This window comes from Roseixanthobacter liquoris (assembly GCF_043195135.2).
Taxonomy (GTDB): domain Bacteria; phylum Pseudomonadota; class Alphaproteobacteria; order Rhizobiales; family Xanthobacteraceae; genus NCEH01.
Genome location: NZ_CM195537.1, coordinates 2,870,299 through 2,927,024 on the forward strand (window position 1 = coordinate 2,870,299; position 56,726 = coordinate 2,927,024).

Annotated in this window: 49 protein-coding genes (2 of these 49 only partly in view); 29 read left to right on the forward strand and 20 right to left on the reverse strand. The window is 66.4% G+C overall.

Features of this window, described 5'->3' with window-relative positions:
* The 4 genes in view from V5F84_RS12815 to recJ are tightly spaced (at most 52 nt apart) and all read left to right on the forward strand, a layout consistent with a single transcriptional unit that may run on beyond the window.
* Window positions 1–138, forward strand: partial view of a homoserine dehydrogenase gene (locus V5F84_RS12815; protein ID WP_394043500.1) — the 3' end only. Its footprint begins 1,158 nt before the window's first position; the window shows 138 of its 1,296 coding nt (coding positions 1,159–1,296); its start codon lies beyond the left edge, outside the window; the stop codon is at window positions 136–138.
* Window positions 139–141: 3 nt separating this feature from the next.
* Complete coding sequence (gene glpX / locus V5F84_RS12820) at window positions 142–1,125, forward strand: class II fructose-bisphosphatase (protein WP_394043499.1); 984 nt, start codon at window positions 142–144, stop codon at window positions 1,123–1,125.
* Window positions 1,126–1,177: 52 nt separating this feature from the next.
* On the forward strand, window positions 1,178–2,422 hold the full coding sequence (locus tag V5F84_RS12825; protein WP_394043498.1) for an MgtC/SapB family protein: 1,245 nt from the start codon (window positions 1,178–1,180) through the stop codon (window positions 2,420–2,422).
* A gap of 40 nt (window positions 2,423–2,462) precedes the next feature.
* Window positions 2,463–4,274 (forward strand): single-stranded-DNA-specific exonuclease RecJ, encoded by a 1,812-nt coding sequence (gene recJ / locus V5F84_RS12830; RefSeq protein ID WP_394043497.1) that lies wholly within the window; start codon window positions 2,463–2,465, stop codon window positions 4,272–4,274.
* A gap of 330 nt (window positions 4,275–4,604) precedes the next feature.
* Here the strand turns inward: recJ and V5F84_RS12835 are convergent, their stop codons facing one another.
* Genes V5F84_RS12835 through V5F84_RS12845 form a run of 3 tightly spaced genes read right to left on the reverse strand, consistent with a single transcriptional unit; the run spans window position 4,605 to window position 6,848 of the window.
* Window positions 4,605–5,144, reverse strand: coding sequence for a hypothetical protein (locus tag V5F84_RS12835; RefSeq protein WP_394043496.1), 540 nt, complete (start codon window positions 5,142–5,144; stop codon window positions 4,605–4,607).
* Window positions 5,128–6,033 (reverse strand): ParA family protein, encoded by a 906-nt coding sequence (locus V5F84_RS12840; RefSeq protein ID WP_394043495.1) that lies wholly within the window; start codon window positions 6,031–6,033, stop codon window positions 5,128–5,130. Before V5F84_RS12840 ends, V5F84_RS12835 begins: the two co-directional genes overlap by 17 nt.
* Window positions 6,033–6,848 (reverse strand): hypothetical protein, encoded by an 816-nt coding sequence (locus tag V5F84_RS12845; RefSeq protein ID WP_394043494.1) that lies wholly within the window; start codon window positions 6,846–6,848, stop codon window positions 6,033–6,035. The genes V5F84_RS12840 and V5F84_RS12845 overlap by 1 nt, the downstream gene beginning before the upstream one ends.
* Window positions 6,849–7,201: 353 nt before the next feature.
* Here V5F84_RS12845 and V5F84_RS12850 point away from each other — a divergent pair, with 353 nt between their 5' ends.
* Window positions 7,202–8,140 carry an AEC family transporter gene (locus V5F84_RS12850; protein ID WP_394043493.1) on the forward strand — a complete coding sequence of 313 codons (939 nt, stop codon included), beginning with the start codon at window positions 7,202–7,204 and terminating at the stop codon, window positions 8,138–8,140.
* A gap of 107 nt (window positions 8,141–8,247) precedes the next feature.
* Here V5F84_RS12850 and V5F84_RS12855 read toward each other — a convergent pair whose 3' ends face one another.
* Window positions 8,248–8,688, reverse strand: coding sequence for a hypothetical protein (locus V5F84_RS12855; RefSeq protein WP_394043492.1), 441 nt, complete (start codon window positions 8,686–8,688; stop codon window positions 8,248–8,250).
* Between the two features lie 294 nt (window positions 8,689–8,982).
* Between V5F84_RS12855 and V5F84_RS12860 the strand changes: the two genes are divergently transcribed.
* Genes V5F84_RS12860 through dprA form a run of 4 tightly spaced genes read left to right on the forward strand, consistent with a single transcriptional unit; the run spans window position 8,983 to window position 12,995 of the window.
* Entirely contained in the window at window positions 8,983–9,930 is a 948-nt protein-coding gene (locus V5F84_RS12860; protein ID WP_394043491.1) for an aspartate carbamoyltransferase catalytic subunit, read from the forward strand.
* Window positions 9,923–11,236 (forward strand): dihydroorotase, encoded by a 1,314-nt coding sequence (locus V5F84_RS12865; protein ID WP_394043490.1) that lies wholly within the window; start codon window positions 9,923–9,925, stop codon window positions 11,234–11,236. Before V5F84_RS12860 ends, V5F84_RS12865 begins: the two co-directional genes overlap by 8 nt.
* Window positions 11,237–11,269: 33 nt before the next feature.
* The gene (gene plsY, locus V5F84_RS12870) at window positions 11,270–11,881 is read left to right on the forward strand and encodes a glycerol-3-phosphate 1-O-acyltransferase PlsY (RefSeq protein ID WP_394043489.1); all 612 of its coding nucleotides are present in this window, start codon (window positions 11,270–11,272) and stop codon (window positions 11,879–11,881) included.
* A gap of 4 nt (window positions 11,882–11,885) precedes the next feature.
* Window positions 11,886–12,995 (forward strand): DNA-processing protein DprA, encoded by a 1,110-nt coding sequence (gene dprA, locus V5F84_RS12875; RefSeq protein WP_394043488.1) that lies wholly within the window; start codon window positions 11,886–11,888, stop codon window positions 12,993–12,995.
* On the opposite strand, the gene V5F84_RS12880 is transcribed toward dprA, so the two are convergent.
* The gene (locus V5F84_RS12880) at window positions 12,996–13,199 is read right to left on the reverse strand and encodes a hypothetical protein (protein WP_394043487.1); all 204 of its coding nucleotides are present in this window, start codon (window positions 13,197–13,199) and stop codon (window positions 12,996–12,998) included.
* Window positions 13,200–13,395: 196 nt separating this feature from the next.
* Here V5F84_RS12880 and topA point away from each other — a divergent pair, with 196 nt between their 5' ends.
* A complete protein-coding gene (gene topA, locus V5F84_RS12885) occupies window positions 13,396–16,083 on the forward strand; it encodes a type I DNA topoisomerase (protein WP_394043486.1) in 2,688 nt (895 codons plus the stop codon).
* 93 nt (window positions 16,084–16,176) lie between these two features.
* Here the strand turns inward: topA and V5F84_RS12890 are convergent, their stop codons facing one another.
* A complete protein-coding gene (locus V5F84_RS12890; RefSeq protein WP_394043485.1) occupies window positions 16,177–17,697 on the reverse strand; it encodes an MDR family MFS transporter in 1,521 nt (506 codons plus the stop codon).
* Window positions 17,698–18,076: 379 nt separating this feature from the next.
* Between V5F84_RS12890 and rnr the strand changes: the two genes are divergently transcribed.
* The 7 genes from rnr (at window position 18,077) to V5F84_RS12925 (ending at window position 27,566) form a co-directional block, all read left to right on the forward strand.
* A complete protein-coding gene (gene rnr, locus V5F84_RS12895; RefSeq protein WP_394043484.1) occupies window positions 18,077–20,500 on the forward strand; it encodes a ribonuclease R in 2,424 nt (807 codons plus the stop codon).
* Window positions 20,497–20,970: a DUF983 domain-containing protein gene (locus V5F84_RS12900; RefSeq protein ID WP_394043483.1), complete on the forward strand. Its 474-nt coding sequence runs from the start codon at window positions 20,497–20,499 to the stop codon at window positions 20,968–20,970. The genes rnr and V5F84_RS12900 overlap by 4 nt, the downstream gene beginning before the upstream one ends.
* Window positions 20,967–21,701 carry an NUDIX hydrolase gene (locus V5F84_RS12905; protein ID WP_394043482.1) on the forward strand — a complete coding sequence of 245 codons (735 nt, stop codon included), beginning with the start codon at window positions 20,967–20,969 and terminating at the stop codon, window positions 21,699–21,701. Before V5F84_RS12900 ends, V5F84_RS12905 begins: the two co-directional genes overlap by 4 nt.
* Before the next feature lie 45 nt (window positions 21,702–21,746).
* On the forward strand, window positions 21,747–22,922 hold the full coding sequence (locus tag V5F84_RS12910) for an MFS transporter (RefSeq protein WP_394043481.1): 1,176 nt from the start codon (window positions 21,747–21,749) through the stop codon (window positions 22,920–22,922).
* A gap of 119 nt (window positions 22,923–23,041) precedes the next feature.
* Window positions 23,042–23,209, forward strand: a complete 168-nt coding sequence (gene rpmG, locus V5F84_RS12915) for a 50S ribosomal protein L33 (RefSeq protein WP_132033308.1) — start codon at window positions 23,042–23,044, stop codon at window positions 23,207–23,209.
* A 526-nt stretch (window positions 23,210–23,735) separates the two neighbouring features.
* Entirely contained in the window at window positions 23,736–26,636 is a 2,901-nt protein-coding gene (locus tag V5F84_RS12920; protein WP_394043480.1) for a fibronectin type III domain-containing protein, read from the forward strand.
* A 96-nt stretch (window positions 26,637–26,732) separates the two neighbouring features.
* Window positions 26,733–27,566 carry an aldo/keto reductase gene (locus V5F84_RS12925; protein WP_394043479.1) on the forward strand — a complete coding sequence of 278 codons (834 nt, stop codon included), beginning with the start codon at window positions 26,733–26,735 and terminating at the stop codon, window positions 27,564–27,566.
* A gap of 112 nt (window positions 27,567–27,678) precedes the next feature.
* On the opposite strand, the gene V5F84_RS12930 is transcribed toward V5F84_RS12925, so the two are convergent.
* Genes V5F84_RS12930 through cobS form a run of 4 tightly spaced genes read right to left on the reverse strand, consistent with a single transcriptional unit; the run spans window position 27,679 to window position 30,423 of the window.
* A complete protein-coding gene (locus V5F84_RS12930; RefSeq protein WP_394043478.1) occupies window positions 27,679–28,590 on the reverse strand; it encodes a cation diffusion facilitator family transporter in 912 nt (303 codons plus the stop codon).
* Window positions 28,590–29,312 carry a TIGR02281 family clan AA aspartic protease gene (locus V5F84_RS12935; RefSeq protein ID WP_394043477.1) on the reverse strand — a complete coding sequence of 241 codons (723 nt, stop codon included), beginning with the start codon at window positions 29,310–29,312 and terminating at the stop codon, window positions 28,590–28,592. Before V5F84_RS12935 ends, V5F84_RS12930 begins: the two co-directional genes overlap by 1 nt.
* 3 nt (window positions 29,313–29,315) lie before the next feature.
* Window positions 29,316–29,573, reverse strand: a complete 258-nt coding sequence (locus tag V5F84_RS12940) for a DUF1289 domain-containing protein (protein WP_394043476.1) — start codon at window positions 29,571–29,573, stop codon at window positions 29,316–29,318.
* A gap of 49 nt (window positions 29,574–29,622) precedes the next feature.
* On the reverse strand, window positions 29,623–30,423 hold the full coding sequence (cobS, locus tag V5F84_RS12945) for an adenosylcobinamide-GDP ribazoletransferase (RefSeq protein WP_394043475.1): 801 nt from the start codon (window positions 30,421–30,423) through the stop codon (window positions 29,623–29,625).
* Window positions 30,424–30,621: 198 nt separating this feature from the next.
* Here cobS and yajC point away from each other — a divergent pair, with 198 nt between their 5' ends.
* Genes yajC through V5F84_RS12970 form a run of 5 tightly spaced genes read left to right on the forward strand, consistent with a single transcriptional unit; the run spans window position 30,622 to window position 34,994 of the window.
* Window positions 30,622–30,966: a preprotein translocase subunit YajC gene (gene yajC / locus V5F84_RS12950; protein ID WP_394043474.1), complete on the forward strand. Its 345-nt coding sequence runs from the start codon at window positions 30,622–30,624 to the stop codon at window positions 30,964–30,966.
* Between the two features lie 20 nt (window positions 30,967–30,986).
* A complete protein-coding gene (secD, locus tag V5F84_RS12955) occupies window positions 30,987–32,594 on the forward strand; it encodes a protein translocase subunit SecD (RefSeq protein WP_394043473.1) in 1,608 nt (535 codons plus the stop codon).
* 13 nt (window positions 32,595–32,607) lie between these two features.
* Window positions 32,608–33,669, forward strand: a complete 1,062-nt coding sequence (gene secF / locus V5F84_RS12960) for a protein translocase subunit SecF (RefSeq protein WP_394043472.1) — start codon at window positions 32,608–32,610, stop codon at window positions 33,667–33,669.
* A gap of 19 nt (window positions 33,670–33,688) precedes the next feature.
* Complete coding sequence (locus V5F84_RS12965) at window positions 33,689–34,069, forward strand: Mth938-like domain-containing protein (protein ID WP_348845175.1); 381 nt, start codon at window positions 33,689–33,691, stop codon at window positions 34,067–34,069.
* Window positions 34,070–34,085: 16 nt separating this feature from the next.
* The gene (locus V5F84_RS12970; protein ID WP_394043471.1) at window positions 34,086–34,994 is read left to right on the forward strand and encodes a phytoene/squalene synthase family protein; all 909 of its coding nucleotides are present in this window, start codon (window positions 34,086–34,088) and stop codon (window positions 34,992–34,994) included.
* On the opposite strand, the gene V5F84_RS12975 is transcribed toward V5F84_RS12970, so the two are convergent.
* The 5 genes from V5F84_RS12975 to uvrA form a co-directional block, all read right to left on the reverse strand.
* Window positions 34,975–36,078 (reverse strand): serine/threonine protein kinase, encoded by a 1,104-nt coding sequence (locus V5F84_RS12975; RefSeq protein ID WP_394043470.1) that lies wholly within the window; start codon window positions 36,076–36,078, stop codon window positions 34,975–34,977. The two genes, V5F84_RS12970 and V5F84_RS12975, sit on opposite strands and share 20 nt — an antisense overlap.
* A 9-nt stretch (window positions 36,079–36,087) precedes the next feature.
* Entirely contained in the window at window positions 36,088–37,503 is a 1,416-nt protein-coding gene (gene trmFO / locus V5F84_RS12980) for a methylenetetrahydrofolate--tRNA-(uracil(54)-C(5))-methyltransferase (FADH(2)-oxidizing) TrmFO (protein WP_394043469.1), read from the reverse strand.
* Between the two features lie 143 nt (window positions 37,504–37,646).
* Window positions 37,647–40,709, reverse strand: coding sequence for an autotransporter family protein (locus tag V5F84_RS12985; RefSeq protein WP_394043468.1), 3,063 nt, complete (start codon window positions 40,707–40,709; stop codon window positions 37,647–37,649).
* A 363-nt stretch (window positions 40,710–41,072) separates the two neighbouring features.
* Window positions 41,073–41,234: a DUF1127 domain-containing protein gene (locus V5F84_RS12990; RefSeq protein WP_394043467.1), complete on the reverse strand. Its 162-nt coding sequence runs from the start codon at window positions 41,232–41,234 to the stop codon at window positions 41,073–41,075.
* A 336-nt stretch (window positions 41,235–41,570) separates the two neighbouring features.
* The gene (gene uvrA / locus V5F84_RS12995) at window positions 41,571–44,510 is read right to left on the reverse strand and encodes an excinuclease ABC subunit UvrA (protein ID WP_394043547.1); all 2,940 of its coding nucleotides are present in this window, start codon (window positions 44,508–44,510) and stop codon (window positions 41,571–41,573) included.
* A gap of 384 nt (window positions 44,511–44,894) precedes the next feature.
* Here uvrA and ssb point away from each other — a divergent pair, with 384 nt between their 5' ends.
* From ssb to V5F84_RS13010, 3 genes are all read left to right on the forward strand, one after another.
* Entirely contained in the window at window positions 44,895–45,461 is a 567-nt protein-coding gene (gene ssb, locus V5F84_RS13000) for a single-stranded DNA-binding protein (protein WP_394043466.1), read from the forward strand.
* Between the two features lie 261 nt (window positions 45,462–45,722).
* The gene (gene gyrA / locus V5F84_RS13005; protein ID WP_394043465.1) at window positions 45,723–48,542 is read left to right on the forward strand and encodes a DNA gyrase subunit A; all 2,820 of its coding nucleotides are present in this window, start codon (window positions 45,723–45,725) and stop codon (window positions 48,540–48,542) included.
* Window positions 48,542–49,168: a LysE family translocator gene (locus tag V5F84_RS13010; protein ID WP_394043464.1), complete on the forward strand. Its 627-nt coding sequence runs from the start codon at window positions 48,542–48,544 to the stop codon at window positions 49,166–49,168. The genes gyrA and V5F84_RS13010 overlap by 1 nt, the downstream gene beginning before the upstream one ends.
* Here V5F84_RS13010 and V5F84_RS13015 read toward each other — a convergent pair.
* Complete coding sequence (locus V5F84_RS13015) at window positions 49,089–50,042, reverse strand: AraC family transcriptional regulator (RefSeq protein WP_394043463.1); 954 nt, start codon at window positions 50,040–50,042, stop codon at window positions 49,089–49,091. The genes V5F84_RS13010 and V5F84_RS13015 overlap by 80 nt on opposite strands.
* A 205-nt stretch (window positions 50,043–50,247) precedes the next feature.
* Between V5F84_RS13015 and V5F84_RS13020 the strand changes: the two genes are divergently transcribed.
* The 4 genes from V5F84_RS13020 to V5F84_RS13035 all read left to right on the forward strand — a co-directional run bounded on the left by V5F84_RS13020 (window position 50,248) and on the right by V5F84_RS13035 (window position 52,772).
* Window positions 50,248–51,024 (forward strand): SDR family NAD(P)-dependent oxidoreductase, encoded by a 777-nt coding sequence (locus V5F84_RS13020; RefSeq protein ID WP_394043462.1) that lies wholly within the window; start codon window positions 50,248–50,250, stop codon window positions 51,022–51,024.
* An 88-nt stretch (window positions 51,025–51,112) separates the two neighbouring features.
* Window positions 51,113–51,634 carry a pantetheine-phosphate adenylyltransferase gene (gene coaD / locus V5F84_RS13025; protein ID WP_394043461.1) on the forward strand — a complete coding sequence of 174 codons (522 nt, stop codon included), beginning with the start codon at window positions 51,113–51,115 and terminating at the stop codon, window positions 51,632–51,634.
* 34 nt (window positions 51,635–51,668) lie between these two features.
* Complete coding sequence (locus V5F84_RS13030; RefSeq protein ID WP_394043460.1) at window positions 51,669–52,232, forward strand: peptidylprolyl isomerase; 564 nt, start codon at window positions 51,669–51,671, stop codon at window positions 52,230–52,232.
* An 81-nt stretch (window positions 52,233–52,313) separates the two neighbouring features.
* Window positions 52,314–52,772: a peptidylprolyl isomerase gene (locus V5F84_RS13035; protein WP_394043459.1), complete on the forward strand. Its 459-nt coding sequence runs from the start codon at window positions 52,314–52,316 to the stop codon at window positions 52,770–52,772.
* Between the two features lie 97 nt (window positions 52,773–52,869).
* Here V5F84_RS13035 and V5F84_RS13040 read toward each other — a convergent pair whose 3' ends face one another.
* The 4 genes from V5F84_RS13040 to V5F84_RS13055 form a co-directional block, all read right to left on the reverse strand.
* Window positions 52,870–53,640 carry a proteasome-type protease gene (locus tag V5F84_RS13040; RefSeq protein ID WP_394043458.1) on the reverse strand — a complete coding sequence of 257 codons (771 nt, stop codon included), beginning with the start codon at window positions 53,638–53,640 and terminating at the stop codon, window positions 52,870–52,872.
* Window positions 53,641–53,758: 118 nt separating this feature from the next.
* Complete coding sequence (locus V5F84_RS13045; protein WP_394043457.1) at window positions 53,759–54,934, reverse strand: GNAT family N-acetyltransferase; 1,176 nt, start codon at window positions 54,932–54,934, stop codon at window positions 53,759–53,761.
* 45 nt (window positions 54,935–54,979) lie between these two features.
* Complete coding sequence (locus tag V5F84_RS13050) at window positions 54,980–56,011, reverse strand: DUF4424 domain-containing protein (RefSeq protein WP_394043456.1); 1,032 nt, start codon at window positions 56,009–56,011, stop codon at window positions 54,980–54,982.
* A gap of 133 nt (window positions 56,012–56,144) precedes the next feature.
* Window positions 56,145–56,726, reverse strand: the 3' portion of a protein-coding gene (locus V5F84_RS13055; RefSeq protein WP_394043455.1) for a glycerophosphodiester phosphodiesterase family protein. Its footprint extends 162 nt past the window's final position; the window shows 582 of its 744 coding nt (coding positions 163–744); its start codon lies off the right edge, out of view; the stop codon is at window positions 56,145–56,147.

Below are 56,726 nucleotides of genomic sequence, written 5' to 3' on the forward strand. Positions count from 1 at the left end.
GGCGAGGGCGAGCAGGCGACGGTGATCCTGATCACCTATGCCACGACGGAAGAGGCCGTGCGGCGCGCCGTGGCGGCCATCGAGGCGGAAGGCGTCATCGCCAATCCGCCCCAGGTGATCCGCATCGAGAAGGACTGATCCATGCCCGAAGCGCGCGCGGCCCAGGTGCTGGATCGCCGTTTTGCCCTGGAACTCGCCCGCGTGACCGAGCGCGCCGCGGTGGCGGCGGCGCGGCTGCGGGGGCGCGGCGACGAGCAGGCCGCCGACGAGGCGGCGAGCGCCGCGGCCTATCGCGAATTGTCGAAAATGCCGCTGAGCGGCCGGGTGGTGATCGGCGAGGGTCTGGAAGGGGAAGTGCCCCACCTGTTCCTCGGCGAGGAGGTGGGCGAGGGCGGGGATGCGGTGGACATCGCCGTCGACCCGCTGGAAGGCACGACCCTGTGCGCCAAGAACATGCCGGGCTCCATCTCGGTGATCGTCATCGCCGAGACCGGTTCGCTTCTCGCCGCGCCGCCGGTCTATATGGAGAAGATCGCCATCGGCCCCGGCTATCCCGAAGGGATCGTCTCGCTCGCAGCGACGCACCAGGAAAACATCCATGCGCTGGCGAAGGCGCGCGGCATCTCGCCGTCCGAAATCACCGCCCTGGTGCTTGATCGTCCGCGCCATGCCGCGCTGATCGAGGCCGTGCACGCGGCGGGCGCCTCGGTGAAGCTGATCACCGACGGCGACGTGGCGGGGATCATCCACACCACCAATCCGCAGGACAGCGGCGTGGACATTTATCTCGGCAGCGGCGGCGCCGCCGAGGGGGTGCTTGCGGCGGCGGCGCTGAGCTGCATCGGCGGCCAGATGGAAGGCCGCCTCGTGCTCGACACCGAGGCCAAGCGCACCAAGGCCAAGCAGATGGGCATTCGCGATTTCTCGCGCATCTACAAGCTCTCCGACATGGTGCGCGGCGATTGCCTGGTGTCGGCCACGGGCGTGACCAACGGCGCACTGCTCCAGGGCGTGCGGTTCGGCCGCGCGGTGATCGAGACCGATACGGTGCTCATGCGCTCGTCCACGGGAACCGTGCGGCGCGTGAAGACCGAGCACCGGGATTTCTCCAAGTTCGTATTCTAAAGCGCGCGCCTTCGGTCCGCGCGGTGGGCGGTTGGGGGGCAGGGGGAGGGCGATGCAGGACCTGCTGTTGCGCCTTGCCACGGCGCTCGCCATCGGGCTGATCGTCGGTATCGAGCGCGGCTGGCAGGCCCGTGAGCGGCCCGCCGGCAGCCGCACCGCCGGGGTCCGCACCTTCTCTCTCGCCGGCCTGCTGGGCGGCGTGTTCGCGGCGCTCGCGCAGAGCCTTCAAAGTCCGCTGGTTCTGGCCACCGGATTCCTGGTGTTCGCCTTCGCGTTCGGGGTTTTCACCTGGCGGGAGCTGGAGCGGCAGCATTCCTTTTCGATCACCGGACTGGTGGCCGGCCTGCTGGTGTTCGCGCTCGGCGCCTTCGCCGTGGTGGGCGACCCGCGCCTTGCCGGAGCCGCCGCCATCGCCGGCGCCGGCCTGCTCGCAAGCCGCAGCATGCTGCACGGCCTGGTGCGGCGGCTGACCTGGGTGGAACTGCGGTCGGCCCTGGTTCTGCTGGCCATGACGGTGATCGTGCTGCCATTGCTGCCCGACCGCACCATCGACCCGTTCCACAGCCTCAATCCGCGCGAGATCTGGCTGTTCACGGTGCTGACCGCGGCCATTTCCTATGCGGGCTATCTCGCGGTGAAGGTGGCGGGACCGCAGCGCGGCATCCTGTTCAGCGCCCTCGCCGGAGCGCTCGTGTCCTCCACCGCCGTCACCGTGGTGTTCGCGCGGCGCGCGGCGGGAGGCGAGCCGCCGACGCTGCTGGCCGGCGGGGCGTGCCTTGCCGGCATGGTCTCGATCCTGCGGGTGCTGACCCTGCTCGCGCTTCTCGCCCCGGCGGTGCTGGCGCGGGTTGCGGCACCCGCCGGCGCGGCGGCCCTCGTGCTGGCGCTCAGCGGTTTCTGGCTGATGCGACAGGCGGGCGGGCACACGGCGAAAGCCACGCGGCTCGGCAATCCGTTCGATCTCAAGCCGCTGCTGATCTTCGCGGCGGGTTTTGCGGCCGTGGCCGTGCTGAGCGCGTGGCTGTTGCAGGCGAGCGGCGCCGGCAGCCTGCTGCTGGTCAGCGCCTTGACCGGCCTCGCCGATGTGGATGTGGCCACCCTGAATGCCGCGCGCCTCGCCGGCCAGGGGATTTCGGTGAGCGACGCGGCGCATGCGGTGCTCGCGGCGCTCGGCGTGAACGCGCTGGCGCGCGCGGCCTATGGCGCCGGCGCCGGCCCGCCGGCGTTCGCCTTGCGCCTCGCCATACCCACGGGCGTCGCGGTCGCGGCCGGCGGCGCGCTGGCGCTGCTCGCATGAGCGCTCTCGACGCCGGGGCCAGGCTCTGGCTTCATGGGGCGTGACCGTGCATCCGACGAATCGCCCCTTTCTCGGCGTCACCGCCTCCGCCACCGGGCGGACGTGGCGCGACCGGCTGGACCTGCGCGCCGCCCAGAGCGCGCTTGCCATCGCCCAGCGCCACGATCTGCCGGAGCTTCTGGCGCGCATCCTGGCGGGGCGCGGCGTCGCGATCGCGGACGTGCCGGCCTATCTCGACCCCGCCATCCGCACCCTTCTTCCCGATCCCAACACGCTGACCGACATGGAAGCGGCGGTGGAGCGCCTCGCCGCCGCCGTCTGCACCGGGGAGACGGTGGCGGTGTTCGGCGATTATGACGTGGATGGCGCCACCTCCACCGCTTTGCTGGTCAGCGTGCTGCGCGCGGGCGGGCTGGATCCGCTGTTTCATATTCCCGACCGCATTTTCGAAGGCTACGGCCCGAACATCGCCGCCATCGAGCAATTGGCGGCGCGCGGCGTGACGCTGCTGGTGACGGTGGATTGCGGCACCACCAGCCTGGAGCCGCTCGCCGCCGCGCGGCGCCTCGGGCTCGACGTTGTGGTGATCGACCATCACCAGGCCGGCGAGACCCTTCCCGAGGCCGAGGCCATCGTGAACCCGAACCGGGAGGACGATCTGTCCGGCCTCGGGCACCTGTGCGCGGTGGGGCTGGTCTTCATCACCATGGTGGGTCTCGTGCGCCGGCTGCGCGAGGAGGGCCATTGGACCGAAGAGCTACCGGCTCCCGATCTGCTGGCTTCGCTGGATCTGGTCGCGCTCGGCACGGTGGCCGACGTGGTGCCGCTCATCGGCCTCAACCGCGCCTATGTGACGAAGGGGCTGATCGCCCTGCGCCGGCGCCAGCGGCCGGGCCTCACGGCGCTGATGGACGTGGCGCGGCTGGACGGACCGCCGCGCCCCTGGCATCTCGGCTTCCTGCTCGGCCCGCGCATCAATGCCGGCGGGCGGATCGGCGATGCCACGCTCGGCACGCGCCTGCTGCTGGAGCAGGACCCCATGGAAGCCAAGGTGATGGCGGCGGAACTCGACCGCCTCAACACCGAGCGCCAGGAGGTGGAGCGCGCCATCCTCGCCACCGCCGAGGCCGAGGCATTCGCCGCCCATGGCGACCAGGCCGGCGCCGCCGTGGTGGTGAGCGGCGACGGATGGCATCCCGGCGTGGTGGGGCTGGTCGCCTCGCGCCTGAAGGAGCGGTTCAACCGCCCGGCGCTGGCGATCGCTTTTTTGGGCGACACCGGCACCGGCTCGGCCCGCTCCATTCCCGGGGTCGATCTCGGCCGCGCGGTGCGGGGCGCGGTGGAGCAGGGATTGCTGGTGAAGGGCGGCGGCCATGCCATGGCGGCGGGCCTCACGGTGGAGCGTAAGCGGCTCGGCGACCTGCGCGCCTATCTGGAGCGCGAGCTTGCCGAAGCGGTGGAACGCGCCCGTTCGGAAGGTGCGCTCACCATCGATGCCGCCCTGACGGCGTCCGGCGCGACACCCGCGCTGGTGGATCTGGTGGCCAGGGCGGGGCCCTATGGCGCCGGCAATCCGGAGCCGGTGTTCGCCTTCCCCTCCCATCGCCTCTCCTATGTGGAGACGTTCGGCACCGGCCACATGCGCGCCCGCCTCACCGCGCGCGACGGCTCGACCCTGCGCGCGGTCGCCTTCCGCTGCGCCGAGGAGCCCCTCGGCCGCGCGCTGACGGAACTGCGGGGCCGCACCGTGCACGTGGCCGGATCCCTGGATCTCGACCACTGGCAAGGCGAAGCCCGCGTGACGCTCCGCCTGCGCGATATCGCGGAGGCCGGGCCGGACGGGCAGGGGTGAGGGGGGAGATGGGGCTTTCCGGCTTCTCCTGGTTTTTTCCGGTAGCAGGGCGGGGCGCTCCGCCGCTGCCGATCTTCTTTTCCGCTTGTTATTCACGCCCTTGGCTGCTTGCCCGAGCGTGACCCTCCCAAGCCCCCTCCCTAACCCTCCCCCGCACGCGGGAGAGGGGATGTTATTATTCTTGGGAAGATCGATTGTTCCATGAAGCGCCACAGCTCTCCCTCTCCCGCGTGCGGGGGAGGGCTGGGGAGGGGGCTTCGGCGGAGGGTCAGGAGCGGGCTTCAGCCCGGCCCGAAGAAGCGGCCTCCCTTCGTCCCTCCAAACGCCCGCCTACGCCTTCTTCGCGCGCCCGCCTCGGCCCGCCGGCTTTGCCGGCGGCGTCGGCGCCGGTGCCTCGGCCTGCGGCTTGGCGGTGGTCTTCGGTGCGGGCGGCCGCTCTCTGAGATGTGCCGCTTCGAAGGCATCCGTGATCTTCATAAGGCCCTCTAGCGCGGGCTTCTTCTTTGCTGGGGCCTTCGCCTTCGTCTTGCTCTTTGGAGCATCAGGTTCCGGTTCCTTGATTCCAAACCCAAGCTCATGGAGGAGAACTCGGGCGGGCGATGGCTCTAACCCTGCGCGGTTTTTATCCAGTTTCTTCACCAGAGAAGCGATCTCTGTGTCCTTCAGCGTATCGAGAAGAACGGTTGCGAGATCGTCGCCGATGGCCTTGAAGAGCGTACGCAGTTGGTCGAGCGTGAGGCCCTTAGCCTTGACCTGCTTGACCAACAATTTCTCGGCAGCGACAGCGACATCGGTTGAAAGGTCGGGGAACGCTGCGGGATGGGTGCCGATCGCCGCGAAGACGGCGTGCCCGTCAAGATGGATGGCCATCGAGAATGTCCTTCATTTCGCCCAGAAGCTGGTTGAGTGCTGTAGTGATCACTGGCCCGTATTTGCCCTGAAAGGTTCGCCCGGGTTGATCGGTGCAGACATCGGCAAGTATTGCAGCCTGCGGAATAATTGTTTTGAGCATATAATATGGCGGATCTATCGATGACACTTCCAGACGCATTCGCTCACGCGTGAGATTGTGGGTGCGAATATTTTGACATCTTGAAAAAAGGACATACGGCAGACGTTTTGGCATCGGGAGAGGAGTGCTTCGGGCAAGTGGTCCCCGCCAGAAGCTATTAGAAAACGCCGACAAACCGAGTGTTGACATGGAGTCCGGAATGGTCGGAATCAAAACCATGTCAGCACCACGAATAGCGACCTCGGTTAAAAGAGAAATTCCCGGCGCGCAGTCAAAGAAGATATAATCATACTCCTGCTTTAGCGGCGGCATTTCCCGCTCCATCCTCTTCCAAATGCGGTTCGACAGAGCGTCGATGTCGAAGCCCTTTTTGATCAGCGCACTTAATAGATATCTCTCAACATATCTAAGTGTGGGATCTGCAGCTATCAGAGAAACATTTAACAAATTAGATTTGTATGTTGTGGTTGTTACCTGATTTCTAATAAAATTGGAAATTTTACGTTGTTTTCCATCCACAAATACATCTTCTAAAAAGTAGCTAATAGTGCGTTCTTCTAAAAACAATTCGCGAAGGAGTGCGTTGCCTCCTAAGGAATATGAAACGCTCGCCTGCGCGTCCAGATCGATCACCAGCACCCGGTTTCCATCCGCTGCCAGGGCTTCCGCCAGCATCACCACCGTGGTGGTCTTGCCGACGCCGCCCTTCATGTTGGCGACGGCGATCACGCGTCCAGGCCGGGGCATCAGGCGTCCTCCTTCAGGGCTTTCTTGAGCGCGGTGCGATTGTGCGGGTTCAGGCGGCTTTCCAGGAACCCGTCCACCGTCTTGGGTGGCGTCGCCTTGCGCTTGGGGTCGAGCAGAACCTCGTAGCTTTCCGGGTCTTTGGGGCGCACAGCGAGGATCAGGCCGATGCCGTGCTCCTCGCATTGCTTGTGCACGTCCGGCAGGCGCGCCCGTGCCCTTGAGTCTTCCGGCAAGTGCCAGATGAGATGGCCGAAATGGGTAAAGCGGGTCTGCGCCAGCGCCTCATGCACCGCCAGAACCGAGCCGCCGGTCTCGGTCTTCAGCTCGAAGGCGTGCACGTCGAGTTGCGATCCGGGCATGAAGGTGAAGCGCAGCAGGCTCACCAGCATGAAATCCGGCCGCGCCCATTGGCCGGAGCTGGGACCGATGGCCGAAATGTCCTGCATTAAGGCCAACCCGCCCTTCGGCAGGTCCAGATTGCGGACGAAGGTGGTGGCGAGATAGTGCGCCACCGGTGCCATCAATTCCGCTTCCAGCGGCGCCGTCGGCGAAATCGGGGATGGGGCCGATGCCGCGGGCGGCTCGGCGGGCGGGGCCTTCAGCAGAAAGATCTTGCCGCCCTGGCCCCGCTCCCGGCCCACCCGGCCGCGCTTCAGCAGCAGGTCGCGGGCGAGGAAGAAATCCTCCGTGGAAATCGGTTGGGCGAGGCGCCGGGACAGCATGGCCCGCAGCACCCGATTCAGCACCGGCGCGCCGTCCGGCGGCAAAAGATCAAGCATCTGCTCGGCGAGTCCGGCCGCCGTACGATCTGACATGCGGCGCCGTTCCCCCGAACCCGGTGCACCCATAAGTTTCAGAACATCAACAATAAACCATCGCCGAATGCAAGCATCCCAAAGTCGCGGGGGTGCGTAGAAACATTGCCGGCAAAGGGGTGTGAGACGCCAAGCCCGCGCTGTCCCGGCCCGCCGTCGCGGGGCGCGCGCCGGCAGGCGCAGATTGCAGCCCAGTGCCGTTGCGCGCGATTCCGCGGGGCGCGTCGCTTGAGTCCGCGGGCGGGCAGGCGCATGGATGAGGCATTGCGGCCCGCACTGGTTCCAGGAATCGCCGGCCCGCGCTCCCCCGCTCGCGCCCGCCGGCGCGGTTCTCCCTGCCTCTGCGGTCGCCCATGGAAACGATTCTCTCAGCGCTGCTTCCCGTTTTCTGTGTGGTCGCCCTCGGGACGGGCCTGCGCCGCTGGGTTCTGCGGGATCCCGCCCATTGGGTCGGGCTGGAACAGGTCACCTACTACGTGCTGTTTCCCGCCCTGCTGCTGGTTTCGGCGATCCGGGCGGACATGTCGCGCGTGAGCCTGCTTGGCACGGTCGGGGCGATGGGTCTTTCGCTCGCGGTCCTGTGCGTCGGCCTGCTGGCGGCCCGCGTCCGGCTGATGCGCCTGTATGGCATCGATGGGCCGGCGTTCACTTCCGTCTACCAGGGCACGGTGCGCTGGAACACCTATGTCGCGCTGGCGCTCGCGGACGGTCTCTACGGCACGCCGGGGGTGGCCGTCGCGGCGGTGATGCTGGTCTGCCTCATCCCCGCGATCAATGTGGTGGTGGTCGCCGTCCTGGCAAGGTACGCCGGAGCCGAGGCGCCGACCCCCGGGCGCATCGCCCGCCAGTTGCTCCGCAATCCGCTGATCGTCTCCTGCCTTGCGGGCGCGGCGATCAACATCTCCCATGTTCCCGTGCCGCATCTGGCGCTGGAGGTGGCCGACATCCTCGGCCGCGCGTCCCTGGCGGTGGGACTGGTGGTGGTGGGCGCGGGCGTCAGCGTGCGGCATCTGGTGCGGCCGAGCGCCGGCGCCGTGTGCGCGATCCTGCTCTGCCTCCTCGTAAAGCCGGCGCTGGCGCTGGGCTTTGCCCTGGCGCTCGGCCTCAGGGGCATGGAGGTGGTGGTGGTGACCGTCATCTGCGCCGTGCCCTCGGCTCCGGCCGGCTACGTCCTGGCCCGCCAGATGGGCGGCGATGCCCCCCTGCTCGCGCAGATCCTGACGCTGCAACTCATCGTCGCGGCGGTCACCCTGCCGCTGGTGGTCGCGGCGGCGCTCGCCATCGGCGGATGAAACAGGGCATCCCCGAAGTTCGGGCGAAATCGCGGTTTAGAGCGGAATAGAAACGCGAAAGGGCGGCGCAAGCCGCCCTCGATCGCATGAATCTCTGCGTCCGCGCCTCAGCAGGCGCCCCAATAGCCGTTGCCGTGGGTGTCGGTCGGGAACCAGCATCCGCCCCGCGCCTGGGGGGCATAAACCACGGGCGGCGCAGGCGCATAGAGGGCCGGCGGGGGCGGGGCGTAATAGACCGGCGGGGGCGGCGGGGGAGCGCTCGCCGCGCCGGCGATCGCGGCCGCACCAAGTATGCCCAGCGCAATGCCCGCCCCAACCGCCGCGCCATTGTTGTTATTATTGTAATAGCGGCCGCAATTCCAGCAGCCGCCGCGACCATAGCCGTAGCGCGGACCCCAGTATTGAACCTGGGTCACGCCGCTCGGGACGGCTGCGGAGAGGCTCGCCGCGCCGGTGCCGATCGCGCCGGCCATGGCCGGGGTCAGCGAGATCACGCCAAGGGCCGCCACCAGCCCGAGTGCCGCGACCTGCTTGGTGAGAATGGACATGGTGAACATCTCCTGAACGTTGCGATGTCGCGCGTTCGAAAACTGAGGCGCGGGAACCGTTTGAAATGGTATCGGCCACGATCTAAGCCGAATTGTGTCTACGCTTTTGAGCTTCAATACTGCGCCGCACGCTGTGAATGCGTTGTGAATGAACAATGGCGGGGAAACGTCAAATTTCTGTTCTCCCGGCGGACACAAGAGCGCATTTGCAAGCCGGCATCGGTGATTGGCCTGTGGCTCGCGCCGTTCTGCCCTTGCGGCTCGGGCCGACAGTGGTTAAGCCTGCCGCCTGCCATGCATCCTTCTCCCGCCTTCACCCTTGATCGCCGCGACCTGATCGGCATCGAAGGTCTTTCAGCCGGCGAGATCGTCGGCCTGCTGGATCTCGCCGAGGAATTCGTCGATCTGAACCGGCAGATCGAGAAGAAGCGCACCACCTTGCGCGGGCGCACGCAGATCAATCTGTTTTTCGAAGCCTCCACGCGCACGCAATCCTCGTTCGAGATCGCAGGCAAACGCCTGGGCGCGGACGTGATGAACATGTCGGTTGGCACTTCATCTGTGAAGAAGGGCGAAAGCCTCATCGACACGGCGATGACGCTCAATGCCATGCATCCCGACATCTTGGTGGTGCGCCATCATGCCTCCGGCGCGGTGGCGCTCCTGGCGCGCAAGGTGGATTGCTGCGTGGTGAATGCCGGCGACGGCGCCCATGAGCATCCCACCCAGGCGCTGCTGGATGCGCTCACCATCCGCCGCAACAAGGGGCGGATTCAGGGGCTGACGGTCGCGATCTGCGGCGATGTGCTGCATTCGCGGGTCGCACGCTCCAACATCCATCTGCTGTCCGCGCTCGGCGCGAAGGTGAGGGTGATCGCGCCCTCCACCTTGCTGCCGAGCGGCATCGAGCAGTTCGGCATCGAGGTCCACCGGTCCATGGACAGCGGGCTGGAGGGAGCGGACATCGTGATGATGCTGCGCTTGCAGCGCGAGCGCATGGCGGGCTCTTTCATTCCCTCGGTGAAGGAATACTTCCATTATTTCGGCCTCGACCAGGCCAAGCTGCGGCGCGCCAAGCCCGATGCCCTGGTGATGCATCCCGGCCCCATGAATCGCGGCGTCGAGATCGATTCCAGCGTCGCCGACGGGCCGCAGTCCCTGATCCGGGAACAGGTGGAGATGGGCGTCGCGGTCCGCATGGCGGTGCTCGATGCCCTGGCGCGGAAACTGCCCAATGCGTGAGCCTGCCCGCCCTTCGGAAACGCGCCCCGTGGTCCTCGCGAACGCGCGGGTCATCGATCCCTCGCGCGGGTCGGATTTCCACGGCGACGTCCTGATCGTCGAAGGACGGATCGAGGATAGCGCCTTCGGTATCGCCGCCGCCGGCGTTCCGGACGGGGCGGAAGTGGTGGATTGCCGTGGTGCGATCGTCGCGCCGGGCCTGGTCGATATGCGCGCCTTTGTCGGCGAGCCGGGCGCGGAACATCGCGAAACCCTTGCGACCGCAAGCCGGGCGGCGGCGGCAGGCGGCGTGACCACGATCGTCTGCCAGCCGGATACGGACCCGGTGGTGGACGATCCCGCAATCGTCGACTTCATCCTGCGCCGGGCGCGGGATACCGCGATCGTGCGCGTTCATCCCATGGCTGCCCTCACCAAGGGGCTCAAGGGCGAGGAAATGACCGAGATCGGCCTGCTCCAGGCGGCCGGTGCGGTGGCCTTTACCGACGGGCCGCATTCGCTGAAGAGCGCGCAGGTGCTGCGCCGCTGCCTGAGCTATGCCCGTGATTTCGATGCCTTGATCGTGCATCACACGGAAGACGCCTCCATGTCCCAGGGGGCCATGAACGAGGGCGCCTTCGCCACCCGCCTCGGCCTGCCGGGCAATCCGAAAGCGGCCGAGGCCATTGTGCTGGAACGCGACCTGCGGCTGGTGGACGGGGCGCGTGGTCGGTATCACGCCGCAGCCCTCACATGCGCAGACTCGCTGGAGGTGCTGGCGCGCGCGAAACATGCGGGGCTCCCCGTCACGGCTTCGGCGAGCATCAACCACCTCAGCTTCAACGAACTGGATATCGGCCAGTACCGGACCTATTTCAAACTGAACCCGCCGCTGCGGGCGGAGGAGGATCGGCAGGCGCTGATTCACGCACTGGCCTCCGGCCTGATCGATGTCGTGGTGTCCGACCACATCCCGCAGGACGTTGAAATGAAGCGGCTCCCCTTCTCGGAGGCGGAGCCCGGGGCCATCGGGGTGGAAACGCTGCTCTCGGCCGCGCTGCGCCTGGTGCATTCCGACCAGGTGGACATCGTGAACGTGCTGCGCGCGCTGTCCACCCGGCCGGCGGAACTGCTTGGCCTGCCCACGGGAACCTTGCGCCCCGGCGCGCCGGCGGACCTCGTGGTGTTCGATCCGGACATGCCCTGGCTGGTGGATCCCGCGCATCTGAACTCGCGTTCGCGCAATACCCCGTTCGACGAAGCCCGCATGACCGGGCGCGTGCTGCGAACGCTGGTTGCCGGGCGCACGGTATACGAATACGTTTGATCGGTCGGCCGTGCCGGCACATGGGGCTTGAGCATGCAGCTTTCCTGGACTCTCGCCTTGCCGTGGACCCTGGCGGCGCTTGCCCTCGGCTACGCCCTGGGCTCCATCCCCTTCGGCATCATCATCACGCGCGTCGCGGGCACCCGCGATATCCGCACCATCGGCTCGGGAAACATCGGCGCGACCAACGTGCTGCGTACCGGCCGCAAGGATCTTGCCGCGCTCACCCTGCTGGGTGACGCGCTGAAGGGAACGGCGGCGGTGCTGATCGCCCGCGCCTGGCTCGGGCCGGACGCTGCGCTCGTCGCCGGGCTTGGCGCGTTTCTCGGGCATTTGTTCCCGATCTGGCTCGGCTTCAAAGGTGGCAAGGGGGTCGCGACCTTCCTGGGCGTGGCGCTCGGGCTCGCGTGGCCGGCTGCCGTGGCGTTCGCTCTGGTCTGGCTCGGTATCGCCGCGCTGACGCGCTATTCCTCCCTCGCCGCGCTCACCGCGTCCGCTGCGACGGCGCTCGCGGCCTATGTCGCGGCCGGGCCTGAAATGGGCGTGCTGATGGCGGGGCTCGCGGTGCTGCTTTGGGCCAAGCACCACGCCAATATCGCCCGCCTGCTGTCCGGCACCGAAGGCCGCATCGGCGCGAAGGGGTGATCGAATGGCTCGGCGGGGCGTCACCCTCTCGCCCCGGCAGCGCGCCGACTGGTTGCGGCTGATTCGCACCGAGCAGGTGGGGCCACGCACGTTCCGCGCCCTCATCAACCAGTTCGGTGGTGCGGCCGCCGCGCTCGAGGCGCTGCCTTCGCTTGCGCGCAAAGGCGGGCGGCTGATCCCGCCCCGTGTGCCGACCCTGGCCGAGGTGGAGGACGAAATCGCCGCCCTCGCCCGCATGGGCGGCCGGCTGGTGGCCATGGGCGAGGCGGACTATCCCCATCCCCTGCAGGAAATCGACGATGCGCCGCCGCTTCTGTGCGTGCGCGGCCTGGGCGAAACGCTACGCGCGCCGAAGATCGCCATCGTGGGCGCCCGCAACGCCTCGGCCGCCGGGCGCACCCTTGCCGGCCGCTTCGCCCGCGATCTCGGAGCGGCAGGCTATGCGATCGTATCCGGCCTGGCGCGTGGCATCGACGCCGCCGCCCATGAAGCCGGTCTCGCGAGCGGCACCATCGGCGTTTTCGCCGGCGGCCTGGCCCGGCCCTACCCGCCGGAGAACCTTAAACTGATCGAGGCGGTGGCGGAACAAGGCGCACTGGTGTCCGAGATGCCGCTCAACTGGGAGCCGCGCGCGCGGGACTTCCCGCGCCGCAACCGCCTCGTGTCCGGCATGGCGCTTGGGGTCGTGGTGGTGGAGGCGGCGGAGCGCTCCGGTTCACTGATCACCGCGCGCCTCGCCGCCGAGCAGGGGCGGGAGGTGTTCGCCATCCCCGGCTCGCCGCTGGATCCGCGGGCCGGGGGCACCAATGCCCTGCTGAAGCGGGGTGCAACCCTCGCCACCTGCGCCGCCGACGTGATCGAGCAGCTGACGCCGCTGTTCGCGCATCCTCCGGTGCAAGACCTTGAAGCGCCGGCTGCTCCATCCGAGCCTTCGCCTCCCGACGATACGGTCCGCGCGCGCATCGCCGAACTGCTCGGGCCGGTGCCGACACCCATGGACGATCTGGTGCGATTCTCCGGCGCGAGCGTCAGCGATGTGCAATGGGTGCTCCTGGAACTGGATCTGGCGGGGCGGCTGGAGCGGCATGGCGGTGGTCTGGTGAGCCTGCGCTAGTTAATCGTGCGCGCCGTTGGCTTTACCCAGGGGCGGCGGCTGGGCGATGCCGCGCGCTTCCATCCTCGACATTTCGAGCAGATAGGCGAGGGTGGGAAGCCGGTGCCGTCGTGCCAGGCGCGACAATTCGGCCGTCAACGACGCCACATAGGCCGCGAACTCCGCGGCCTGATCCTGGTTGAAGTCTTCGCGCGCCCCAGGCATCCCAACATCCTCTTGCCCCGTCCATCGTCGCGCATCCTGCGAGTTGGGTGCGGTTAAACAAGCTACTCAGGGTTGTATTAGCAAAAGGGCGTCCCTGGAGGAGGGGAACGGCCTGCGGATTTGACAGGCCGGGCGTCGCACCCCATGTTGCCGCCGCCGCCAGGGGCCGCGGCGATTTCAAGAGACAGCAGCCGTCATGCAGGTCGTCATCGTCGAATCGCCCGCAAAGGCGAAGACGATCAACAAATATCTTGGTCCGGATTACGAGGTCATCGCCTCCTACGGACATGTCCGCGATCTCCCGTCGAAGGACGGCTCGGTTGATCCCGAGGCCGACTTCCGCATGCTGTGGGAGGTCGATCCGAAATCGCAGAAGCGTCTGAGCGACATCGCAAAGGCGGTGAAGGCGGCCGATGGGCTGATCCTCGCCACCGACCCCGATCGCGAAGGGGAGGCGATTTCCTGGCATGTGCTCGAGGTGCTGCGCGAGAAGAAGGCGCTCAAGGGCCAGAAGGTCGAGCGCGTGGTCTTCAACGCCATCACCAAGCAGGCGGTGCTGGAGGCGATGAAGGCGCCGCGCGCGATCGACATTGCGCTGGTGGATGCCTATCTCGCCCGGCGCGCCCTGGATTATCTCGTCGGTTTCACCCTGTCGCCCGTGTTGTGGCGCAAGCTGCCGGGCGCCCGCTCGGCCGGCCGCGTGCAGTCCGTGGCGCTGCGTCTGGTCTGCGACCGGGAGCGGGAGATCGAGACCTTCGTCCCGCGCGAATATTGGTCCATCGCCGCCCAGCTGGCGACGCCGCGCGGCGATACCTTCGAAGCGCGCCTGTCGGGCGCCGACGGCAAGAAGATCACGCGCCTGTCCGTCGGCACCGCCGAGGAGGCCGCCGCCTTCCGCGTGGCGTTGGAGAATGCCGCTTTCTCCGTGCGCGGCATCGAGGCGAAGCCGGTCAAGCGGCATCCCCAGCCGCCCTTCACCACGTCTACGCTACAACAGGAAGCGAGCCGCAAGCTCGGCCTTGCGCCGGCCCGCACCATGCAGATCGCCCAGCGCCTGTACGAGGGCGTGGACATCGGCGGCGAGACCGTGGGTCTCATCACCTATATGCGAACCGACGGCGTGGACATGGCGCCGGAAGCCGTCGCTGCGACGCGCAGCGCCATCGGCAAGCAGTTCGGCGACCGCTATTTGCCGGCCGTTCCGCGCAAATACACCACCAAGGCCAAGAACGCCCAGGAAGCCCACGAGGCCATCCGCCCCACCGATTCCCATCGCAGCCCGCGCGACGTGGCGCGCCATCTCGATGCCGACCAGGCGCGCCTCTACGAGCTGATCTGGACCCGCACCGTCGCGAGCCAGATGGAATCGGCGGCGCTGGAGCGCACCACGGCCGACATCGTCGCCCAGGCCGGCGCGCGCACGCTGGATCTCACCGCCACCGGCACGGTGGTCAAGTTCGACGGCTTCCTGGCGCTTTATCGCGAAGGCAAGGACGACGACGACGAGGACGAGGAGAGCCGCCGACTTCCGGCGATGGCGGCCGGGGAAAAGCTGGACAAGCGTGAAATCGCGACTGTCCAGCATTTCACCGAACCGCCGCCGCGCTTCTCGGAAGCGTCGCTGGTCAAGCGCATGGAGGAGCTCGGCATCGGCCGTCCCTCCACCTATGCGGCCGTGCTCGCGGTGTTGCAGGATCGCGAATATGTGAAGCTGGAGAAGAAGCGCCTCGTCGCCGAGGACAAGGGGCGGCTCGTGACCGCCTTCCTGGAGAGCTTCTTCAAGAAATACGTGGAATACGACTTCACCGCCGATCTGGAAGAGAAGCTGGATCGCGTGTCTGCCGACGAGGTGGACTGGAAACAGGTGCTGCGAGAATTCTGGGCGGACTTCTCGCTCGCCGTCGATGCCACCAAGGATCTGCGCGTGTCGCAGGTGCTCGATGCGCTCGACGAGATGCTGACCGCGCACATCTTTCCGCCGAAAGCGGACGGCACCGATCCGCGCCTCTGCCCCACCTGCGGCACCGGACGGCTGTCGCTGAAGATGGGCAAGTTCGGCGCCTTTATCGGCTGCTCGAATTATCCCGAATGCCGCCATACCCAGCCGCTGAGCGGCGAGGCGCCGCAGGAAGGCGAGGGGACGCGCAAGCTCGGCGCCGATCCCGAGACGGGGCTCGAAGTCACCATCCGCGATGGACGCTTCGGCACCTATTTGCAATTGGGTGAAGGGGTGGACGGCGCCAAGCCGAAGCGCTCCAGCCTGCCCAAGGGCTTGAAGCCCGCCGATGTGGACCTTGAGACGGCGCTGGCGCTGCTCGCGCTGCCGCGGCCCATCGGCGTGCACCCGGAGGACGGTGAACCCATTCTGGCCGGCATCGGGCGGTTCGGGCCCTATATCCAGCACGGCAAGGTCTATGCGAACATCGAGGACGGCGACGATATTCTCGCCATCGGCCTCAACCGCGCGATCACCCTCCTGGCCGAGAAGCAATCGAAGGGCAGGGGCGCACGCGGAGGGGCCACGGCGGGCCGCAATCTCGGCGATCATCCGAGCGGCGGCGCCATTACCGTGCGTCCGGGCCGGTTCGGGCCCTACGTCAATCACGGCAAGATCAACGCGACTTTGCCCAAGGCGCTCGACCCAGACCAGCTCACGCTGGCGGAGGCCATTGCGCTGATCGATGCCAAGGCGGCGACCGCCCCTGCGGGCAAGACGGCCCGCAAGGCCCCTGCGAAGACAGCAGCGAAGAAGAGTACGGCGACCAAGAGCGCGGACGAGAAGCCGGCGAAGGCCGCAGCCAAGAAACCGGCGGCCAAAACACCGGTCGCTAAGAAAGCTGCGGCGAAAAAGCCGGCGGCAAAGGCCAAATCCGCCGAATCCTAGGTTCGCCGGGTCCCAGCTCCGCCGAATCCCGGGTCTGCGACTTTCTAAGCCGCGGCAAAATGGAACGGACGCCGGCCGCGCAGGCCGGCGTCTTCACTCCGCCAGGGCGGGAACCTCGTCGGTGTCCCGCACGCTTCGGCGAAGAGGTCTTTCCTCCATGGCGATGAGGAATCCGAGCCCGCACAACATCGCCGCCGCCGCCGCGCCGAACACCAGATGAAACGCGTGGCTCAGCAGCGCCGGGTCGGCATTGTGCGCGAGGGTGGCGATGTCGCCCTGCTGCGACACGCCCAAGGCCGCGAGCAGCACCGCTCCGAGCATTGCCACGAACACAGCGCTTCCAAGAGCCCGGAAAAAATTGGACGTGCCGGTGGCGGTGCCGAGCTGGTGCGGCAGAACGGCATTCTGGATCGCCACGGTGGACACGGGGAGAACTGTCCCGATGCCCGTGCCCATGAGGCCGAGCAGCACCAGCCAGAGGAAAATCGGCGTGTGGTCCGGCACCAGCGCCAAGGTCACGAGGCAGGTGCATGAGACGGAAAGCCCGATCATGGCCGGCAGTTTGTAGTGGGTGAGGCGGGCCATCGCCCGGCCCGAGATGACCGCGCCGAGCACGACGCCCGCCGATTGCGGGATCAAGGCCAGACCGGACTGGCTGGGGGTGAACAGGCGCACCGTCTCGAAATAGAGCGGCACGTTGATGGACAAGGCGATCATGATGCCGGCGACGAAGAACACCGAGCTTACGCTCATGCTCACCACGCGGTTGGCGAGAATCGAGAGCGGAAGAAACGGCTCGGGCGCCGTCTTCATGCGCCAGACGAAGGTCACGGACAACGTGAGCGCCGCCGCGAACAGGCCGAGAATGAGGGCGGAATTCCAGGGATAGCGCACGCCGCCCCAGGTCAGGGCCAGCAGCAGGCTGGTGGTGGACGCGATCATGAGCACGCCGCCAAGCACGTCGACCTTGTGGCGCCGCTCGTGGCGGGGCAGGCGGCGCAAGGTCCGATCCGTCATCAGAAAGGCCGCGAGGCCAAGCGGCAGGTTGATCCAGAAGATCACCGACCAGTGCAGATGATCGGCGATCACGCCGCCGAGCACCGGTCCGGCGATGCTGCTGGCGGCGAACACCCCGGCGATATAGCCCTGGTAGCGGCCGCGCTCCCGCGGGGAGACCACATCGGCGATGATGGTCTGTGACAGCGAGATCAGACCGCCGCCGCCGAGCCCTTGCAGGCCCCGCGCCAGGATCAGCACCAGCATGGAGGGGGCCAGCGCGCAGGCCAGCGAGCCCAGCATGAAGACGCCGATGGCGAACATCAGCACCACGCGCCGGCCGAGCACATCGCTCATCTTCCCATAGAGCGGCGTCACGGCCGTGGAACTGAGCAGATAGGCTGTCACCACCCAGGACAGATTGACGAAATCGTTCAGGTCCGAACCAATCGTCGGCAGCGCGGTGGCGACGATGGTCTGGTCCAGCGCGGCGAGAAGCATCGCCAGCATGATGCCGACGATGATGGAGAGGATTTCCGCATGGCCGAGGGCTTGTGGGGACTCTGGTGACGCAGAGCCGGAGGAGCCGGAACCGGACGGTTGGGAGGAGGCGCTCATGAAACACTCATGGGAAGGCGGCTGAGCCGCGCGAGCCCGGACGATTCAGGCTTCTATCGGAAAGCGCGGCACTTTCTGCCTTCCGGGCCTCGTGTTCAATGCCGAAGGTGGTTGTTTGATACCGAAGTGCTCCTGCTCGCTTTTTCGTGACAACGCATCGTCGCTTATGAGCGGTGCCTAAGTGCCGCGAAGGCGGTCTTGGCAAAAGCTGGCCGAAGGCGCGCCGCTCAGGTAGGTTCGGGCCGATCACTGGACCCCTGCCTTGCCGAAATCCTCAACTCCCGCCGGCCGTTCCCCCCGTTCCCGTCCCAAGGCCGGGGGCAAGACGCGCGCCGGCCGCAGGCTCGCGGCAGTCGAGGCGGAGGCGCGTGCAGCCTTCGTGCCGCCTGCACGGCAGGGCGAGGTGCCGACCAAGGCCGAGTTGACGGCCTTCATCGCGGCGCGGGGCGGCGAGGTGGACAAGCGGGAAATCGCCCGCGCCTACGGGCTCAATTCCGCCCAGAAGATCGAACTCAAGGCGCTGCTGCGCGATCTGGCTGAAGATGGGGCGCTGGAGCGTCGTCGTCGCAAGGTTCATGTGCCCGGCGCCCTCGGCGGCGTCCTGCTGGCCGATATCGCAAGCCGCGATGCCGATGGCGATCTGATCGCCGTCCCGGTGGAATGGGATGAGGAGCAGCACGGCGAGCCGCCGCGCATCCGGGTCGTCATGGCCCGGCGCGGGCAGGGGCCGGCGCCCGGCCTGTCGGATCGCGTGCTGCTGCGCATCTTTGATGATCGCGGGCAGGAGGGATTGCCCACCGGACGCGTCATCAAAGTGCTGGAGAAGGCGCGCAAGCAGACCCTCGGCATCTTCCGCGCCGCTCCGCACGGCGGTGGCGGGCGCATCATCCCCGTGGACAAGAAGAATCTCGGCCGCGAATTGCAGGTTCCGCCCGGCGCCGAGCAGGAGGCGCAGGACGGCGACCTCGTTTCCGTAGAGCTGATGCGCCAGCGCGTGTTCGGCCTGCCCACCGCCCGGGTGAAGGAACGGCTCGGTTCGCTGGCGACCGAGAAGGCGATTTCGCTGGTCGCCATCCACGCCCACGGCATTCCCCATGTCTTCCCGCCGGCCGTACTGGAGGAAGCCGCCGCCGCCAAGCCGGTCAAGCTCGCGGGGCGGGAGGATTGGCGCAAGCTGCCCCTCGTCACCATCGATCCGCCGGACGCCAAGGACCATGACGATGCGGTCCATGCGGAGGCGGACGAAGACCCTGCCAATAAGGGCGGCTTCATTCTCACGGTCGCCATCGCCGATGTCGCCGCTTATATCCCGCCGGGCTCGGCGCTCGACCGGGAAGCGCTGCTGCGGGGCAATTCGGTCTATTTCCCGGATCGCGTGGTGCCCATGCTGCCGGAGCGCATTTCCAACGATCTGTGCTCGCTGCGGCCGCACGAGGATCGCCCTGCGCTCGCGGTGCGCATGGTCATCGGCGCCGACGGCCGCAAGCGGGGCCACACCTTCCACCGCGTCCTCATGCGGTCCGCGGCGAAACTCGCCTATGCCCAGGCCCAGGCGGCCATCGACGGGCAGGCGGACGAGGTCACCGACCCGCTCGTGGAGGGCGTGCTGCGCCCGCTCTATGCCGCCTATGCCTGCCTGAAGATCGCCCGCGAGGCCCGCCAGCCGCTCGACCTCGATCTGCCGGAGCGCAAGATCGTGCTCAAGAGCGACGGCACGGTGGACCGGGTGGTGGTTCCCCAGCGGCTCGATGCCCATCGGCTGATCGAGGAGTTCATGATCCTCGCCAATGTCGCTGCGGCCGAGACGCTGGAGGAAAAGCGCACGCCGCTGGTCTATCGCGTGCACGACGGCCCGACGCTGGAGAAGCTCTCGATCCTGCGGGAGTTTCTGGCGACGCTGGACATCAAGCTGCCCAAGAGCGACCAGGTTCGGCCTTCCAATTTCAACCATATCCTGGCCCAGGTCGTGGGCAGCGACGTCGCCCCGATGGTCAATCAGGTGGTGCTGCGCAGCCAGTCCCAGGCGGAATATTCGCCCGAGAACTACGGGCATTTCGGCCTGAACCTGCGGCGCTACGCGCATTTCACCTCGCCGATCCGCCGCTATTCGGACCTGATTGTCCATCGCGGGCTGGTGCGCGCGCATCATTTCGGCAAGGACGGTCTGCCGGAGGGCACCACGGCGGAGCAATTGGCGGAGGTGGCAACCGCCATTTCCGGCACTGAGCGACGCGCCATGGCGGCCGAGCGTGAGACGGTGGATCGCCTGATCGCCCATCACCTCGCCGATCAGATCGGCGCGACCTTCTCCGCCCGTGTGACCGGCGCCACCAAGGCGGGACTGTTCGTCGCACTCGATGAGACCGGCGCCGACGGTTTCATCCCCGCATCCACGCTCGGCGCCGACTATTATCGGTTCGACGAGGCGCGGCAGGCCCTGGTGGGTGATCGCACCGGTGAGATGCACCGCATCGGCGACCGGGTGGAGGTGAAGCTGGTGGAGGCGGCTCCTGTCGCCGGCGCGTTGCGATTTGAGCTTCTGTCCGAGGGCGCCTATGTAAGGGGCGCCCGCGCCGGGGTTCGGTCCGGCCGTCGCTCCGGCCCGGGAAAGACGGGGCCCGGCAAGGCCCGCAGTTCGCAGCCGCCGGGGGATGCCGCCGCGCCGGCGCGCAGGGGCTCAGGCAAGCCAGGGCTAAGCAAGCCAGGGTCAGGCAAGTCAGGTGCGGGTAAAACCCGATCCGGCAAGCCTGGACCAACCAGATCAGGTCCGTCGGGGGCGGGCGGGGGACGCAAACGACCATGAGTGCCATTGATCCGACCGGCCGCTCCTATGTTTACGGACAGGTGGCCCGAGCGCCCGGCGGCGAGCGCCCGCTCGGGCGCGCCCTGGCGCGCGGCGCCCTCGGCCGCTGCCCCCAATGCGGCACCGGCCGCATGTTCAGCTCCTATCTCAAGGTCAACGAAGCCTGCCCGGTCTGTGATGAGGAGTTCCATCACCATCGCGCCGACGACGCGCCGCCTTATGCGGTGATCTTTGTGGTGGGACATATCGTCGTGCCGCTGCTCGTTCTGGTCGAGGAAGTGTTCCGTCCTGAGGTCTGGGTCCACCTCGTCACCTTCCTTCCGCTCACTCTGGTCTTGAGCTTGGTGCTGCTCCCGGTATTGAAGGGAGCCCTCATCGCGCTGCAATGGTCGCGGCGCATGCATGGCTTCGACCCGAACAGTCCCGAACGCGAACCGCGCCCCTCCGCTCTGCCAACGGCTTCCCAATGACTGATCTTGCTGCACGCCTTTCCGCTGTCGAACGCCAGCAGACCAGCCCGAATGTGCGGCCGCGCGATGCGGCCTCGCTGATCCTGCTCGATCGCAGCCGCAAGGAACCGCGCGTGCTGATGGGGCTGCGCCATCCCGGCCACCGATTCATGCCGAATGTGTTCGTGTTCCCCGGGGGCAGCCTGGAAGCCAGTGATCGCGCCATGCCGGTGTTCGGCACGCTGGACAATGAGAGCGAACGTCGCCTTCAGGAACAGGCGCCCCGCGGCAGCGCGCAGCGTAGCCGGGCGCTCGCCGCCGCCGCCATCCGCGAGATGTATGAGGAAACCGGCATCCTGGTCGGCACCACGGAGGCCGGCGCCCCGGAAAGCCCGGCGGAGGGCTGGGACGCCTTCCGCGAGCACGGCGTATTCCCCAATCTCGAATCGCTGACCTTCGTGCTGCGCGCCATCACCCCGCCGCGCCGCCCCAAGCGCTTCGACACGCGCTTCTTCGCGGCGGACGTGAGCGCCATCGCCAAGAAGGTGGAGGGCATGGTGGGACCCGATTCCGAGCTTATCGAAACCCGCTGGCTGACCTTCAAGGAAACCGAGAAGGCGGAACTTCCCGCCATCACCCGCGTCATTCTCGAAGAGGTGCAGGCACGTCTTGACGCCGGCTTCCGGCGCGAGATCCCGGTGCCGTTCTACAGCGTGCGTTACGGCAAGTTCGTGCGCACCCTGCTCGATTAAGCCGCCGGCGGCGGGACACTCTTCAGGAACGTCTCAGGAATTCTCATGCATGCCCCCCAGCAGTCCGGCGCTCCCATGAGCCGGACTGCCTCAATTGCCGCAGCGATCTCCGCCATATCGGTGGTCGGCATCGGTATCAGCCTGTCGATTCCGCTCCTGGCGCTGGAACTGGAGTCGCGCGGCATCTCGAACACCTGGATCGGCATCAACACGGCGGTTGCCGGGGTGGCGACGGTCGCCACCGCGCCGTTTGTGCCGCTGATGGTACGCAAGCTCGGGGTTCGGGCGCTGCTGACGCTGGCGATCGCCGTGACCGCCGTCAGTCTCCTCGCGTTCAAGCTGGTCCCGTCGTTCGTGCTGTGGTTTCCCTTGCGCTTCGCATTCGGGGCCGCGCTCTGCATCCTGTTCGCGGTCAGCGAATATTGGATCAATGCGGTGGCGCCGCCGCACCGGCGCGGGCTGATCATGGGGATTTACGCCACCGGCCTTTCGGTGGGCGCGGCCATCGGCCCGGCGATTCTCGGGCTTCTCGGCGCGCGCGGCTGGCCGCCCTATGTGGCGGGTGCGATCATGCTCGCGGCGGGTGCGATCCCCATTCTCATGGCGCGCGGCATGACGCCCAAGATCGCCGACGGCGACCACCACGGGGTGCTGATGTTCATCCGCCTGTCGCCCGTGGCGACCCTCGCGGCCCTGGTGTTCGGCGCCATCGAGACCGCGGTCATGAGCTTTCTGCCACTCTATGGCGTGCGACTCGGCCTGCCGGAGGGCGGTGCCTCGCTGCTGCTGACCATCGCCGTCCTTGGCAATGTGGTGTTCCAGATCCCGCTCGGCCTCGTCAGCGACCGAATCGACCGCCGCATCCTGCTGCTCGGCTGCGCGCTGTTCGGCACCATCGGCGCGCTGGTGATGGTGCAGATCGCGGTGGATACGCTGGCCTTCAAGGTGGCGGTGTTCCTGGCCACGGGCGTCGTGGGCAGCCTCTATACGGTGGGGCTGGCCCATCTTGGCGCGCGATTCCACGGCGCCGATCTTGCCGCAGCCAATGCGGCGTTCGTGATGCTCTATTCGCTCGGGCTCATCGTCGGGCCGCCGTTGGTCGGGCTCGGCATGGACATCTACAATCCCTATGGTTTCGCTTACGTGATGGCCGGCATGCTGGGCATGTATGTGCTGGTGGTGGCCGGCCACATGATGGTGGAAAAGCGCACCCACGCTTGACATTTGGGGCGTGATGAGTGAATTTCCGCGCCCACGTGCCGCCAAAGCGGTGGCGCGAGCGTATTTCTTTTCCGCGACCGCTTTCGGTTCGCGCGCCGTAGCGGCATCAAGGATAGACCATGGCCAAGGCTGCAACCATTAAGATCAAGCTTCTGTCCAGCGCGGACACGGGCGTGTTCTATGTCACCAAGAAGAACTCCCGCACCAAGACCGACAAGCTGGTGCTGAAAAAGTATGACCCGGTGGCGAAGAAGCACGTCGAGTTCCGCGAGACGAAGATCAAGTGATCTGATCCCTTCATCGTGACTGACCAGGGCGCCTCTCGGGGCGCCCTTTTCTTTTGGCGCGCCGGAGGCTGATCCGCAGCGCCTGATCCGGACGCGTACCGCGAAAGGCCTGGTCGCGCGCGCCGGCTTGCCCCAGGCGGCATGGCGGAAGATGGCAATCCGATAATATGCCGGCAAAATTTATAAAGTAGATCAACGCGCTACTTTGGACCTTAACTCGACGTAACGGTCCGAAAGAAGGCGGTATATTTATGTATTTCTCCCGCCAATATGCATAAAACTCTTTATTACTGCCTTTGCTTTCATAGTTAAATGTCGCCGCGTACGCACAAATGAGGCGAGGCAAAGGGTTTTTGCTCGTGGCGGCAGCGTTTCTGGAGGAAATAGGCGGGAAAAATCACCGGCCCGGCCATTATGAACTAACTTCAGCTTGAACATGACGGAGAGATGAGAAAGCCTGACCTGGGAAATAGCCTGGGTTCTCGCGGAGGGCGATCGAGCCGGCAGGCCTGCAGAAGGATGCGTGATGACAACGGGAACGACGACCGAGATCAATTGGGCCTGGGGCAAGAACACCGTCCTGGCCTTCAATCCCGCCACCGATGTGCTGGATTTCGGCTGGTTCCAGGCCGATCAGTTCACGGTGACGGAGGTAAACGGCTCCGTCGTCATTTCCATTCCGTCGAACAACGAGACCTATACGCTGCAGGGCGTTCACCTGTCTCAGCTGACGATGGCCAACATCACGGCCAAGGATTCCACCGCGCTGGCCGAGTGGACCAGCACCCTGGCGGCTCCGGGGACCGGCGGCGGCACAGGCGGCGGCACCGGCACGGGTGGCGGCACGGGAACCGGAGGGGACACCGGAACCGGCGGGACCGGTGGCACGGGCACGGGCGGCGGCGCGGAAGGCGCGGTCTATGCCATCTCGCTCAGCGGGGCGGACATTACGGGATTCGACGTCACCAAGGACAAGATCGACACCGGCGCGAACACGATCCACGCCTTCATCATCGTGGATACGCCGGACGGCGTCGGGTTCATGAACCCGTGGAACGGCGATATGCAGATCATCAAGGGCGTGGCCCTCGCGGATCTGACCATCGATAATTTCAGCTATATCGAGAACGCCCATCTGCGCGAGGCGGTGAGCGGTGCGCTGGCGTGGGAGCAGGGCATCACGCCCGAACCGCACACGGTCTATGCCCGTTCCCATGAAGTCGGGCAGGTGGACAAGGTCGCCTTCGATCCCGCGACCGATGTGGTGAGCTTTAAATATTTCGCGAGCCGCGAGCGGCTTTCGATGACCGACAGCAGCGAAGGCGTGGTGATCGCCGATGGGGCGACCGGCGAGAAGCTTGTGCTGCTCGGCGTGACCCTCTCCGAGCTCTCGGCCAAGAATTTCGAATTCACCTTCACCGAGGTCCGCGAGGACCACCTGGATACCCAGCTTGGCATCACCGTGCCGGATTCCCAGATCGTGGATTTCGACATCGCGATCGCCGGCGGCGGCACGGTCACGGGCGGCAGCGGCTCCACGGCCGGCGGCGGCACCGGCGGTACGGGCGGGGACGCTGGTGGTGGTACAGGTGGCACCGGTGGTGCCGGTGGTGCCGGGGGTGGCGATACGGGCGGAGAATCCGGTGCCGGCCACGTGGGCGACGGCATGGCGACCGTCACCACCATCACCTGGGCCTGGGGTACCAACACGGCGCTGAACTTCGACACCGCCTTGGACAAGCTGGATTTCGGCTGGTTCTCGGCCGACAATTTCACCGTCTCCGAAGTTGCCGGCTCCGTGGTCATCTCCATTCCGAGCAACAACCAGACCTATACCCTCACGGGCGTCACCCTCGCCGACCTGAGCCTCGCCAATATCGTCGCCAAGGACAGCTCGGCCCTCGGCGAATGGACCGATGCGCTTGCCGGCCACACGGGGTCCGGAGGAACCGGAACGGGGGGTACGGGCGGCACCGGAACAGGGGGCACTGGTACGGGCGGAACGGGCACGGGTGGAACCGGGACCGGTGACGGCGGAACGGGGTCGGGTGGGACGGGGTCGGGCGGCACCACCGTCTATGCCGATCCCTGGAGCGCCACCAAGGTCTATAACGGCGGCGATCTCGCGAGCGAAAACGGCATGGTCTACAAGGCCGGCTGGTGGACCCAGGGCAGCGATCCCGCCTCAAACCACGGCGATGCCGGCAGCGGCAAGGTGTGGACCTTCGTCGGCTATCTCGACAGCACACCGGTGATACCGAACGCCCCCGCCGACCTGTTCGCCGCGAGCACCACCGACACGTCGACCGTGCTCGTGTGGGACGCGGCCACGGTCTCCGGTGTCGGCACGGTGACCGGCTACGGCATCTATATGAATGGGGTGCTCATCGCGACCACCACCGACACCCATTACAAAGTCGCCGACCTTCATGCCTCCACGAACTACGACTTCACCGTCGTGGCCATCGATGAGGCCGGCACCTCGGCTGCCGCAAGCCCCATCCATGTGACGACCGGCCTGCCCGGCAGCGCTGAAAACCTCGACCAGGACTTCTCGCCCTATGTGGACATGTCGCTGACCACGAGCCAGGACCTCCTCGGCATCGCGAAGGCATCGGGCGTGCTGGATTTCACCCTGGCCTTCATGCTCAGCTCCGGCACCAATCAGATCGGCTGGCAGGGAGCTGGCACCATCCAGAACGACACGCTGTCCAACGGCACCACCATCCTCTCGCAGGTGGAAGCGATCCAGGCGGCGGGTGGCCACATCACCATTTCGTTCGGCGGCGCCAATGGGCAGGAAGCGGCCATCACGGCCACCAGCGTCGAGAACCTGACCAAGGAGTACCAGTCGGTCATCGACCGCTATCACGTGAATTCGCTCGATTTCGACATCGAGGGAGGGGCGGTGACCAATGCGGCGGCAAATCACTTGCGCGATCAGGCCCTTGTGGCGCTTGAGAAGGCCAATCCCGACCTGACCATCTCGTTCACCCTGCCGGTGCTGCCCACGGGCCTCACCCAGGATGGGCTGAACCTGTTGAAGCAGGCGGCCGCCGACGGCGTGCATATCGATGTCGTGAACATCATGGCGATGGATTACGGGGCGGCGGTCGATAGCGGCGACATGGGCAAGGATGCCATCTCCGCCGCCATGGCCACCCTGGCGCAATTGAAGGGCCTCGGTATCGACGCGAAGCTCGGCATCACGCCGATGATCGGCATCAATGACGTGAGCAGCGAGGTGTTCACGCTCCAGGATGCGCAGGAATTGCTGGATTATGCGGACGGCAATCCGGACATCGCCCGCCTCGCCATGTGGTCGCTGGGCCGCGACAACGGCAGCACGGTCGGTGTGGTCTCGCCGGTCGGCAGCGGCGTCGAACAGACCGCTTACGAATACAGCCACATCTTCGGTCATTTCTGAGCCGGGACACCGCCGCGCACCCGCTGCCCTTGTCGCAGCGGGTGCTTTTCACCCCGCAGAAGGTCGGTTAGGGTCCGGCCCAAACGGGGATACGAAATGCCGAGAACTGTGACGCTTCCGGGTGGTGAAACCGTTCCGGCCATCGGCCAGGGCACCTGGTTCATGGGTGAGCAGGCGGCACGGCGCGCGCAGGAGATTCAATCCCTGCGCCTTGGCGTGGATCTCGGCGCCACCCTCATCGACACCGCGGAAATGTACGGCGACGGCCGCACCGAGGACATGCTCGGCGAGGCCCTGCAGGGCTATCGGGACAAGGTGTTCCTGGTCTCCAAGGTCTATCCCCACAATGCCAGCCGGCGCGGGGCCGTCGAGGCATGCGAGTGCAGCCTCAAGCGCCTGCGCACGGATCGCATAGACCTCTATCTGCTGCACTGGCGCGGCAGCCATCCTTTCGAGGATACCGTCGCCGCCTTCGAGGCGCTTCAGGCGGCGGGCAAGATCTGCCATTGGGGCGTGAGCAATCTCGATGCGGACGATATGGAAGAACTGCTCGAACGGGGCGGCGGCGCCTGTGCGGTGGATCAGGTGCTCTACAACCCCACGCGCCGGGGACCGGAATATGATCTGTTTCCGTTCCTGGCGGAGCATGGCATCCCCGTCATGGCCTACAGCCCCATCGAGCAGGCGCGGCTTCCCCGTTCGGGCGCGCTCGGCGCGGTGGCGCGCAAGCACGGGGTCGACCCCTATCAGATCGCGCTGGCCTGGGTGATCCGGCGCCCGGACGTGATCGCCATTCCCAAGGCCGCCACGCCGGATCATGTGCGGGCGAATATCGCTTCCGCCGACATCGTGCTGGATGCCGAGGATCTGGCCGCCATCGATGCGGAATTCCGCCCGCCTACCCGCAAGCGCGGCCTGGAAATGCTCTGAGAAGCGCTCTCTGGATCGTTTCCCAGTTTTATAGAAACAGGGAAACGATCTAAGTCTTTGCGTTTACGCATTTTCTCCACGCGAACCGGTATCCACTTCGCTCGAAAATGCTCTAGGGCAGGGCGCGGGCGATCAAAACCGCGTCGATGTCGGGAATGTCGCGCTTGAGCTGGCCTTCCATCTGGCTAAGGATCGCGGAGACCTCGCCCATTGTCCGCTTCGGTGCGAAGCCGATGGTGATCTCCACATGGGCGACGCGACCCGAGCGGCGCGTCCGCACTCCAAGCAGCGCGTCGTAATCCTCGAAGAAGGCTGCAAGCGCGCGGTTCACTTTCTGCTGGATCGGCTCGTCGAGCGCCCGATCCAGCAGGTCGGGCAGCGCCTCGCGCACCATGGAGGCGCCCACCACCGCCATGAAGCCGGCACCGATCAGGCCGCCGATGATGTCCGCCGTGCGGGCCACGGCAGGGTCGGACGAGAGCGCGTCGATGACCACGCACACCACGACCGGGAAGGAGGCGATGGCCTTGGCCACATGGGCGCGCAATTGCGCCTGGATGATCACGGATCCGCCGGCCCGGCTGGCCTTCCACAGCGGCGGAATGGGACCCACGTTCACCAGGAAGTTATAGCCGACCAGCACGATGGCCGCCGCCGCCCAGAACCCGTCCTTGGGTTCTCCGCCGCCTTCGCTGAAGGCACGGCTGACGATGAAGCCGGCCGCCATCACCAGCAGCACGCCGATCACAAAGCCGAGGCCGCGCTCCACTTTGCCGATGCCGTATTCATAGCTTGAGACCCGGCCCCGATGCAGGTTACGAAGGGTCTGGAGCGAGGCGATGGCCACCACCAGAAGCAACGTGCCCCGCAGCATTTCGGACAGCATGGCAAGCGAGCCGATGGCCAGAGCGGCGATCGCATAGGGCACGGCAAGGCTCAGATCGAGCAGGATGGCGATGAGGATGGCGCGCTCGGCGTCGCGCTCGGTTGCGCTAGGCGCGCGCAGGGGGGAGAGCGTGTCCATCATCGGCCTGCCAGGGGGCCGCGCATCACCAGCCGGTCGCCCCGAATCTCGAAACTGTCGAGCCGTTGCAGAAAGCTCATGCCCAAAAGGCTGGTCCGCAGAACCCCGGCGGGCGAGACCAGGGCCGGCACCCGCCGTTCCACGATGGTGCCGATGGTGATCTTGTCGAGCACCACCGAGGCCGCCTTCGTGCGCCCGTTCGCGGTATCCACCGGCACGTCATATTTAAGGAAATCCACCGGCAAGCCGGCGGAGCGGGCGGCTTCCAGCGTGAGCACCACGGAGGAAGCGCCCGTATCCACCAGCATGTGGACGGGCGAATCGTTGATCGCAACCCGGACAGCGAAATCCCCGTCGGTGCCGCGCGCGATCTCCACCGTCGCGGTCGGGCCGGCGGCGACGCCCACATAGCCCGGGATGAGCTGCACCAGCACCTTGTCGGCCACCTGGCGCAGCGGGTCGCGATAAGTGTAGCCCATGGCCAGAACCACCGCGACGATCACCCAGAACAGCGCCGCCATCAGCGCTTCGCCGATGCGGCCGCGGAACATGGACCACGCGATCGCGCCGACGAAGATGAGAATCGCAAATTTCGAGATCAGGCTCGCGAACTGGCTCAGGTCGAGCCCCGCCACCTCGCCCTGCTCGTGATGGACGGCAAGCACGATCACACCGCCGAACAGGCCCAGCAGCAGAATCCACAGAAGACGGTCGCCGCGCATGTCTCAATCCGCAAAGGCTTCGGGGCGTTGCTGGCGCAGGCGTTGCAGCCGCGCCGGCAATTGCGCCATCACGGCGGCGCGCCGTTCGGCGGACATGGAGATCCAGGCGCCGATTTCCTGGGTGGTCCGGCCACACCCCAGGCACAGGCTGGAGAGCGGATCGACTTGGCAGATCTTCACGCACGGCGTTGCGATGGCCTGCGACGCTGCGGCCGGTGCGCCAGGAAAGGGGGAGGGGAATACGGGCTTGGCGTCGCTCATCTGCGCTCTTCGGGCCGTCGCGGGCCGCTCAACCGGGGTGGCGGATGCCTCAAACGGCCTTCGCGAACATAAGCACCGCCAGCAGGAAGGCAATCTCCGCCACCTGCTGCGTGGCGCCGGCGACATCGCCGGTCTGCCCGCCGATCAGGCGCCCGGAAAGGCGGGCCATGGCGAATCCGGCGAGGGCAGGGGCGATCAACCCAGCAAAGGTCGCGCCGACGCCGAAGCTCGGCACCAGCAGGACCGCCACGACCAGCGCCGCCATGAGGGCACAGGCCATTGCGGCATCGGCGCCCGGCTGTCCCGCACCGGCGGAAGCGCCGTCCGCACGGGCGGCGGGAAGAGCCTGAAGGACGACGATTCCCGCGGCCCGCGAGGCCGCGCCGGCCGCCACCAGCGCCAGCACCGCGCGCACGGGACCACCCAGCACCAGCAGCGCTTCGAGGCTCGCCACCCTGATCAAAAGTGAGAGAGCCAGCGCACACGCGCCATAGGTGCCGATCCGGCTGTCGCGCATGATTTCAAGCCGCCGTGCCCTGTCACGACCGCCCCCGAAGCCGTCCGCCGTATCGGCCAGCCCATCCTCGTGAAAGGCGCCGGTCGCCAGCACCAGGGTGGCGATGGCAAGGCACGCCGCGAGAAGGGGCGGGAAGCCGAGGGCCGATGCGAGAAGCAGCACCGCCGCGCCAAACAGGCTGATGGCGGCCCCCGCCAGGGGAATCACATAGGCGATGCGCGAAAGAGGCGGCGCACCGAAAGGCGCCTCTTCTCCGCCGTGTGGGGGAATCGGCAGCCGCGAGAAGAAGCGCAGGGCGACGAACAGGTCCTCGACGAGGCGATTGCGGGTCATGCGCCGGATCCGGTACGGCCGCGCAGTTCGGCGGCCGCCCTTTGGGACCCTTATTTGCGCCTTGGGTCAAGCAGGTGCGCACAAGCTGGCGCGTCGCGTTTGCATTCGGCGGCTCGGCCGGTATAGTCCCGCCGCTTCGCCCGGCTTTGTGCCATCTGCGCGCGGCCTGGCCTTTCTTCAGATAGAACGAGGATGCACATGTTCATTACGCCCGCTTTCGCCCAGGGCGCCACGGCCGCCGGCGGCGGGACCGACATGCTCATTCAGCTTGCCCCGTTCCTGTTGATCTTCGTGGTCATGTATTTCCTGATCCTGCGTCCCCAGCAGAAGCGCGCCAAGGCGCACCAGGAAATGGTGAACTCCCTGCGCCGCGGCGACGTGGTGGTGACCGCAGGTGGACTGGTCGGCAAGGTTGCGCGTGTGGTCGACGAAGCCGAGGTCGAATTGCAGATCGCCGACAATGTGAAGGTGCGCCAGCTGCGCTCGCAGATCACCGTCGTGCGGTCCAAGGCCGAACCCGCAAAGGATGAGGCGGCCTCCTGAGGCCGTAGAATCGCAAGACGATGCTGCACTTTTCCCGGCTAAAGACGACGGCGATTCTCGTCATCACGGCGATCGGTATTCTGTTCGCCCTTCCCAATCTGCTTCCGCCCGCCGCCTTGGCGGTGCTGCCGTCGTGGCTCGCGTCGAGCCGGGTGACGCTCGGCCTTGACCTTCAGGGCGGCTCGCACATCCTCTTGGAGGTGGACGGCGCAGCCCTGCGCAAGGAGCGGGCCGAGCAGATCCGGGACGAGGTTCGCAATGTGCTGCGCGAGCAGCGCATCGGCTATAGCGGGCTGACGATCCGCGACACCGCGATCCAGCTTCGTCTGCGCGATCCCAACGACACCGCGAAGGCGGTGGCGGAGCTGCGCAAGCTCGCGGCGCCCATCACCAATACGCTCCTCGGCAGCAGCTCCGGCGAAATGGACCTCTCCGTCGCCAGCGCGAGCGAAGGGGCGATCACGGTGACCCTGACGGACGCAGGCCTCACCGCCCGTATCCGCTCTGCGGTCGATCAATCGATCGAGATCATCCGCCGCCGTATCGACCAGCTCGGCACGGTGGAGCCCAATATCCAGCGCCAGGGCGCGGACCGCATCCTGGTGCAGGTGCCCGGCCTCCAGGATCCGCAGCGCCTGAAGGCCCTGCTGGGCCAGACCGCCAAGCTGTCGTTCCGCATGGTGGACCAGTCCATGTCGCCCCAGCAGGCGCTGGAAGGCCGTCCGCCGCCGGATTCCGAAGTGCTCCAGGGCCAGGACGGCGTGCCGTATCTGGTGGAGAAGCAAGTTCGCGTCTCGGGCGAGGACCTGGTGGATTCGCAGCCCGGCTTCGACCAGAACACGCGCCAGCCCATCGTCACCTTCCGCTTCAATTCCAATGGTGCCCGGCGTTTCGCCGCGACCACGCAGGCGGCCGTCGGCCAGCCGTTCGCCATCGTGCTCGACAATCAGGTGATTTCGGCGCCGCGCATCAACGAGCCGATCCTCGGTGGATCCGGCCAGATCTCCGGCTCCTTCACCGTTCAGCAGGCGAACGACCTCGCCATTCTGCTGCGCGCCGGCGCGCTGCCGGCCCCGCTGAAGGTGGTGGAAGAGCGCACCGTCGGCCCCAGCCTCGGACAGGATTCCATTGAGGCCGGCAAGCTTGCCGCCTTCGTGGCTGCCGGGCTGGTCGCGGTGTTCATGATTGCCGTCTATGGCCTGTTCGGCATCTTCGCGCTGGTCGCCCTGGCGGTGCACGTCACCTTGATGTTCGCCCTGCAATCGGTGCTCGGCGCCACCTTGACCCTGCCCGGCATCGCCGGCGTGGTGCTCACCATCGGCATGGCGGTGGATTCCAACGTCGTGATTTTCGAGCGCATCCGCGACGAGGCCCGCGAGGGCCGTTCCGCCATCGCCGCCATCGACAAGGGCTTCACCCACGCGCTCGGCACCATCATGGACGCCAACGTGACCTCCCTTGCCACGGGCTCCATTCTGTTCCTGCTGGGCGGCTCGGGCCCGGTGCGCGGCTTTGCCGTCACCTATATCCTTGGCCTTCTGACCACCGTGTTCACTGCTTACACCCTCACCCGGCTCATGATCGCATGGTGGGTGAAATGGCAGCGCCCGGCGAAGCTGCCCATCTGAAGGTGCGCCGTAAATGCCTTTGATCGATTATATCCCGGCGCAAACCCACATTGGTTTCATGCGCCTGCGCCACGTCACCTTCCCGCTTTCGGCGGCGGCGATGGTGCTGGCTCTCGTTTGCTTCGCCACCTTTGGCTTCAACCTCGGCATTGATTTCCGGGGCGGCACGCTGGTGGAAGCGCAGACCAGCCAGGCGAGCGCCGACATTTCCGGCCTGCGCGAGCATCTGAGCGACCTTGAACTGGGCGACGTGCAGATCCAGGAATTCGGCTCGCCCCGCGACGTGCTGATCCGCGTCGGCGAGGCGGGCACGTCGGACGCCGCCCAGCAGGTGATCGTCGGCAAGATCTCTTCCGCCCTCGGCACGGACTATACCATCCGTCGCGTGGAAACGGTCGGCCCGAGCGTGTCGGCGGAGCTGGTGCGCCAGTCCATCATCGCGCTGCTGCTCGGCGCCGTGGCTGTGCTGATCTATCTGTGGTTCCGCTTCGAATGGCAGTTCGCGGTGGGCGCCATCGCAACCACCGCGCACGATATCTTCGTGACGCTGGCGATCTATTCGATCCTTGGAATCGATTTCGACCTCACCTCGATCGCCGCCATTCTCACCATCATGGGCTATTCGCTCAACGATACGGTGGTGGTGTATGATCGCATCCGGGAAATGCTGCGCCGCTATAAGCGCATCCCCTTGCCGGAGATGCTCGACCTCTCGGTGAATGCCACCTTCTCGCGGACCATCATCGTCTCCCTGACGACGTTCCTGGCGACGCTGGCGCTGTATTTCTTCGGCGGCGAAGTGCTGCGGGGCTTCTCCCTCGCCATGGCGGTGGGGATCATCGTCGGCACCTATTCCACCATTTTCGTCGCGGCGCCGATGCTGATTCACCTCGGCCTGCGTCCTAGCACGGTGGAAGGCGAGAAGAAGCCGCAGGGCATTGCCGCGCGGGTTGACGAGGCGCTGGCACCGCTGACGGAGGAAGCGGAGATCCTCCCCGCCACGACCGATGCGCCGAAGCCCGCGCCCGTCGCCCCGACGAGCCGCGGCCGCGCGCGCGGCAAGCCGCGCAAATAGCACGCGAGGACGATCCAGGATGGCGGAGCAGAAAACCGAGGCGTTCCTGCCCCGCCAGGTTCCCATCGACGGCTATGGGGACCGTTTCTTCCATTTTTCCGGCATGTCCCATTCGGGCTCGATCCTGGCCCTGCCGTCCGGGATCCGGCCGTGGGCGGTCGATAGCTTCTCCGCTCTCGATGCTGCCGCCCTCGCGCCGATCATCGCGGAAGCCAAGGCGTTCGAACTGCTGTTCCTGGGCACCGGCCGCGATCCGGCGCATCTGCCGGAGCGGCTGAAGGAGCGGTTGCGCGCGGCGCACCTGCGCTTTGAACTGATGCCGACGCCCGCCGCCGCCTCCACCTATAATGTGCTGCTGGCCGAAGGTCGGCGCGTGGGCGCGGCGCTCATCGCATTCTGAGACCGAAAGGCGCGTCATGAGCGAAGATGCCGGCGCATCCGGTGCGCCCAATCTGGAAACCGCCTATTCCCATTGCGCCGATCTTATCCGCGCCCACGACCGCGACCGATTTCTCGCCTCCCTGTTCGCCGCTTCGGCGCCTCGCCGCCACCTGATGGCGCTCTATGCCTTCAACCTGGAAGTGGCGCGCGTCCGCGAAGTGGTGCATGAGGCGCTTCCCGGCGAAATGCGCCTGCAATGGTGGCGCGAGATCATCGAGGGCCTGGGGCGAGGCGATGTCTCCGGCCATCCGGTCGCTGCGGCCGTGCTCGACACGATCGCCGCCTGTGACCTGCCGCGCGGCGCTCTGCTGAACCTCATCGATGCCCGCACTTTCGATCTTTACGACGACGCCATGCCCACGCTCCACGACCTGGAGGGCTATGCGGGCGAAACCGCGTCGGTGCTGATCCAGCTCGGGGCGATGATCCTCCTGGGCCGCGCCGATCCCGCCCTCGCCGATGCCGCCGGCCATGCGGGCGTGGCCATCGCGCTGACCGGCCTGATGCGGGCGCTGCCGCTGCACGCAAGCCGGGGGCAGTGCTTCCTGCCGCTCGACGTGCTCCAGCGCCATGGTCTCACGCGCGAAGATGTGGTGAAGCGAAACTCAGGTCCCGGGCTTGCGGCTGCGCTGGGTGAATTGCGCGCGCGCGCAGCCCATCACGTGAAGGCCGCGCAGGCCGCCTTGCCTCGTGTTCCGGCGCAGGCGATGCCCGCCTTTCTTCCGCTCGCCCTGGTCCCGGGGGATCTGAAGGCACTCGCGCGGGCGGGCGATCCTTTCACCCGCATTGTGGGGCTCCCGCCCTTCCTGCGAGCCTGGACGCTGTGGCGGGCCGCTGCGCGGGCGCGCGCCGGGAAGGACTGGGTCAGGCCGCCGGCCGCGTGATCCGGTCCGTGAGGTTGAGGCGCCCGCGCGCGATCTGATCCACAAGCTCGCGGGTCGCCTGCGACCCCGCGAGGCTTTCCAGCATCTCGATCTGATTCCGCGCCACCAGCAGCAGCAGATCGTCGCGCACCACGCCATTGCCGTCGCGCGGCAGCTGCTCCACGAGCTGGAGATGGTCGAGATGAGGCCGGTCGGGCAAGGCCGTGGCGAGATGGGCGCGCAGCGCCTCGGCGGTCAGATCGCCGCTGGCTTCCACAAACGCATACAGGCCGACCTTGCCGCCCAGCGTCTGGAAATCCGACATATGCACATCGCGCACCGCCGGATGGGCCAGCAGCGCTTCGGCGATGCGCGGCCCCACCTGCGTCACGCGCGGACCCCGACCTTCGGTGTCGGAATAGGACATGAGGCGGCGCGTTACGAAACGATAGACCCGCTTGCCGGTGGCCATCCACACGCGGGCGAAGCCGCTCTTCGTGGCGAGCATCTTGCGTTCGCGGGCCGTCAGCGCCTCCGGGCAATAGGTGCGCTTGTGCTTGAGCAGGTGGCGCACATCCTCATATGCGAGGATGCGTCCCAGGCGCGAGCGGCGCGAGATCGGCAATGCCAGCTGGAAATCCATCAGCCAGGCTTCGCCATCCGCACCGCGCAGCCAGTTCTGCTGCTTGGCGAGGTCGTTATGCGCAAAGCCGGCGGCATGCAGCGTGCGCAGCGCCGCCTTGGCGGACCGGAAAAAGGCGAGATCGCCATAAGGGCGCGCGATTTGCAGCGGCGCCCCCTCGATCCACCCGCGCACCAGGAAGCGATGACCAACCGCCAGCAGCGGCGTGGTGACGCCGGTGGCACTGACGCGTTCCAGGGCCTTCACCTCGCCGGCGGCGAGGCGGGCGGCGATCGGAAAGAACCAGGGCGAGACGGCATTCCACCGACGCAGGACGGCGGGATGCTCCGTACCGGAGCGGTCGATCCAACTGCCACGCTCGACCGTGGAGAACACGTCGCGCTTCAGCACCGTATCCACGGTGAAGCGGGCGAGGTCGGCATGGTGCTCGACCGGGGTGAAAGGGCGCAGGAGCCTGGGCATGTGGGCCTCTTAAGCCGCCTCGGCCGGGCTGTCGAGCCAGGCATCCAGGTCCGCGAGCGCGCGCGCGGCAATGGCGTGTTTCTTGGCCAGGGTCTTCTCCGTGCCGCGCAGGCGCTTTCCGTCTTCCCCTTTGGGATTGATCTCCAGCGGCGGGAACAGGCCGAAATTAATGTTCATGGGCTGGAACGAGCGCGGGCCGGCATCGATGGTCTCGATGTGGCCGCCGGTAATATGGGCGAGCAAGGCCCCGTGGGCGGTGGTCAGCGGCGGCAGGCTCACGTCCTCGCCCCGCCGTTCGGCCGCGGCAAAGCGCCCGGCGAGCAGGCCCACCGCGGCGCTTTCCACATAGCCTTCGCAGCCGGTGATCTGGCCGGCGAACCGCAGGCGCGGATCGGCCTTCAGGCGCAGCGTGCCGTCCAGCAGCCGCGGCGAATTGAGATAGGTGTTGCGGTGGAGGCCGCCGAGGCGGGCGAACTCAGCATTTTCGAGCCCGGGAATGGTGCGGAACACCCGCACCTGCTCGCCGTGCTTCAGCTTGGTCTGGAAGCCCACCATATTATAGAGCGTGCCGAGCTTGTTATCCTGGCGCAGCTGGATGATGGCATGGGCCTTCACGTCCGGTGCGTTGGGATTGGTGAGGCCGACCGGCTTCATCGGGCCGAAGCGCAAGGTCTCGCGTCCGCGCTCGGCCATCACCTCGATGGGCAGGCAGCCGTCGAAATAGGGGGTCTTGGCCTCGAAATCCCTTAGCGGCGCCTTTTCTCCGGCCAGCAGGGCATCGATGAAGGCCTCGTACTGGTCCTTGTCCAGCGGGCAATTGATATAGTCCGCACCGGTGCCGCCGGGACCGACCTTGTCATAGCGCGACTGGAACCACGCCTTGCTCATGTCGATGCTGTCGAAATGAACGATCGGCGCGATGGCGTCGAAGAAGGCGAGGGCCGTCTCGCCCGTCAGTTCCAGCACCGATTGCGCCAGGGCCGGCGAGGTGAGGGGGCCGGTGGCGATGATCACCTTGTCCCAGTCCCCGGGCGGCAGGCCGGCGATCTCCTCGCGGCGGATCTCCACCAGGGGATGCGTTTCGAGCGCGGCCGTCACCGCCGCCGCGAAGCCTACTCGATCCACGGCGAGGGCTCCGCCCGCCGGCACCTGATTGGCGTCCGCACAGCGCAGGATCAGCGAGCCCGCGCGGCGCATCTCCGCATGGAGCACGCCCACCGCATTGCCCTTCGGATCGTCCGAGCGGAAGGAGTTGGAACAGACCAGTTCCGCCAGGGCCTCGGTGTGATGCGCTTCCGTGGTGCGCACGGGGCGCATTTCGTGCAGCACCACCGGCACCCCACGCGTCGCCAGTTGCCAAGTTGCTTCCGAGCCGGCGAGGCCGCCACCGATCACATGCACCGCGCGTTCATTACTCATGAGCATTCCTGAAGCCGGGCGCGAATCCCGGCGCGGGGCCACCTGAAGCGCGCCCGAAAAACCGATCTGGCTCAATGCCCGAACATGGCGGCGGCTTCAAGGTCTGCCGGCAGATTGTCCCGGTCAGAAGCGCCAGTCAGAAGCTCCCGTCAGAAGCTCCAGGTCAAGCTGCCCTTCAGCGCGTTTTCGCTCACGTCGGAGGCGAGCTGGCCAGAATAGAAGATGCCGAACGCCATCCTCTCTCCCATCTTGGCGGACAGGCCCGCGCCGACCAGCAAGGCATCCCGCGCGAGCGGGGCGCCCGAAACGGTGAACGGCAGGGAGCCGGAGGAGAACGCAAGGGTCGCCGAGGGCGCAATATCGCCATAGGCATGCTGCCATCCCAGCGTGCCGGAAAGTGTCAACGGCGCAACCCCGGGCGCCGGAAGCACCATTGCGGCACGCACGCCCATGCTGGAGCTTAGCATGCCGAACGTGTCGGACTGGGCCGTGAGCGCTGCGGCCCCCAGCCCTTCGGAAAAGCCGTCGGTGGAAAGGCTCGCAAAGGTAAGGCCGGCGAACGGCTCGAGGGTGACGGGCAGGTTCGCGGCCGACCCCTGCATCTGATAGCCCAACTCCCCGAACACTTGGCCGGTCTGCCCGGCATATCCCGGGCTATAAGCCTGCACGAAGCCCGGCAGCACCACCGTGCGGTCCACGGAAATGTCGTGCCAGGAATAGGCGGCTCCGAGTCGAACCGCGAGCGCGCCGGCGCCCGCCGTGGGAAACGTGCGCCCGGCATAGAGGGCGAAATCGTAATTGTCGCTTGTTCCGTTGGAGGTGGAGTTGCCCAGATTGAAGCTCGACTGACCAAAACCGGCGGCGAGGCCGACCCGCCAGTCGGCGAGCGTGCCGTCGAGGCCGATCAGGAAGCCGCCGATGGAATCGCTGACCGAACGGGTGCCCGGCGTTGCGGAGAAATTCCCCCAGCCGCCATAGCCCTGGCCCCACAATGCGGTGCCTTGCGGGTCCAGCTCGATGGTGCGCGGCGCACCTGCCACAAGCCCAGGTGCGGCCGCCTGCCGCAAGCGCGTCTCCACCGCATCGCGCACATAGGCGGACTGCATCATGAGAACGCTCTGTACGGAGGCATAGATCTCGCCGGACAGAGAGGCATAAGCGGCGGGGGCGGTCGCGGCCTGAAGGCTCGCCAGCACCGAGGTGAGCGGCGCCCCAGACGCGAGCGTATCGGCGGCGTTTGCGACAGCCCAGGTGTTCCCCGTGGTCGCAAGGGCAGAGAACGGCACCGCGCTGCGGGCGATGCTGACGGTTGCCTGCGTGCCCGCGGTATCGACGGTCGGCGCGAGGAAGGGATAGAGCGCGGCCGACGTGCCGAACGCGGCGGCGTTCACTGAAAACGCGCCCGTAATGCCGCCGGTCGCGGTAAGGACGGTGAAGCTCTGGCCGAGCGTCGGCACGTAACCGGCCACCGGTATCAGGTCGAGCTCGGCGCCGTTCAGCGCGGCGGTTCCGTTGACAGCGATGAGGTCGCTGCTATTCGTCCCGATCTCGGCGCGATAGCTGCTCCCCGGCGAGAAGGTGAGATTGCCATTCACCGCCAGCGTCCCGATGGAATGGCCGGGGCTGAGGGTGCCCGCATTCACCAGCGCGCCGTTGACGGTGCCGTTTCCGCCGATGAAGCCGCTATTCGTCAGAGTGCCGAAGATGGTACCGTCGTGCATCAACGTGCCGGCGTTTACCACGTCGCCCACGATGCTTCCGCCATTGGCCACGGCTGCGCCGGCATTGATGGTCAGCGGCGCCGTCACGGTCTGCGAGAAGGTGACCAAGCCACTCTGAACCGTGATGCCGGCGGGCAGGGCAACGTCGGCCAGAACGGTGATCGCGCCTCCGGTGAAAGCGAGCGCACCGGGGCCGCTGATGGCGCCAAGAAGGGTGGCCGCGCCGGTTGTCGACATCTGGGTGTCGCCGCGCACATAGACCGGGAGATTGGTGGTGAAGCCGCCGGGCATGGCGAGCGGCCCCATCGTTGAGAGATAGGGCGTGAAATAGACCCCAGGCGTATTTGGATCGACGGCCTTCAGGCCTTCATAACCGCCCACGGCATCGAACATATATTCGAACTGCGAGAAAGGATGGATGCCGGTATTGGTGAGGTCGCTCTCGTTGATCCGGGAATACCAGGGCGCAGCGGTATTGTTGTCCTCGCCTTCGACCTTATAGGAATAACCTACGTTCGTATTGCCGCCGATGTAGACGGACACCTCGGTGCCCTTGGGTGCGCAGGAAAACTCAGCATTGCCGGGGCAGGGGACGGAATTGTCGGCGGCCTTCCTGCCGAGGTCCGACCACAGATAGGAAATGCCGGTATCCATCAGCACGCTGTCGACCTTGGTGACGCTGTTGCCGTCCACCACCACCGTTCCGGGCGCTGTTTTCCAGTTGACGCCGACCTGGCCCGCGGGGGTGTCCTGCTCAAGCTTCACATATGAAAAGCCAGAGCCGGCGTTCTGGGCGGTCAGGCCCGCCTGGATCCCCTGCGGGGTGATGACATAGCCGGCGCGCACCGTGCCGTCGTCCATGCCAGCAATATGAAGCAGCGGATTATTGACGAGCGAGGGCAGATAGTCCGGTCCATAACCGGAATCGGGGCGACCGTAACCCACGCCCATCAGCGTGGTGCAGGCGGCGCCCGGCACGGAGCAATCGGTCTTCACCGATTTTCCGTCGACCATGGTATAGGAGGCTGATTCCACCAGCACGGGCAGGGTCGCCACGGCCTCGTTGCCGTTCGCGTCATGACTGCCGGGGAAGCGCACCTGAACGGTGGTCCAGGTGCCGATGGAATAATTGCCGCTGGAAGAATAAAGAATCTTCTGCTGGTTCGGCGATTGCTGGAAGTTCGGGATCAGATACTGGGGCACCACCATGCCTTGGGAGCCCGTATCCAGCTGGAACACCAGCGGGGCACTGTTGCCGATGGCCGCCGAAACAAAAATTCCGGCTTTCGGGGCGTCATAACTGGGCTGGGGACCCACGAAGCCGGAGTCCGGACGGGGCTGGGCGAAAGGGATGAAATAGGACTCGCTGTACTGCTGATACAGATTCCAGGAGGCGCTCTGCGCCAAAGCGGCGGTCGCCCCGCCAAAGAGGCCGGAACCAGCGGCCAGAACGAAAGCAATCCGTGAACCCGATCCCCACACCATCGCCATCGCGAAGCTCCCCAAGCGCACGATGGGAAGGACTATAGAACCTCCGGGACGAAAAAGAACAGACCCCCAGGCGCAATTATTCGCAGCAATTGCAATGGCTAAGGTTCAGTGTGATTACCCGAACGTCACAGCGGCGGCCGCCGCCGGGCGCTCCGGGGCCGGAACGCAAAGGGCCCGCGCAGATGCAGGAAAGCAGCGGGTGCAAGGGATGGGTGGAAGGGCTCAAGGGCCCTTTGTCGGGAGGGTCTTGGACCGCACTCCCTTAAACCAGCCTCGCGGCCCGATGCATTGGAGCACCGGCGCCGTCGGGGCCAGGAACATGGTTCACTCAACGTGCCGCCCAGAGGCGACCCGCACGGCAGGTCAGGCGGCGAGCGACGCCTGACGCGCGATGGAACGGATCTCGGAACGGCTGATGTTGATATCGCCGAGCGCGCGGTCATCGAGCTGGGACAGTTCGGCAACCGTACGATTATAAGCCTGCCAACGGCGCACCTGGCGGGCAAGAAGACCCCAAAGCAACATGATTTCTCTCCTTTGTGCGGCCGGCACTTTCGCGCCCCGCATCGTTGGGGAAGAGATAAGCCTGTTCGGAGCCATAGCCAATGCATGTTGCCGCAACGCAGCATTGCGGCAACCGCATATAATTTATACCAGCTGATAACTTCTGTGGCGGAGCGGTGGCCGGAAAGTGCCCGGATCAAAGGGTTCTTGGGTATCGAACCGACAGCCACAGGACGTCCGCCTCCGACCGGACGCGGGGCGGGAGCCTCCCCAGCCCCCTACCTCCGCTGCAATGCATCACCCCCCCGACGGCAGACAGACAGCTGCTGCGGCCGGCGAGGAGAAGCCCGCGAGGGCCTATTCCGCCGCCTGCCGCCGCCCCCGCCGGGCCTTGGGTGGCAAGGCCGGAACCTTCGATGCCATGGGCCGCCGCGCCAGAACTTCCGCCAGGAAGGTACCCGTGTGGGAGCGCTTCGCGCGGGCGATGTCCTCGGGCGGGCCGACCGCCACGATCTCGCCACCGCCGTCGCCGCCTTCCGGGCCGATATCGATGACCCAGTCGGCGGTCTTGATGACCTCCAGATTGTGCTCGATCACCGCGACCGTATTGCCCTGCTCCACCAGTTCGTGGAGTACCTCCAGCAGCTTCGCGACATCATGAAAGTGCAGTCCGGTGGTGGGCTCGTCGAGGATATAGAGCGTGCGGCCGGTGGCGCGTTTGGACAATTCCTTGGCCAGCTTCACCCGCTGGGCCTCGCCGCCGGAAAGCGTATTGGCCTGCTGGCCGACCTTGATATAGCCGAGCCCGACCCGCGACAGCGTCTCCAGCTTCTCCCGCACGCTGGGTACCGCCTTGAAGAAGTCCGCGCCCTCGTCCACGGTCATGTCGAGCACGTCGGCGATGGACTTGTCCTTGAAGGTGACTTCCAGCGTCTCGCGATTGTAGCGCTTGCCCTTGCAGACATCGCAGGTCACGTACACGTCCGGGAGGAAGTGCATCTCGATCTTGATGACGCCGTCGCCCTGGCACGCCTCGCAGCGCCCGCCCTTCACATTGAACGAGAAGCGGCCCGGCCCATAGCCGCGCGCCTTGGCCTCCGGCAAGCCGGAAAACCATTCGCGCATGGGCGTGAAGGCGCCGGTATAGGTTGCGGGATTGGAACGTGGCGTGCGGCCGATGGGCGACTGGTCGATGTCGATCACCTTATCCAGATGCTCCAACCCCTCAAGCTTGTCGAACGGGGCGGGCGCCTCGCTGGCGTTGTTCAGCCGCCGCGCCACCGCCTTGTATAAGGTGTCGATCAGCAGCGTGGACTTGCCCCCGCCCGACACGCCGGTCACGCAGGTAAACAGGCCGAGCGGAATTTCCGCCCGCACATTCTTGAGATTGTTGCCGCGCGCGCCGCTCACGGCCAACATCTTGCGCGGATTCGGCTGGCGGCGCGTCGGAACGCCCACGGACAGGGCGCCCGTGAGATACTGCCCCGTCAGCGACTTGGGGTCGGCCATGACCTGCGCCGGCGTGCCCTGGGAGACGATGCGCCCGCCGTGCACCCCGGCGCCGGGGCCGACGTCGACGACATAATCGGCGGCGAGGATGGCATCCTCGTCGTGCTCGACCACGATCACCGTATTTCCCAGCTCCCGCAGGCGCTTCAGCGTCTCCAGCAGGCGCGCGTTGTCGCGCTGGTGCAGGCCGATCGACGGCTCGTCCAGAACATAGAGCACGCCGGAGAGACCCGAACCGATTTGGGATGCGAGGCGAATGCGCTGGCTCTCGCCGCCGGACAGCGTGCCGGAGGAGCGGGCGAGGGTGAGATATTCCAGCCCCACGTCCATCAGGAAGCGCAGGCGGTCGCGGATCTCCTTCAGGATGCGCACCGCGATCTCATTCTGCTTCGCGGTCAGCACGGAGGGCAGCGCCTCGAACCATGCGCTGGCGGCCCGCACCGAAAGCGCGCCCGCCTCGCCGGCATGCATGCCGCCCACCTTCACCGCCAGCGCCTCGGGCTTGAGGCGATAGCCGTGGCACACGGCGCAGGGAACGGTGGAGAAATATTTCGAAATCTCCTCGCGCGCCCAGTCGCTCTCGGTCTCCTTCCAGCGCCGGTCGAGATTGCGGACGATGCCTTCGAAGGTCTTGTGGGTCTCATAAGCGCGCAGGCCGTCGTCATAGGCGAAGGCGATCTGCTCCTCGCCGGACCCGTAGAGGATCACGTCCCGCGCCTTCTCGGGCAGGTCGGCGAACGGCACCGTGAGCTTGAACTTGTAGTGCTTCGCGAGCGCATCCAGCGTCTGCCCGTAATAAGGCGAGGTGGATTTCGCCCAGGGCGCGATGGCCCCCTGCTTCAGGGTGCGGGATTTGTCCGGCACCACGAGATCGGGATCGATGGTCTGCTCCACGCCGAGCCCGTCGCAGGCTGGGCATGCGCCGAACGGATTATTGAACGAGAACAGCCGCGGCTCGATCTCCGAAATGGTGAAACCGGAGACCGGGCATGCGAACTTTTCCGAGAACATGATGCGCCTGGGCGCGCCGTCTTCGTCTTTCTCGTCGGCAAACTCAACGATGGCGATGCCATCCGCAAGGCCGAGCGCGGTCTCGAAGCTGTCGGCAAGTCGCGTTGCGATATCGGCCCGCACCACCAGGCGATCCACCACCACGTCGATATCGTGCTTGAACTTCTTGTCCAGCGCCGGCGCCTCGGCGATCTCGTGGAACGTGCCGTCGAGCTTCACGCGCTGGAAGCCCTTCTTCAGGAACTCCGCCAGCTCCTTGCGATATTCGCCCTTGCGCCCCCGCACCACCGGAGCCAGCAGATAGAGCCGCGAACCCTCCGGCAGGGCCAGCACGCGATCCACCATCTGGGAAACCGTCTGGCTCTCGATGGGCAGGCCGGTGGCAGGGGAATAGGGAATCCCGACCCGCGCCCAGAGCAGGCGCATATAGTCGTAAATCTCCGTGACCGTGCCCACCGTGGAGCGCGGATTTTTGGAGGTGGTCTTCTGCTCGATGGAAATGGCGGGCGAGAGGCCGTCGATCTGGTCGACATCCGGCTTCTGCATCATCTCCAGGAACTGGCGCGCATAAGCGGAAAGGCTTTCCACATAGCGGCGCTGGCCTTCCGCATAGATGGTATCGAAGGCGAGCGAGGATTTTCCCGAGCCCGACAGGCCCGTGAACACCACCAGGCTGTCGCGCGGGATATCCAGGTCCACGTTTTTCAGATTGTGCTCGCGCGCGCCGCGTACGGAAAGCAGGCGGGCATCTCGGCGCTCGGACGGCGAAGAGGGCATGCGGGGAGGGGGCGCGCGATCAGTCATGAGGCTCGGGCTTAGGGTCAGCAGGCAATGCGGGCGAAGGCGACATCCGGCAAGCGCCGTGCGGCATCTTCCAGCCCGCCACCTTGGTTAATTTAGGATCTGGTGTGCGCTGCGGTAGGGAACGTAAGCCGAACATAGGTGGCAAAACCGAAAAAAGGAATGCACAAGCGGAAGACTCGTCTTGCGGCCAGTGTGCGCGATTGCTAGAACAGATCAAGAACATTTGTATCCAGGTTTCCGCCTTCGGGACCTTTTGGTGGAAAAGGCGCGGGCGCCCCTCGCTTCGCCGAAGGGGGGCGCTAGGGTGCAGCTTCGGTTCAGCCGGCATCGCCCGGCACACAAGACAGGGAGCGGGCGATGGCCGGCAGCGTCAACAAGGTGATCCTGATCGGCAATCTGGGTCGCGACCCGGAAATCCGTTCGTTCCAGAATGGCGGGCGCGTGGCGAACTTCTCCATCGCCACCTCAGAGACGTGGCGCGACAAGGCCTCGGGCGAGCGCAAGGAGCGCACCGAATGGCACCGCATTTCCGTGCTCAACGAAAATCTCGTGGGCGTGGTGGAGCGCTTCGTGAAAAAGGGGTCCAAAGTCTATATCGAGGGCCAGCTCGAGACCCGCAAATATGAGAAGGACGGACGAGAGCAATATACCACCGAGGTTGTGCTGCGTCCGTACCGGGGCGAACTGACCCTTCTCGACGGCCGCAGCGGCGGTTCCAGCGAGGGCGGCGGCGACGATTATTCGAGCGGCTCCGACTTCGGCTCGTCCAGCCCGATGGGGGGCGGAGGCGGTTCGTTCGGCGGCGGTGGCGGCAGCTATGGGGGCGGGGGTCGGCGGTCGGGTGGCGGCGCTGGTGGCGGTGCAGGCTCTGGTCCGGGCAGCAGCCGTCCGTCGGACGACATGGACGACGAAATCCCGTTCTGAGCGGGATCCTCGGCGCGTCAGGCTCCAGACACCCCTGGCGGCGGGGATCGCCGGATGCGTGCAGCGGCGGTGCATTTCGCCCCGTTTTGGTGCGCGTGGACGGTATATGGGGACGCGCCGCGGCAGGAACTTCAGGCCGCCGCCGTAAAGCATTGTAAAAGCACGGATATTTATACTCGTGCCAGCGGTCTTTCGCTGGCGCGACGGCGGTGAATCGGCTAAAAGACAGGGCTTACAAGCTCATCATGAGAGACCCGTCTTTTGGCTGACAACGAGACGCCGCGACAGGGAGGCGACCTGCCTTCCGACATCCGGCCGGTATCCATCACCGAAGAATTGTCCCGCTCCTATCTCGATTACGCCATGAGCGTGATCGTCGCGCGGGCGCTGCCAGACGTGCGCGACGGGCTCAAGCCGGTGCATCGGCGCATTTTGTTCTCCATGCACGAGAACGGCTACGAGTGGAACAAGTCCTATCGCAAGTCGGCTCGCGTGGTCGGCGACGTGATCGGTAAATATCACCCCCATGGCGACCAGTCGGTCTATGATGCCCTGGTGCGCATGGCCCAGCGCTTCTCCATGCGGCTTCCCCTGGTGGACGGCCAGGGCAATTTCGGCTCCGTGGACGGCGATCCGCCGGCGGCCATGCGTTACACCGAGGTACGGCTGGAGAAGGTCGCCGGCACCCTGCTGGACGATCTCGACAAAGACACCGTCGACTATCAGGAAAATTACGACAACAGCGAGCGCGAACCCTCGGTCCTTCCGGCCAAGTTCCCGAACCTGCTGGTGAATGGCGCCGGCGGTATCGCGGTCGGCATGGCGACCAACATTCCGCCGCACAATCTCAGCGAAATCATTGATGCCGCGCTGGCGCTGATCGACGATCCTTTGCTGGACCCCGAAGCGTTGCTGGATGTGGTTCCCGGCCCCGATTTCCCGACCGGCGCCCTCATTCTCGGCCGTTCCGGCATTCGCCAAGCCTATCTGACGGGGCGCGGCTCCATCCTGATGCGCGCCAAAGTCGCCATCGAGACCATCCGCAAGGACCGCGAAGCGATCATCATCACCGAGATTCCCTATCAGGTGAACAAGGCGACGATGATCGAGAAGATCGCCGAGCTGGTGCGCGAGAAGCGCCTCGAAGGCATCGCCGAGATCCGCGACGAATCCGATCGCGAGGGGATGCGCGTCTACATTGAAATCAAACGCGATTCTCAAGCCGATGTGGTCTTGAACAACCTTTACCGCATGACGCCGCTGCAAACCTCGTTCGGCGTCAACATGGTGGCCCTGTCGGGCGGCCGCCCGGCGGTCATGACGCTCCATGACATGCTCACCGCCTTCATCTCGTTCCGGGAAGAAGTGGTGAGCCGGCGCACGAAATTCCTTCTCCGCAAGGCGCGCGATCGAGCTCATGTGTTGGTCGGCCTGGCCATCGCCGTGGCGAACATTGATGAAGTTATTCGCTTAATTCGCGCCGCTCCGGATCCCGCAAGTGCCCGCGAGGCGCTGATGGGCCGTGATTGGCCGGCTAAGGATATGGCGCCCCTGATCGCGCTCATCGCCGATCCGCGCCATACGCTCGCGGCGGACGGTACCTATCGGCTGTCGTTCGAGCAGGCGCGCGCCATCCTCGATCTGCGCCTGCAGCGCCTCACCGCTCTGGGACGCGATGAAGTCGCAGACGAACTCAACAAACTCGCCGTCGAAATTGCCGACTACCTCGAAATTCTGGCGAGTCGCGCGCGTGTTCAGCAGATTGTTCGCGACGAGCTGAATGCCATCAAAGCCGAATTCGGCACCCCCCGCCGGACCGAGATCGTCGAGGGCTTCGGCGACCTTGATGACGAGGATCTGATCCAGCGCGAGGAGATGGTCGTCACCGTCTCACACGCCGGCTATGTGAAACGCGTTCCGCTGTCCACCTATCGCGCCCAGCGGCGCGGCGGGAAGGGGCGCTCGGCCATGCAGACGCGGGACGAGGATTTCGTCACCCGTCTGTTTGTCGCGTCCACCCATGCCCCGGTGCTGTTCTTCTCCTCCAAGGGCCAGGTCTACAAGCTCAAGGTGTGGCGCCTGCCGGCAGCTGCGCCCCAGGCGCGCGGGAAGGCGCTCATCAACATCCTGCCACTGGACCCGGACGAGCGGATCACCTCCATCGTGCCTTTGCCGAAGGAGAGCGAGGAGCACGGCCGCTGGCAGATCATGTTCGCCACCACGGGCGGTACCGTGCGGCGTAACGAGCTGGCCGATTTCAGCCAGGTGAATCGCAACGGCAAGATCGCCATGAAGCTGGAGGAAGGCGAGGCCATCGCCTCGGTCCAGCTCTGCACCGAGCAGGACGACGTGCTCCTCACCACCGCGAACGGCGCTTGCATCCGCTTCCCGGTCACGGACGTGCGCGTGTTCAAGGGCCGCGATTCGGTGGGCGTGCGCGGCATCCGGCTGGAGGGAGGGGACCGGGTCATCTCCATGGCCATCATCTTCCATTCGGACGCGACGCCCGACGAGCGGGTCGCCTATCTGCGCGCGGCGAATGCCGAACGGCGCGCATTGGGCGGAGCCCCCGGCACGGCGACCGAGGAACCGCCAGTCCTCGAGACGGACGCCGAAGAGAGCGGGGCCGAGGGTGCGCAAGGCGAAGGCGCGCTGGACGAAGCCAAGCGCATCCAGATGGCAGCGCTGGAGCAGTTCATCCTGACCCTGTCCGAAAACGGCTACGGCAAGCGCACCTCGTCCTACGAATATCGCGTCACCGGCCGCGGCGGCAAAGGCATCGTCGCCATGGCCGTGAACGAGCGCAATGGCAAGCTCGTCGCCTCCTTCCCGGTGAAGGATCCGGACCAGATCATGCTGGTGACCAATGGCGGCCAGCTCATCCGCTGCCCGGTGGAGGGCATCCGCATCGTCGGCCGCTCCAGCCAGGGCGTGATCGTGTTCAACACGGCCGCCGATGAGCATGTCGTCTCGGTGGAGCACATCAGCGAGGATGAAGAGGCCAACGGCCTCGCCGCCGAGCCGGGCGAGGATAACGGCCCGTCCGACGAGGCCGGCCCGGCGGAGGGCGGTGACGCCTGATGCCGGCCTCCGGGCTCATTTCGGCCGAGAATCTGGCCCTCTTCGTGCTCGCCTGCATCGCGCTCGGCGCCACGCCGGGTCCGAACGTGGCGCTCATCGTCGGCACCGCGCTCAAGCACGGGCGCCGGGCCGGCATGCTCTCGGCCGCCGGGGTGAATGTGGGCCTGGTGCTCCAGCTCGCCGTGGTGGCTGCGGGCCTCGCCTGGCTTGTGGAACTGTTCTCCCGCAATTTCGATCTCGTGCGGTATATCGGCGCCGCCTATCTCGCCTGGCTTGCGGTGCTGCAATGGCGCAACGCCGGAAGGGGCAGCGCCGTGGTGGCGCCCTCGGGCCGGGCGGCATTCGCGCGCGGCCTCGCCGTTGCCTTCGCCAATCCCAAGACGCTGCTTTTCCATGCGGCCTTCCTGCCGCAATTCGTCACCCATCCTGCCGATCCCGTGCCCCAGATCGCTTTGCTGGCCGGCATCTTCGCGATGATCGCCCTGGTGGGCGACATGCTGTGGGCCATCGCCGCCGATCGCGCTCGCACGGCGCTCACCGGCCGCTTTACGGCACTGGCGGACCGAGTGTCGGCCGTGATCCTGGCTGGGGGCGCCGCGATCCTGCTGGCGGCAGGCCGTCGCTGAGGGCGAGGGCCTCCAGGTCCCGGCGGGGCGGGGCGCCGAACAGGCGGGTGTAGTCGCGGGTGAAGTGGGACACGCTCTCATAGCCCACGTCGAACGCGGCCTCGGCAATGGCCGCCCCTTCCCCATGCAGCCGCCTCCGTGCCTCCACAAGGCGCAGCCGCTTCTGGAACTGCAGCGGCGAGAGCGAGGTCACCGCCTTGAAATGCGCGTGGAAGGACGAGACGCTCATGCCCGCCGCCCCGGCGAGCCGCCCCACCGGGAGCGGGCGAGCATAATCCGCCCGCAGCAGCGCCACGGCCCGGGAAATGCGCGCGGCATGGCTGTCCGGCAGGCTGAGTTCCCGCAGCATGGGGCCGTGGGGGCCGCGCAGCAGCCAGTAATGCAGCTCACGCAGAATGGAGTGGCGCAGCACCGCGAGCGCATCCGGCATGTCCACGAGCCGCACCAGGCGGGCGACGCAGTCCTGCACCGCTGCCTGCGTCTGCGCGACCGCCACGCGGGCCGCAGGCTGAGCCTGGGGCGCCGCCGCGATATCGCCCATGAGGTCCTTCAGCAGCGCCACGTTGATTTCCAGCGCCACGGCGAGATAGGGCTCCATCTGGCTCGCCTGCCGCACGCGCCCGGCGACGGCGAGGTCCGTGCCCACGATCAGCGTTTCCCCCGCCTTGAACGACCAGGTGTCGAGTCCGGAGGTCACATCCTTCGCCCCTTGGAGAACCAGGCAAAGCAGCGGCCGGTAGAGGGCATGCACATAAGGTGTGGGCGCGCGGGCGCAGGCAAAGCCGATGCCCTCCACCTCCGAAAGAAGCAACCCGTCGGGCGCCTGGAGGTCGGTGGTGAAACGGCGAGCGGCAGCGCACAGATCCTCGCTCATCACGTCATCCCTTGGCGGGGTCCGTCCCGCGCGAGCCGTTGGCCCGGCGCTGTGGCGGATGCCGCCGCGCCGGGCAGGGGCACCATAGTCCATCCCGCGTGCGGGGGAAGAGGGTTGGAGGAATGGGCAAGGCTTCAGCAGCATCCGGCAAGAGTGCGGGGCGGCCGTGCGCTAGGGTGCCACATCGCTGAAGGAGACCTTTCCCATGACCAACGTCACCCGCTCTTCCGCCCCTATCGCCCTCGTCACCGGCGGCAGCCGCGGCCTTGGGCGCAGCACGGCGCTTGCGCTCGCGCGCCGGGGTGTGGACGTGATCTTCACCTACCATTCCCGTGCCGACGAGGCCGAGGCGGTGCGTGCGGAGATTGCCGCCCTCGGCCGCACCTCCCATGCGCTCCAATTGGATGTGGGTCGCGCCGCCACCTTCCCCGCCTTCGCCGAGGCTGTGCGGGGGGCATTGGCCGAGACGTTCGGTGCCGAGCGGTTCGACTATCTGGTCAACAATGCGGGCATCGGCATCTACGCCCCCTTCATGGAGACGACGGAAGAGATGTTCGACCAATTGGTGAACATCCACCTGAAGGGCACCTTCTTCCTCACCCAGTCGCTCATGCCGCTGATGGCCGATGGCGGGCGCATCATTAATCTGTCCAGCGGTCTTGCCCGCTTCGCCATGCCGGGCTTTGCCGCCTATGCGGCCATGAAGGGCGGCATCGAGGTGCTCACCCGCTACATGGCAAAGGAGCTGGGGGCGCGTGGCATTCGCGTCAACACCATCGCGCCCGGTGCCATCGAGACCGATTTCGGCGGCGGGATGGTGCGCGACAATGCGCAGGTCAACGCGGTCATCGCCGGCGAGACGGCGCTCGGCCGGGTCGGCGTGGCCGACGATATCGGCCCCATGATCGCGGCCTTGCTGGCCGAAGAGAATCGCTGGGTGAACGGCCAGCGCATCGAGGTGTCGGGTGGCATCCATCTGTGAGGATGTCCCCGCCGTGAGCCTAAGGGGCGGTGCCGCGCGGCGCCGCCCCATTGCGCGTGGGCGCGCGGCGCGATAACCCTTGCGCCCCATGAGCGCCCACCAAGCCCACACCACCCGCGCCGCCATCTATGCCGGCTCGTTCGATCCGCCCACCAACGGGCACCTGGACGTGGTGCGCTCCGCGTGCCGTCTGGCCGATCGGCTGGTGCTCGCCGTCGGCATTCACCCTGGAAAGACGCCGCTGTTCGCGCCGGCCGAGCGGCTCGACATGCTGCGCGAGGTGTGCGGGCCGGTGGCGGCCGAGGAAGGGGCGGTCCTCGACGTGGTCACTTTCGACAAGCTGGTGGTCACCGTGGCGCAGGAAACCGGCGCCGGCCTGCTGATTCGCGGCCTGCGCGACGGTACGGACCTTGATTACGAAATGCAGATGGCGGGCATGAACGGCACGCTCGCACCGGACATTCAGACCGTGTTCCTGCCGGCTTCCCCCCGGGTGCGCCCCATCACCGCCACCTTGGTGCGGCAGATCGCGTCCATGGGCGGGGACGTGTCCGCCTTCGTGCCGCCTGTGGTGCTCGCGCGGCTGCGCGCCAAGTTTCCCAAACGCTGATGTCCAACAGCTGATCGGTTCCAAGGAGAAGCCCATGCCCCGTTTTCTCGGCCGCGTCCTGGCCGGCCTTGCCGTCGCGCTGATGTTCGTGCTGCCCGCCGCTGCGCAGAGCAAGATCGATCCCCAGAACACGCTTTATCTCGACACCACCTACGGCCGCGTGGTGATCGCGCTGCGCCCGGACATCGCGCCCAAGCATGTGGAGCGGCTGAAGCTGCTGGCCCGCGAGGGCTTTTATAACGGCGTGCCGTTCCACCGCGTCATCGACGGCTTCATGGCGCAGACCGGCGACGGCCAGTATGGCAACGGCACCGGCGGCTCGAAATATCCCAACCTGCCGGCGGAATTCTCCAACGTTCCGTTCGAGCGCGGCACCGTGGGCATGGCCCGCTCGTCCTCGCCTGACAGCGCCAATTCGCAATTCTTCATCAATTTCGATTCCACCCCCTCCCTGAACGGCCAATACACCGTGGTCGGCAAGGTGGTGTCGGGCATGGAGTTCGTGGACAAGATCAAGAAGGGTCCGGCGAGCCAGAACGGCGCCGTCGCCAACCCCGACAAGATCATCAAGATGCAGGTGGCCGTCGACGCCAAGTGAGTTCGCGTCCGTTCGCGCAACCGCTCCTCAGAGCGCGGCACCAGGACGCCGCGCCCCATCGACCAACCAAGGAGACCGGCCATGGCCGACGAGGTTATCGTTCTCGAAACCACCAAGGGCGAGGTGGTCATTGCCCTGCGTCCCGACCTGGCCCCCGGCCATGTGGCGCGCATCAAGGAACTGGTGGCGGACGGCTTTTATAACGGCGTGCCGTTCCACCGCGTCATCGACGGCTTCATGGCGCAGACCGGCGATCCCACCGGCACCGGCATGGGCGGCTCGGGCAAGAAGCTGAAGGCCGAGTTCAACGCCGAGCCGCACAAGCGCGGCACGGTCTCCATGGCGCGGGCGCAGAACCCGGATTCGGGCGACAGCCAGTTCTTCATCTGCTTCGGCGATGCCGGCTTCCTCGACCGCCAGTATACGGTGTGGGGCCAGGTGATCTCCGGCATGGAGAATGTGGACAAGATCAAGCGCGGCGAGCCCGTGAAGGATCCCGACAAGATCGTGTCCGCCAAGCTCCAGCCCGCCGCGGCCTGAGCGTCCTGCAGAGATGAAGAAAACGCCGGCAGCGATGCCGGCGTTTTTTTTTCCGCGTTCCGCTTCGCTCAGATGCGCTTGAAGGCGGAGGGCAGCGTCAGCCTTGGCCGCCTTCTGCCCGGCGCCCATGCTTGAGATAGGGCGGGCGGGGAATCGAGGTGTGCGCCGAGCGCAGCGCCGCCGACCAGCGTTCCCGCAGATCGTGGAAATAGGGTTCGCCCGGCTCGATGCGGTAGCTCAGCTCGGATTCCAGCGTATCGGGGCACAGCACCAGCACATCGATCGGCAGGCCGACGCCGAGGTTCGAGCGCATGGTGGAATCCATGGAGATCAGGCTGGTCTTCAGCGCGTCGGCGATTTCCATGTCGAAGGTCACGGCGCGGTCCAGCACCGGCTTGCCGTATTTATGCTCGCCGATCTGGAGGAATGGCGTGTCTGTCGTGCACTCGATGAAATTGCCGGCCGAATAGATCATGAACAGGCGCAGCGGCCCGCCGATGATCTGGCCGCCCAGCAGGAACGAGACGTCGAAGCTCACATTGCTCTGTTCCAGCGCATTGCCGTCCACGGTGTGGACCTGCCGGATCGCGCGGCCGACCAATTGAGCGGCCTGGAACATGGTGCGGGCGTCGCGCAATTGCTGCCGCTCGCCGGCCTCATGGTCCTCGACGCCCTCGTGCAGAAGGCTGAGCACCGATTGGGACACGGAGAGATTTCCGGCCGAGGCGATGGCGATGACATGGTGGCCCGGCTCCTCGAACACATGGAGCTTGCGGAAGGTGGAAATATTGTCGAGGCCGGCATTGGTGCGCGTGTCCGCGATCATCACCAGACCGTCCCGCACCAGCACGCCGCAACAATAAGTCATCACCTTCCCCCACCGCAGGCCGGGAGTTATAGCGAGCCTACCCCGCGCGCCGCAATCAGCGTTATGCCCACTTGATCAATTCTGTAAGCCTTTTGGCGCGGGCGCGGCAGGAATGCCGCTAATCGCCTTCCGGGACGCCGCCGCGACGGAACGGGCCGAGCTCCGTCAGTTCCTCGCCCATCTCCGCCACATGGGCGCGTTCGCGCTCCAGATAATGCGCGACGCCGCGCCGCAGACCGCTATCGGCGATCCAATGGGCGGAATAGGTCGGGGTCGGCAGATAGCCGCGCGCCAGCTTGTGTTCGCCCTGCGCGCCGGCTTCGACCACCTTGAGCTTGTGGGCGATGGCATAGTCCACCGCCTGATGGTAGCAGACCTCGAAATGCAGGAACGGATGCTCCTCGATCGCACCCCAATAGCGGCCATAGAGGGTTTCGGCGCCGATCATGTTGAGCGCGCCGGCGACGTATCGCCCCGCCCGCTTCGCCATCACCAGCAGCACCTGGTCGGCCATTCGCGCGCCGAGCAGGGAGAAGAAGGCGCGGTTGAGATAGGGCCGTCCCCATTTGCGCGCGCCGGTGTCCATGTAGAAGGCGAAGAACGCGTCCCAGGCGGCCTCCGTGAGGTCGCGACCGGTCAGCCATTCGATCTCGATGCCGCTTGAGAGCGCCTCGCGCCGTTCGCGCCGCAGCGCCTTGCGCTTGCGGGAGGCGAGGGCCTCCAGGAACTCCTCGTAGCTGGCATAGCCCGCATTGCTCCAGTGGAACTGCTGGTCCGTGCGCTGGAGAAAGCCGAGCGCGGCCAGCCTCTCCCATTCCGCCTTGGTGGAGAAGGTGACGTGAACCGACGACGTCTTGTGCAGGCGCGCCAGCTGCACGAGGCCGGCGCCCAGGAGATCCGCATTGCCGGCGGCGTCGGGGCCGGAACGGGTCAGAAGGCGGCGCCCGGTGACCGGCGAGAAGGGAACGCTCACCTGGAGCTTGGGATAATAGCGCCCGCCGGCCTGTTCATAAGCCTCGGCCCAGCCCTGGTCGAAGACATATTCGCCGCGCGAATGGGACTTGAGATAGGCCGGCACGACGCCCGCCGCGGTTCCGTCGGGCGCTTCCAGAAGGAGATGCTGGGGCAGCCAGCCGGTGCGCGCGCCAACGCAGCCCGATTCCTCCAGCGCCTGGAGGAAGGCGTGGGACACGAACGGCTCCGGCCGCGCCGCGTCACCGGCCGCGCAGGCATCCCACTCACTGGCGGTGATCTCCGTCAAGGCGGAGAGGACACGAACACAGGCTTCGGTCATGCAAGATCGCCCATGCGCCCAACTTGGCGGCATGGTGCGGTGCAATCAAGGGGCGGGGTTCGGCTTCAGGATCAAAATCGAGAGGTCTTCCGCAGGGTAAAAATCGGTCGCGTTCATCTCGAACGTAGTGGGGCCGGTCTTCTTGACGCCGGTGCCGCAGAAACTCACGAGATTGTTCGGCGCGCCCTTGTCCACGGTGAGCTTGAACGTGCCGATGGGGCCGGACCAATTCGCGCCGGTGGTGAGGATGTAGCCGATGCGCTCCTCGGAGAAGGCGATGGTGTCCTTCTTGGCCCTCTTGATGCCGGCCTGAACCGCCGACATGAAGGCCCGGTCGATGCAGAATTTCTGCTCGTACATGCGCTGCTCGCGCTGGACAAAGGGGTTGTCGGTCGCGGCCATGCCGATCATGGTGCCCACCGAGCCGCCGACGCTCGGCTTATAGGCATGTTCGATGAGCGTGTCGGCCTTCGGCGCAAAGGTCTGCATCCAATAGAAGGTGGTCTTGAGCGTCCATTGCGGTTCGAGATGGTCCTTCATGCCCTGGCCGACATCGTAAGTGTCCACGCGCGCAAGGCCGATCTTCGCCCATTCGTCCCACAGCGGGCGCGGCAGGGCATCCAGGACCTTGCGCGTGGATTGCAGGTGCGGGGCGAGCGGCACCTTCTGCTCCAGAAGCATGGCAGTGCGATCGATGCCGAGCACGAATACCTTCTGCTCCACGTCCGTGCGCACCGGCACGCCATTCACCCGGGTCTTGAAATCGAGGATATTGACCGGGTCCTCGGTCGGAATCGAAATATTCGCCTCGCTCGCCGTAATGTCCGGCATGGGAAACGCGATGAGGCCGGTCACCGGCTTGTCGCTGGCATTGTGGAACACATAGCGCACCCGCACTTCGCCGGTGGAGATGAAGAGGTCCTCGGAGCGCATCTCCACCTCGAGATTGCGCACCAGGACGAGGCCACCCGCCGAGAGTTCCGCGGAAGAATCATTGGCGCGCGCGGCGCCGGCCAGCGCCACGGCACAGGCGAGGGTCAACGAAGCGACGGACAGGGCTGAGCGAAGCGTCGGCACGGTGCGATCCTCCGGGGCGAGGGGGTGGTGACCATCGCGGGCCGGACGCGGCGCGCGTCCTGACCCGCGCGCCTCTTAGCCCATCGCGTTTGCCCGCGCATCCGCCAATATGCCCCGCCGTTTGCCGGCCGAATCAGGGGCGGAAGCTTTCGAAAATCATCTGGTCGGCGAACTTTTTCGCGGCGTCCCGGTCGGCCTGCCGGCGCACGGTCCAGGCCAGCACGGGAAATCCAAGGGCGCGGGCAATGCGCGTCACCGGCGCGGGCAGGTCGGCCACCCGGTAGGCGATGAATTGGAACCGCGTCGCCGGCCAATGCAGCAGGTTCCGAAGAACGTGCTTTGCACCTGCCGAGAGGTCATTCCATTCGGGCTCGTTGTAGCGCCGCTCGGCGACGATGCCGCGCGTGATGCCCGGGGCGGCATCGCGGACCGCCGAGATCATCTCGGGGTCGAACGACATCAGCGCCGCCGGCCCGCGATATTCGGCCAGGAGGCGCGCGGCCCGCAGCGCAAGCCGGACATCGCCGGTGAACGCGCTCTTGATCTCGATCAACAGCGGCGCCCGGCCGTCCACCCGCGCCAGAAGGTCGGGCAGGCTCATCATGCGGTCGTCGGTGGCGCGAAAGCGTACCTGCGCCAATTGCGCGCTGGAATGTTCCGCCAGCAGGCCCGAGCCCTGGGTCAGGCGATCCAGCGCGAAATCATGATACACCAT

Bases quoted from the DNA above. Each gene is read 5' to 3' on its own strand.
- V5F84_RS13015 (WP_394043463.1), bottom strand. From the start codon at position 50,042: ATGAGCGAGGATCTGTGCGCTGCCGCTCGCCGTTTCACCACCGACCTC.
- glpX (WP_394043499.1), top strand. From the start codon at position 142: ATGCCCGAAGCGCGCGCGGCCCAGGTGCTGGATCGCCGTTTTGCCCTG.
- trmFO (WP_394043469.1), bottom strand. From the start codon at position 37,503: ATGCTCATGAGTAATGAACGCGCGGTGCATGTGATCGGTGGCGGCCTC.
- ssb (WP_394043466.1), top strand. From the start codon at position 44,895: ATGGCCGGCAGCGTCAACAAGGTGATCCTGATCGGCAATCTGGGTCGC.
- secF (WP_394043472.1), top strand. From the start codon at position 32,608: ATGCCTTTGATCGATTATATCCCGGCGCAAACCCACATTGGTTTCATG.
- V5F84_RS12860 (WP_394043491.1), top strand. From the start codon at position 8,983: ATGCATCCTTCTCCCGCCTTCACCCTTGATCGCCGCGACCTGATCGGC.
- V5F84_RS12880 (WP_394043487.1), bottom strand. From the start codon at position 13,199: ATGCCTGGGGCGCGCGAAGACTTCAACCAGGATCAGGCCGCGGAGTTC.
- V5F84_RS13035 (WP_394043459.1), top strand. From the start codon at position 52,314: ATGGCCGACGAGGTTATCGTTCTCGAAACCACCAAGGGCGAGGTGGTC.
- V5F84_RS13010 (WP_394043464.1), top strand. From the start codon at position 48,542: ATGCCGGCCTCCGGGCTCATTTCGGCCGAGAATCTGGCCCTCTTCGTG.
- V5F84_RS12840 (WP_394043495.1), bottom strand. From the start codon at position 6,033: ATGCCCCGGCCTGGACGCGTGATCGCCGTCGCCAACATGAAGGGCGGC.
- V5F84_RS13020 (WP_394043462.1), top strand. From the start codon at position 50,248: ATGACCAACGTCACCCGCTCTTCCGCCCCTATCGCCCTCGTCACCGGC.
- V5F84_RS12985 (WP_394043468.1), bottom strand. From the start codon at position 40,709: ATGGCGATGGTGTGGGGATCGGGTTCACGGATTGCTTTCGTTCTGGCC.
- V5F84_RS12990 (WP_394043467.1), bottom strand. From the start codon at position 41,234: ATGTTGCTTTGGGGTCTTCTTGCCCGCCAGGTGCGCCGTTGGCAGGCT.
- V5F84_RS12845 (WP_394043494.1), bottom strand. From the start codon at position 6,848: ATGTCAGATCGTACGGCGGCCGGACTCGCCGAGCAGATGCTTGATCTT.
- V5F84_RS13045 (WP_394043457.1), bottom strand. From the start codon at position 54,934: ATGACCGAAGCCTGTGTTCGTGTCCTCTCCGCCTTGACGGAGATCACC.
- cobS (WP_394043475.1), bottom strand. From the start codon at position 30,423: ATGACCCGCAATCGCCTCGTCGAGGACCTGTTCGTCGCCCTGCGCTTC.
- V5F84_RS13040 (WP_394043458.1), bottom strand. From the start codon at position 53,640: ATGACTTATTGTTGCGGCGTGCTGGTGCGGGACGGTCTGGTGATGATC.
- V5F84_RS12825 (WP_394043498.1), top strand. From the start codon at position 1,178: ATGCAGGACCTGCTGTTGCGCCTTGCCACGGCGCTCGCCATCGGGCTG.
- V5F84_RS12930 (WP_394043478.1), bottom strand. From the start codon at position 28,590: ATGGACACGCTCTCCCCCCTGCGCGCGCCTAGCGCAACCGAGCGCGAC.
- V5F84_RS13030 (WP_394043460.1), top strand. From the start codon at position 51,669: ATGCCCCGTTTTCTCGGCCGCGTCCTGGCCGGCCTTGCCGTCGCGCTG.
- V5F84_RS12920 (WP_394043480.1), top strand. From the start codon at position 23,736: ATGACAACGGGAACGACGACCGAGATCAATTGGGCCTGGGGCAAGAAC.
- V5F84_RS12975 (WP_394043470.1), bottom strand. From the start codon at position 36,078: ATGCCCAGGCTCCTGCGCCCTTTCACCCCGGTCGAGCACCATGCCGAC.
- rpmG (WP_132033308.1), top strand. From the start codon at position 23,042: ATGGCCAAGGCTGCAACCATTAAGATCAAGCTTCTGTCCAGCGCGGAC.
- V5F84_RS12865 (WP_394043490.1), top strand. From the start codon at position 9,923: ATGCGTGAGCCTGCCCGCCCTTCGGAAACGCGCCCCGTGGTCCTCGCG.
- V5F84_RS12935 (WP_394043477.1), bottom strand. From the start codon at position 29,312: ATGCGCGGCGACCGTCTTCTGTGGATTCTGCTGCTGGGCCTGTTCGGC.
- V5F84_RS12910 (WP_394043481.1), top strand. From the start codon at position 21,747: ATGCATGCCCCCCAGCAGTCCGGCGCTCCCATGAGCCGGACTGCCTCA.
- secD (WP_394043473.1), top strand. From the start codon at position 30,987: ATGCTGCACTTTTCCCGGCTAAAGACGACGGCGATTCTCGTCATCACG.
- yajC (WP_394043474.1), top strand. From the start codon at position 30,622: ATGTTCATTACGCCCGCTTTCGCCCAGGGCGCCACGGCCGCCGGCGGC.
- uvrA (WP_394043547.1), bottom strand. From the start codon at position 44,510: ATGCCCTCTTCGCCGTCCGAGCGCCGAGATGCCCGCCTGCTTTCCGTA.
- V5F84_RS12835 (WP_394043496.1), bottom strand. From the start codon at position 5,144: ATGGCCATCCATCTTGACGGGCACGCCGTCTTCGCGGCGATCGGCACC.
- V5F84_RS12900 (WP_394043483.1), top strand. From the start codon at position 20,497: ATGAGTGCCATTGATCCGACCGGCCGCTCCTATGTTTACGGACAGGTG.
- topA (WP_394043486.1), top strand. From the start codon at position 13,396: ATGCAGGTCGTCATCGTCGAATCGCCCGCAAAGGCGAAGACGATCAAC.
- V5F84_RS12965 (WP_348845175.1), top strand. From the start codon at position 33,689: ATGGCGGAGCAGAAAACCGAGGCGTTCCTGCCCCGCCAGGTTCCCATC.
- plsY (WP_394043489.1), top strand. From the start codon at position 11,270: ATGCAGCTTTCCTGGACTCTCGCCTTGCCGTGGACCCTGGCGGCGCTT.
- V5F84_RS12940 (WP_394043476.1), bottom strand. From the start codon at position 29,573: ATGAGCGACGCCAAGCCCGTATTCCCCTCCCCCTTTCCTGGCGCACCG.
- V5F84_RS12890 (WP_394043485.1), bottom strand. From the start codon at position 17,697: ATGAGCGCCTCCTCCCAACCGTCCGGTTCCGGCTCCTCCGGCTCTGCG.
- coaD (WP_394043461.1), top strand. From the start codon at position 51,113: ATGAGCGCCCACCAAGCCCACACCACCCGCGCCGCCATCTATGCCGGC.
- V5F84_RS12850 (WP_394043493.1), top strand. From the start codon at position 7,202: ATGGAAACGATTCTCTCAGCGCTGCTTCCCGTTTTCTGTGTGGTCGCC.
- V5F84_RS12925 (WP_394043479.1), top strand. From the start codon at position 26,733: ATGCCGAGAACTGTGACGCTTCCGGGTGGTGAAACCGTTCCGGCCATC.
- V5F84_RS12905 (WP_394043482.1), top strand. From the start codon at position 20,967: ATGACTGATCTTGCTGCACGCCTTTCCGCTGTCGAACGCCAGCAGACC.
- V5F84_RS12855 (WP_394043492.1), bottom strand. From the start codon at position 8,688: ATGTCCATTCTCACCAAGCAGGTCGCGGCACTCGGGCTGGTGGCGGCC.
- dprA (WP_394043488.1), top strand. From the start codon at position 11,886: ATGGCTCGGCGGGGCGTCACCCTCTCGCCCCGGCAGCGCGCCGACTGG.
- V5F84_RS12970 (WP_394043471.1), top strand. From the start codon at position 34,086: ATGAGCGAAGATGCCGGCGCATCCGGTGCGCCCAATCTGGAAACCGCC.